We start from the raw sequence: 53,533 nt of genomic DNA on the forward strand, positions 1-53,533 counted from the left end.
GAAATCATTGATGGTGCAATTGAGAGCATGCATAATTTGCCTGTAAGTTTTGAAGGTGCAGGAGTCCCTGGTGGTAAAAATGGAGCAAAAGCAGAAATCCATGAAGTCCCAGAATTTACAGGTGCAGTCAATGGTGAAGGTACAGTTCATGAGGATCCAGCCTTTGAAGGTGGCGTCAACGGTGAGGAAGCAGACGTTCATGATGTACCAGCCTTTGAAGGTGGTGTGAACGGCGAAGAAGCCGCAGTTCATGAAGTTCCAGAAATAGAGGTTAAAGAAAATCCACCAGGAACTATTAACGAAGTTCCAGCCTTCGAAGGTGGGGTTAATGGTGCGGAAGCCGCCATTCATGAGATTTCGGAATTTGAAGGCGGTGTGAACGGCGAAGAAGCCGTGGTTCATGAAGTTCCAGAAGGTAGTCTAGTAGAAAGCTCAAAAGGGGAATCTGTCATTCATGACGTTCCAGCCTTCGAAGGTGGCGTCAATGGTGAGGAGGCAACTACATCAGAAATTCCAGAGTACACAGGTGGCGTGAATGGAGTAGAATCCGCTAAGTTAGAAACCCCAGAGTACACAGGTGGCGTGAATGGATTAGAGGCTGCTAAGTTAGAGGTTCCAGAATATACAGGTGGTGTTAATGGAGTGGAGGCCACTAAGTTAGAAGTTCCAGAGTACACAGGTGGTGTCAATGCAGTGGAATCCGCTAAGTTAGAAGCACCAGAGTATACAGGTGGTGTCAATGCGGTAGAATCTGCTAAGTTAGAAGTTCCAGAATACACAGGTGGCGTCAATGCAGTGGAATCCGCTAAGTTAGAGGTGCCAGAATACACAGGTGGCGTCAATGCAGTAGAATCTGCTAAGTTAGAAGTTCCAGAGTATACAGGTGGCGTGAATGGAGTAGAGGCAGCTAAGTTAGAAATTCCAGAGTATACAGGTGGCGTCAATGGAGTAGAGGCAGCTAAGTTAGAGGTGCCAGAATATACAGGCGGTGTCAATGGGCTAGAAGCTGCTATCCATGAGGTCTCAGAGTATAAGGGAGAACAGTCAATTGTGGTTCAAGCTATGGCACAAGATAAAACTTATCAAGCCCCTGCTGCTCATCAGCAACTTCTTCCTGAAACAGGAAGTGAAGATCTTGCTCCTCTTGCCTCTCTAGGATTTGTAGGCATGCTCCTAGGTATGTTTGCCATGGGCAAGAAAAAAGAAGATCAATGAAATAGTTAAAACCAACGAAATTCATAGAGAAATTTGATCTTATATTAGAAAGGGTCGTGACTAGAACCAGTTACGGCCTTTTTGATCTAGATAAATCAGGAGTCAAATAGTTAATACTCTTCGAAAATCAAATTCAAACCACGTCAGCTTCGCCTTACCGTATATGTGTTACTGACTTCGTCAGTTCTATCCACAACCTCAAAACGGTGTTTTGAGCAACCTGCGGCTAGCTTCCTAGTTTGCTCTTTGATTTTCATTGAGTATAAGTTTGAGATAAAGTTCATTAAAAAACGATTCAACTGCAATTTTATGTTAGAAAAATCCAAAGCATCCGAAAGTAGTTTTAAATGTCCAATTTTATATTTCTAAAACCGAAAGTAAAATCTGTTCTATATTCATCTATCTTAAAATAGAGAAATTTATTATATAATGAGAATAAGATAAAATTTGAAAGGAGTAGGAGACTCTAGTTAACGATGGGTCGTTAAGTGAGAGAAAATTTGAAAGAGCGAGTGTAACCATTCGTGAAAAAGTAATTTTTGTCATTTAGTCAGATGACTAAAAATTTTAATCAAAAAAGAAAGCGCTTTATTTTTAAAAATGAAAGGAAGAAAGATGAAGCATAATCAGTTGGATAGAAAACAACGATACGGAATTCGCAAATTTACAGTAGGAGCCGCTTCAGTAGTGATTGGAGCAGTTGTTTTTGGTGCATCGCCAGTATTGGCACAAGAAGCAACAGCTACCAATAAGGAAACGACAGAACTAGGAGTAGAGAAGGATCAGGCAGAAAAAGCAGTAGATACTGAAAAGAGTGCGACAGAGTCTAATGGGGTAGATACAGTCACACATACATCTACAGAAGCACATACTGGAACAGAGACAACTGCAACAGCAGAAACGGCAGAAGCAACTAGAGAAACCGAAAAAGATCCAGCTTCACTTCCACGTGATTACTATGCTAGAGAGTTGGAAAATGTCAATACTGTTCTTGAAAAGGAAGATGTAGAGACTAATGCTGCAAATAGCAATAGAATTGATCTGACAGAGCAATTGGACAAACTGAAACAGCTTCAAAATGCGACCATTCATATGGAGTTCAAACCAGATACTTCCGCACCAGCATTTTACAACCTTTTCTCAGTCTCAAGTGATACGGTTCGAAATGAATATTTCACCATGGCTGTTTATAACAACGTTGCCTTGACTGAGGGGCGCGATCAAAACGGCGACCAATTTTATGATAGATACACAGACGCACCATTAACAGTCAAACCAGGTCAGTGGAACTCAGTAACCTTTACAGTTGAAAGACCAAGTGCAGATTCTCCAGATGGACAAGTTCGTCTCTATGTAAATGGAGTCTTGTCACGAACAAGTAAGAAATCAGGACGCTTTATCAAAGATATGCCTGATGTAAATCATATGCAAATTGGTTCCACAAATCGTGCGGGAAGTATGGTTTGGGGGGCGGGCTTACAAGTTCGTAATCTAACTGTTTACGATCGTGCCTTGAGTCCAGAAGAAGTTCAAAATCGTAGCTACCTCTTTGAAAGATCCGAATTAGAGAAAAAGCTTCCAGAAGGAGCTGAGATAACAGATAAAAAGGATGTCTTTGAAGCTGGTAAAAATGGGCAGTCAAATCCAGATGGTATTAATAGCTATCGTATTCCAGCCCTCCTTAAGACTGACAAAGGAACTTTGATTGCTGGAGCTGACGAACGTCGTTTGCACCACTATGACTGGGGCGATATCGGTATGGTCGTCAAACGAAGTGAAGATCAGGGTCACACATGGGGCGATCGTATCACACTTACGAATCTACGCGACAATCCAAAAGCTACTGATCCATCTGTTGGTTCACCAGTAAATATCGATATGGTTTTAGCCCAAGATACTGAAACCAAACGCATTTTTTCAGTCTATGATATGTTCCCAGAAGGAAAAGGTATCTTTGGAATGTCAGCTGAAAAAGAGGAAGCTTATAAAGAAATTGATGGAAAAACCTACCAAATTCTCTACCGTAAAGGAGAAAATGGAGCCTATACCATTCGTGAAAATGGCCTTGTCTACACACCAGATGGTCAGGCAACGGATTACCGTGTTGTTGTAAATCCAGTCAAGCCGGCTTATAGCGATAAAGGCGACCTTTATCAGGGTGAGCAACTGCTAGGAAATATCTACTTTACAAGCAATAAAACCTCTCCATTTAGAATTGCTAAAGACAGCTATCTCTGGATGTCTTATAGTGATGATGACGGTAAGACTTGGTCTGCACCACAAGATATTACCCCAATGGTCAAAGCTGATTGGATGAAATTCTTAGGTGTGGGACCTGGAGTGGGCATTACCCTCCAGAATGGACCTCATAAAGGTCGAATCGTTGTTCCTGTTTATACGACAAACCGTACTAACCACCTCAATGGTTCTCAATCATCTCGTATTATCTACTCAGATGACCATGGTAAGACTTGGCATATGGGTGGCGGTGTCAATGATAACCGTACACTTTATGATGGTACAGTAGTTGATTCAAGCAACATGAACAATTACTATGCTCAAAATACAGAAGCTTCTGTTGTTCAGCTGAACAATGGTCAGTTGAAACTCTTTATGCGTGGTTTGACAGGTGATTTGCAGGTTGCGACAAGTAATGATGGTGGTATTACATGGGACAACTATGTAGCGCGCTATGATGTACCAGATGTCTATGTTCAAATGGCGGCAACTCATACGGTTCAAGATGGTAAAGAGTACATCCTTCTAGCAAATGCTAATGGCCCAGGTCGTAAGAATGGTTACATTCGAGTAGCTCGCGTAGAAGAAGATGGCGAGTTGACTTGGCTGCATCATCATTTGATTCAAGAAGGGGAGTATGCCTATAACTCACTTCAACAAATCGGACCAAAAGAATTTGGTCTCTTGTACGAACATCATGAAGCTGGAGGCAATCCTTATACTCTATCCTTCAAGAAATTCAACTGGGATTTCCTAACGAAGGAAAGAATTTCTCCTAAAGAAGCCAAAGTTAAAAATGTTATTGAAAAATGGCCAGGAATTCTTGCAGTAGAGTTTGATTCAGAAGTTTTGGTTAACAAAATCCCAACACTTCAGTTGGCAAATGGTAGAAAAGTAAACTTCATGACCCAGTACGATACTAAGACTCTTCTATTTACAATAGACAAGTCAGATCTTGGTCAGAAGATAACTGGACTTGCTTCTGGAGCTATCGAGAGTATGCACAACCTTCCAGTGAGTCTTGAAGGAGCAGGTATTCCTGGAGCTGCCAACGGTAGTGAAGCTGCTGTTAACGAAGTACCAGAATTCACAGGTGGTGTTAATGGTGTAGAAGCTGCGACTGCTGAACAACCAGAATTTACAGGTGGAGTCAATGGTGTAGAAGCTGCGACTGCTGAACTTCCAGAATTCACAGGTGGAGTCAATGGTGTAGAAGCAGCAGTTCATGAACAACCAGAATTTACAGGTAGTGTGAACGCAGTAGAAGCAGCAAAAGCAGAATCTCCAGAATTTACAGGGGGAGTCAATGGCAGTGAAGCAGCTGTACATGAAGTCCCAGCATTCACAGGCAGTGTGAAGAATGACGTCGCGTCAATAGAAAAACCAGGATTTGTAGGCGATGCCAAAGGTTCAGAAGTAGCGAGCCCTAAAAATCCAGATCACAAAGATCAGCAGTCTATTGTATCTCAGGCTATGGCACAAGATAAGACCTATCAAGCACCTGCAGTTGGTCAAGATGTTCTTCCTAAGACAGGAAGTAAAGATGCCACTGCCCTTGCATCAGTAGGGCTTGTGGGGATGCTCCTTGGTATGTTTGCTTTGGGGAAGAGAAAAGAAGATTAGTCAAATAGTTGAAAGTGAAGATTTCCTTAGTGAAACTAAATCTTAGTTAGAAAGGGTCGTAACGAAAATTTGTTACGGCCTTTTTCTTTCATGTTTGCGAGAAAAAAGGTCTGGTTTTAAGATTTAAGAGGTGTTGGGATAGATTTTATGTGCCTGAAACTACTTTCAGAAGAAACTGTCGCATAAAATTGTTTTGAAACTCCAATCTATTCTAGCACAAGTTATTGAAAGCGCTTTAATAATAAGCTATAATAGTCACATAAACACAAAGGAAAAGAAAAGGAGGAAAGTAGATGCCACAAATTAGTAAAGAAGCCTTGATTGAACAAATCAAAGATGGAATCATCGTTTCTTGTCAGGCACTTCCTCATGAACCGCTCTACACAGAAGCGGGAGGAGTTATCCCCTTGTTGGTGAAAGCAGCTGAACAAGGTGGCGCAGTCGGTATCCGAGCAAACAGTGTTCGAGATATTAAGGAGATTAAAGAGGTCACTAAACTTCCGATTATAGGAATTATTAAACGTGATTATCCACCACAGGAACCATTCATCACAGCGACTATGAGAGAGGTAGATGAACTAGCAGCTCTTGATATCGAAGTCATTGCTCTTGACTGTACCAAACGTGAACGTCATGATGGTTTAGAGATCCAAGAATTTATCCGCCAAATCAAAGAAAAATATCCAAATCAACTCTTGATGGCTGACACAAGTACCTTTGAGGAAGGTCTAACAGCAGTTGAAGCGGGAATTGACTTTGTCGGAACAACCTTGTCAGGTTACACATCTTACAGTCCAAAAGTGGACGGTCCAGACTTTGAACTCATCAAGAAACTCTGCGATGCAGGGGTGGACGTCATCGCTGAAGGAAAAATTCACACACCAGAACAAGCTAAGCAAATCCTAGGTTACGGGGTGCGAGGTATCGTAGTTGGTGGCGCTATTACTAGACCAAAAGAGATCACGGAACGATTTGTTGCGGGTCTTAAATAACACAATATAAAAAACGAGGAGAGTGGTTGATTAGTAGGAAAAAATGAAAACGTATACAAAGTCCACATTACTCATTATCCGATTCGGATACGCTTATCATCATTTAGGAGAATACAAATGAAATTTAAAAAACTAGCTTGTACAGTACTTGCGGGTGCTGCGGTTCTATCTCTTGCTGCTTGTGGCAAATCAGATGCAAACAAAGATGCGGCTAGCTCAGGTAGTGACAGTGGAAAAACTGAAATCACTTGGTGGGCATTCCCAGTCTTTACTCAAGAAAAAACTGGCGATGGTGTAGGAACTTATGAAAAATCTATCATCGAAGCTTTTGAAAAAGCAAATCCAGATGTTAAAGTTAAACTAGAAACAATCGACTTCAAATCTGGACCTGAAAAGATCACTACAGCAATCGAAGCTGGAACTGCGCCAGACGTACTCTTTGACGCACCAGGACGTATCATCCAATACGGTAAAAATGGTAAATTGGCTGACTTGAACGACCTCTTTACAGATGAATTTGTGAAAGATGTCAATAACGAAAACATCATCCAAGCAAGTAAAGCTGGTGATAAAGCTTACATGTATCCAATCAGTTCTGCACCATTCTACATGGCTATGAACAAGAAAATGTTGGAAGATGCAGGAGTTGCAAACCTTGTAAAAGAAGGTTGGACAACTGATGATTTTGAAAAAGTTTTGAAAGCGCTTAAAGATAAAGGGTATACACCAGGTTCATTGTTCAGTTCAGGTCAAGGGGGAGACCAAGGAACACGTGCCTTCATCGCTAACCTTTATGGCGGTTCTGTAACTGACAAAGATGTAACTAAATACACAACTGATGATCCTAAATTCGTTAAAGGTCTTGAAAAAGCATCAAGCTGGATCAAAGATGGTTTGTTGAACAACGGTTCACAATTTGACGGTGGAGCAGACATCCAAAACTTTGCAAATGGTCAAACTTCTTACACAATCCTTTGGGCGCCAGCTCAAAATGGCATCCAAGCTAAACTTTTGGAATCAAGTAAAGTTGAAGTGGTAGAAGTACCATTCCCATCTGATTCAGGTAAACCAGCTCTTGAATACCTTGTAAATGGATTTGCAGTATTTAACAACAAAGACGAAAAGAAAGTCGCAGCAGCTAAGAAATTCATCCAATTCATCGCAGATGACAAAGAATGGGGTCCTAAAGACGTAGTTCGTACAGGCGCATTCCCAGTTCGTACTTCATTTGGAAAACTTTATGATGACAAACGTATGGAAACAATCGGTAGCTGGACTCAATACTACTCACCATACTACAACACAATCGACGGTTTTGCTGAAATGAGAACACTTTGGTTCCCAATGTTGCAAGCTGTATCAAATGGTGACGAACAACCTGCTGCAGCATTGAAAGCATTCACTGAAAAAGCGAATGAAACAATCAAAAAAGCAGCTAAATAATAAGCCCTAAATAAAAACTGAGTTCCCCCCCTTTTCCCTGAGCATATCTGTGTATGAAAAGGGGGACTTTTGTTTGAAATAGAAGCAACTGACAGGTCAAAATTAAAATGAAGTTTTTACATTGACGAATCTTAGAAAAATTTCATTTTGATTTTAGATCAGGGTCAGATAACAGTCAAAAAAACAAAACTATGTGAAAGTGAGGTGCCGACTGTGAAAATCAATAAAATTCGCATGCGGGAAACTATTATTTCCTACGCATTCCTAGCACCAGTATTAATCTTCTTTACCGTCTTCGTTTTAGCTCCAATGATCATGGGCTTCATCACAAGTTTCTTTAACTACTCGATGACTAGCTTTGAGTTTGTTGGCTTGGACAACTACATTCGTATGTTTAAAGACCCTGTCTTTACAAAATCTTTGATTAATACCGTAATCTTGGTTATCGGGTCTGTACCAGTCGTTGTACTCTTCTCGCTCTTTGTAGCATCACAAACTTACCAACAAAATGCTATTGCTAGATCCTTCTACCGTTTCGTATTCTTCCTTCCTGTAGTAACAGGTAGTGTTGCCGTAACAGTAGTATGGAAATGGATCTACGATCCACTATCAGGTATTTTGAACTTCGTACTTAAGTCAAGCCATATCATCAGCCAAAACATTTCTTGGTTGGGAGATAAAAACTGGGCTTTGATGGCGATTATGATTATTCTCTTGACAACATCAGTTGGTCAACCAATCATTCTTTACATCGCTGCAATGGGTAATATTGATAATTCACTTGTAGAAGCAGCGCGTGTTGACGGTGCGACTGAATTTCAAGTATTCTGGAAGATTAAATGGCCAAGCCTCCTTCCAACAACACTTTATATCGCAATCATTACAACCATTAACTCATTCCAATGTTTCGCCTTGATTCAATTGTTGACATCTGGTGGTCCAAACTACTCAACAAGTACACTTATGTACTACCTCTACGAAAAAGCCTTCCAATTGACTGAATATGGCTATGCCAATACTATTGGTGTATTCTTGGCAGTTATGATTGCCCTTGTCAGCTTCGCTCAATTCAAGATCCTCGGAAATGATGTAGAATATTAAGGAAAGGAGACAGCTATGCAACCTACACAACAAAAGAAACCATTAACAGCCTTTACTGTTATTTCAACAATCATTTTGCTCTTGTTGACTGTACTGTTTATCTTCCCATTCTACTGGATCTTGACAGGTGCATTCAAATCACAACCAGATACCATTATGATTCCACCACAATGGTTCCCTAAAGCTCCAACTATGGAGAACTTCCAACAATTGATGGTGCAAAACCCAGCCTTGCAATGGATGTGGAACTCAGTGTTCATTTCTTTAGTAACGATGTTCTTGGTTTGTGCAACCTCTTCACTAGCAGGTTATGTATTGGCTAAGAAACGTTTCTATGGACAACGCATTCTCTTTGCAATCTTCATCGCTGCCATGGCCCTTCCAAAACAAGTTGTCCTTGTACCATTGGTACGTATCGTCAACTTCATGGGAATCCACGACACTCTTTGGGCAGTTATCTTACCTTTAATCGGATGGCCATTCGGGGTCTTCCTCATGAAACAGTTCAGTGAAAACATTCCTACAGAATTGCTTGAATCTGCTAAAATCGATGGATGTGGCGAGATTCGTACATTCTGGAGCGTAGCCTTCCCTATTGTGAAGCCAGGATTTGCAGCTCTTGCAATCTTTACTTTCATCAACACATGGAATGACTACTTTATGCAGTTGGTAATGTTGACATCTCGTAACAACTTGACCATCTCACTCGGGGTTGCGACTATGCAGGCTGAGATGGCAACCAACTATGGTTTAATTATGGCTGGTGCTGCCCTTGCAGCTGTGCCAATCGTAACAGTCTTCCTTGTCTTCCAAAAATCCTTCACTCAAGGGATTACTATGGGAGCTGTCAAAGGATAGTACTCTGCGAAAATTGAATATCGTACAATCTGTTTATCAGTATGCAGAAGTATAGTTGATAGACTAAGAGAATATAGGCTATATAAGTGTCTACAAAATGGAGAGTAGTTCCTTACTTCTTGAAGTTTTGTTAGACACTTATAAACTTAATTTTTGACTTTTTAGATACTATTTAGAATAGTTGTTTCCCATCTTAGTGGTATCCAAGATAAGTATGTTGTACTTATCTTGGACGGAATTTTTGAGAGTAAAATAGTTCGGGGAACTATTTTAGCCTGAGCCTAGAAATGAATGAGCGAGGAGCTCAAAAATTAGGTCTTTCATTTCATGGTTTTCTAAAATCATCCACTGGATAATTTTACCTTCCGTCCGCACTATTTAAGGGAAATTATAAAAAGATGAATCAAATTGAAAATAAGTATCAGAAGCGAAGGAAATTACTATGATTTTTGATGATTTAAAAAACATTAGTTTTTACAAGGGAATTCACCCAAATCTGGACAAGGCTATTGATTATCTCTATGAGCATCGTAAAGATACTTTTGAATTAGGTAAATACGATATTGATGGAGATAAGGTCTTCTTAGTTGTACAGGAAAATGTTCTCAACCAAGAAGAAAATGATCGTTTTGAGCATCATAAAAAATATGCAGATTTGCATTTGTTGGTTGAAGGACATGAGTACTCTAGCTATGGTTCTCGTGTCAAAGATGAGGCTGTAGCCTTTGATGAAGCTAGCGATATCGGCTTTGTCCATTGTCATGAACAATACCCACTCTTGTTGGGTTATCACAATTTTGCAGTCTTTTTCCCAGGTGAACCTCATCAACCTAATGGTTATGCAGGTATGGAAGATAAAGTTCGCAAATATTTATTTAAAATTTTAATCGATTAGTCAGTTAGGAGGAGCAAACAATGGCACATAAAGGATCTGGATTGATAAAAGCGGCATTTGATACGGATAACTTTCTGATGCGTTTTTGCGAGAAAGTTTTAGATATTGTGACGGTTAATCTACTCTTTGTTGTGTCTTGTTTGCCTATTGTGACGATCGGAGTAGCGAAAATCAGTCTCTATCAGACAATCTTCGAAGTTAAGAGTAGTCGACGTGTTCCTGTTTTTAAAACTTATATGAGAGCCTTTCAGCAAAATTTGAAATTAGGTCTCCAGTTAGGTTTGTTGGAACTAGGAATTTTTCTGATTAGCGTTGTTGACTTATCACTATTCTGGGGGCAAACCAGCCTAGGCTTCCAGCTCATTAAAGCCATTTGCTTGGGAATTCTGATATTTTTAACCTTAGTCATGTTGGCTAGCTATCCAATTGCAGCACGCTATGACTTGACTTGGAAAGAAGTTCTTCAAAAGGGCTTGCTTTTGGTCAGCTTTAACTTCGTGTGGTTCTTCTTGATGTTTGCAATTATTTTATTAATCATGATGCTTCTCTATCTATCAGGCTTCACTCTAGTGCTTGGTGGTTCAGCATTTCTACTTTTTGGCTTTGGTCTTCTTGCTTTTTGCCAAGCTGGATTAATGGAAAAATTGTTTGCTAAATATCAGGCAGATTGAAAACGTTATGAAACTACTTTCAAACAAGAAAAGCTATGGGAGATGAATAGAAATTAAAATCTAAGTGGCTAAGATGTATTGAAAGCGATTTTCACAAGGTGTATACTAAAATTGTAAAAAATCATCTGCTCAAAGCAGAAAAAAGAAATCTTAGGAGAAATCTATGTCAGATTTAAAAAAATATGAAGGTGTCATTCCTGCCTTCTACGCATGTTATGATGATGCGGGTGAAGTAAGCCCAGAACGTACTCGTGCCTTGGTGCAATACTTTATTGATAAAGGTGTTCAGGGGCTTTATGTCAATGGTTCTTCAGGTGAATGTATCTACCAAAGCGTAGAAGACCGCAAATTGATCTTGGAAGAAGTCATGGCAGTTGCTAAAGGTAAATTGACCATCATTGCTCATGTGGCTTGCAACAATACTAAAGACAGTATCGAACTTGCTCGCCATGCTGAAAGCTTGGGGGTAGATGCTATCGCAACAATCCCACCAATTTACTTCCGTTTGCCTGAATACTCAGTAGCAAAATACTGGAACGACATCAGTGCAGCAGCACCAAACACAGACTATGTTATCTATAACATTCCTCAATTGGCAGGTGTTGCTTTGACTCCAAGTCTTTACACAGAAATGTTGAAGAACCCACGTGTTATCGGTGTTAAAAATTCTTCAATGCCAGTTCAAGATATCCAAACTTTTGTTAGTCTTGGTGGTGATGATCATATCGTCTTTAACGGTCCAGATGAACAATTCCTTGGTGGCCGTCTCATGGGTGCTAAAGCTGGTATCGGTGGTACTTATGGTGCTATGCCAGAACTTTTCTTGAAACTCAACCAATTGATTGCAGATAAAGACCTAGAAACAGCGCGTGAATTGCAATACGCTATCAACGCTATCATCGGTAAATTAACTGCAGCTCATGGAAATATGTACGGCGTTATCAAAGAAGTCTTGAAAATCAATGAAGGACTTAATATCGGATCAGTTCGTTCTCCACTTACACCAGTGACCGAAGAAGATCGTCCAGTTGTAGAAGCAGCTGCGGCATTGATTCGTGAAACTAAGGAGCGTTTCCTCTAATCAACAGGAGGCTTTATGACTAATTACGTTGCAATTGATATTGGTGGAACTAATATCAAATATGGTTTGATTGACCAAGATGGACAACTTGTAGAGTCTCACGAAGTAGCAACTGAGGCTCATAAGGGTGGTCCACATATCTTACAGAAAACAAAAGATATAGTCGCTAGCTATCTAGAAAAAGGACCGGTGGCAGGTGTGGCTATTTCTTCAGCGGGAATGGTTGATCCTGATAAGGGTGAGATTTTCTATGCTGGTCCACAGATCCCGAACTATGCAGGGACTCAATTTAAAAAAGAAATTGAAGGAAGCTTTGGAATTCCTTGTGAAATTGAAAATGATGTCAACTGCGCAGGGCTAGCAGAAGCTGTTTCTGGATCTGGAAAAGGTGCAGGAATAACGCTTTGTTTGACCATCGGAACGGGCATCGGCGGTTGTTTAATCATTGATGGCCAGATTTTCCATGGATTTAGTAATTCTGCCTGTGAAGTTGGCTATATGCATATGCAGGATGGGGCTTTCCAAGATCTAGCTTCTACAACTGCCTTGGTTGAGTATGTAGCCAAGGCTCATGATGAGGAAGTGGCTCATTGGAATGGTCGTAGAATTTTCAAAGAAGCTACAGAAGGCAATAAACTCTGTATGGAGGGCATTGACCGTATGGTAGACTATCTTGGGAAAGGTCTTGCTAACATCTGTTATGTTGCCAATCCAGAGGTTGTTATACTAGGTGGTGGTATTATGGGGCAAGAAGCGATTTTGAAACCGAAAATTCGTACAGCTCTGAAAGATGCGCTTGTTCCGAGCTTAGCGGAAAAAACAAGATTAGAATTTGCGCGTCATCAAAATACTGCAGGTATGCTTGGAGCCTACTATCACTTCAAAACAAAACAATCCTAAGTTGGCCTTGCCAATTTAGGATTTTTTAGTCATAAATAGTAAAATAATCATTTAGTAAAAATCCAGTTAAAACTTTGAAAGCCCTTGCATTTTTTAATATAACATAGTATATTTATAATAATGCGAAAACTCTAGAAAAATTCTTGCTAATGGAAGATTATTTTATTTTTTAAAAATGTAAGCGATTTCTACAAAAGGGCTTACCAAAAAATAAATAGCTTAGGAGCAGAGTTTTAAGCTAGGGAATCAAACAAAAATTGTCGCCAGATAACACTGGGCTCGGGCAGTAGCTGACTGCTCTAGAAGATTAGGAGTATTTGATGAAACAATATTTTTTAGAAAAAGGTCGAATATTTAGTATTCGTAAACTGACTGTTGGTGTTGCTTCTGTAGCAGTCGGTCTTGCTTTTTTTGCATCTGGTAATGTTGCGGCTAGTGAACTTGTGACAGAACCAAAACTTGAAGTAGATAGTCAAGCAAAAGAAGTGGCAGATGTAGATCATGAAAAAGAAGAAGCAGTTAAAGAAGAAGTAACTGAAAAAACAGAACCTGCTGTCGAGAAAGTGGCAGAGGAAGGGAAAACTGCTGAAGTGGCTGGCGATTTACTCCCGGAAGAAATCCCTGACCGTGCCTATCCTGATACTCCAGTGAAAAAAGTGGATACTGCAGCTATTGTATCAGAAAAAGATAGTCCACAAGTAGAGACTGAAAGTATCTTAAAAGCGAAGGAAGAAACTCCATCTGAAGCTGGAAAAGAAAACAGAGCCATTATCAACGGTGGACAAGACCTTAAGCGCATCAATTATGAAGGTCAACCAGCAACATCTGCTACTATGGTTTATTCAATCTTTAGCTCACCTTTGGCCAATGGTGGTAGTCAGCGATACCTTAACTCAGGTTCAGGTATCTTTGTTGCTCCAAATGTCATCTTGACAGTGGCCCACAACTTCTTGGTCAAGGATGCGGATACTAATGCTGGTTCTATCCGTGGTGGTGATACGGCTAAGTTCTACTACAATGTAGGTTCAAATACTGCTAAGAATAATTCTTTACCAACTTCAGGGAACACTATTTTGTTCAAGGAAAAGGATATTCATTTCTGGAATAAAGAAAAATTCGGTGAAGGCTATAAGAATGACTTAGCCTTGGTTGTAGCTCCAGTTCCACTTTCAATTGCAAGTCCAAATAAGGCGGCTACCTTTACTCCTCTAGCAGAGCATCGGGAATACAAAGCTGGAGAACCGGTGAGCACAATTGGCTATCCTACAGATTCAACTTCTCCAGAATTGAAGGAACCAATTGTTCCTGGTCAATTGTATAAGGCAGACGGTGTCGTTAGAGATACTGAAAAGTACGATGAAAATGGAGCTGTAGGTGTTACCTATCGTTTGACTTCTGTTTCTGGTCTCTCTGGTGGTGGAATTATTAACGGTGATGGTAAGGTCATTGGGATCCACCAACGTGGTACTGTTGATAATGCGAACATTGCTGAAAAAGATCGCTTTGGAGGAGGGCTTGTCCTCTCACCAGAACAATTGGCATGGGTCAAAGAAATCATTGACAAGTACGGTGTTAAAGGCTGGTATCAAGGCGATAACGGCAATCGTTATTACTTTACTCCAGAGGGAGAAATGCTTCGAAATAAGACAGCTGTTATCGGTGAAAACAAATATTCTTTCGATGAAAGTGGTGTAGCGACTCTTCTTGAAGGTGTTGATTATGGACGAGTTGTTATCGAACACCTAGACCAAAATGATAATCCAGTCAAAGAAAACGATACTTTTGTTGAAAAGACAGAAGTTGGAACTCAGTTCGACTATAACTATAAAACAGAAATTGAAAAGACTGACTTCTTCAAGAAGAATAAAGAAAAATATGAGATTGTATCGATTGATGGCAAAGCTGTCAATAAACAGCTAAAAGATGCTTGGGAAGATGATTATAGCGTTGTGAGCAAGGCTCCTGCAGGAACTCGTGTTATCAAGGTGGTTTATAAGGTCAATAAAGGTTCCTTTGACATTCATTATCGTTTGAAAGGTACCGACCAAGAATTGGCAACTGCAACTGTGGATAATAACGATGGTAAAGAATACGATGTTTCCTTTGTTCATAGATTCCAAGCTAAAGAAATTACAGGCTACCGTGCAGTAAATGCAAGCCAAGAAGCAACAATCCAACATAAAGGAGTGAACCAAGTTATTTTTGAATACGAAAAAATTGAAGATCCAAAACCAGTAACTCCTGCAACTCCAGTAGTGGATCCAAAAGACGAAGAAACAGAAATTGGAAACTATGGACCACTACCAAGCAAGGCCCAATTGGACTACCACAAGGAAGAATTGGCTGCCTTCATCCACTATGGTATGAATACCTACACTAATTCTGAGTGGGGGAATGGTAGAGAAAATCCTCAAAACTTTAACCCAACTAACCTTGATACAGACCAGTGGATTAAGACCTTGAAAGATGCTGGGTTCAAACGAACAATCATGGTTGTCAAACACCACGACGGTTTTGTGATTTATCCATCTAAATACACAGACCACACGGTAGCTGCAAGTCCTTGGAAAGACGGTAAGGGAGACCTTCTCGAAGAAATCTCTAAATCAGCAACTAAGTATGACATGAATATGGGTGTTTACCTATCGCCATGGGACGCCAATAACCCTAAATATCATGTTTCAACTGAAAAAGAGTACAACGAATACTACCTCAACCAGCTCAAGGAAATCCTTGGCAATCCTAAATACGGAAATAAGGGTAAATTCATCGAAGTATGGATGGACGGTGCGCGTGGTAGTGGAGCTCAAAAAGTAACCTACACCTTTGACGAATGGTTCAAGTACATCAAGGAAGCTGAAGGAGATATCGCTATCTTCTCTGCACAACCGACAAGTGTCCGTTGGATCGGTAATGAACGTGGTATCGCTGGAGATCCAGTTTGGCATAAGGTTAAGAAAGCTAAAATCACTGACGATGTGAAGAATGAATATCTCAACCATGGAGACCCAGAAGGAGATATGTACTCTGTCGGTGAAGCAGACGTTTCTATCCGTTCAGGTTGGTTCTACCATGATAATCAACAACCAAAATCAATCAAAGATTTGATGGATATCTACTTCAAGTCTGTTGGTCGTGGAACGCCACTTCTCCTCAATATTCCACCAAATAAAGAAGGTAAATTCGCAGATGCAGATGTGGCTCGCTTGCAAGAATTCCGAGCAACCTTGGATCAAATGTATGCAACTGACTTCGCCAAGGGAGCAACTGTAACGGCAAGCTCTACCCGTAAGAATCACTTGTATCAAGCAAGCAACCTAACAGATGGTAAGGATGATACTAGTTGGGCATTGTCAAATGATGCCAAGACAGGTGAATTCACTGTGGATCTCGGTCAAAAGAGACGCTTTGACGTAGTTGAACTCAAAGAAGATATTGCTAAAGGTCAACGTATCTCTGGATTTAAGGTTGAAGTTGAGCTCAATGGTCGCTGGGTTCCATATGGAGAAGGTTCGACTGTTGGTTATCGTCGTCTCGTCCAAGGTCAACCTGTGGAAGCACAAAAGATTCGTGTGACTATCACGAATTCACAAGCAACTCCTATTTTGACAAACTTCTCTGTTTATAAGACACCAAGTAGTATCGAAAAAACAGATGGCTATCCTCTAGGCTTGGATTACCATTCAAATACAACAGCTGATAAAGCAAATACAACCTGGTATGACGAATCTGAAGGCGTTCGTGGAACATCCATGTGGACCAATCAAAAAGATGCTAGCGTAACCTACCGTTTTAATGGAACTAAGGCTTATGTCGTATCTACAGTGGATCCAAATCACGGTGAAATGTCAGTTTATGTGGATGGTCAAAAGGTTGCAGACGTACAAACGAATAATGCGGCTCGTAAACGTAGCCAGATGGTTTATGAAACAGATGACTTGGCTCCAGGTGAACACACCATCAAACTCGTCAACAAAACTGGCAAAGCTATTGCAACTGAAGGTATTTACACACTCAATAATGCTGGTAAAGGTATGTTTGAGTTGAAAGAAACTACCTATGAAGTTCAAAAAGGCCAACCAGTTACTGTAACCATTAAACGTGTTGGTGGTAGTAAAGGAGCTGCAACAGTCCATGTTGTAACAGAACCAGGAACAGGGGTTCACGGTAAGGTTTACAAGGATACAACAGCTGATTTGACCTTCCAAGAAGGTGAAACAGAAAAGACTTTGACAATTCCAACAATTGACTTTACGGAGCAAGCTGACTCTATCTTTGACTTCAAAGTGAAAATGACGAGTGCTTCAGATGAAGCTTTGCTTGGCTTTGCTTCAGAAGCAACGATTCGAGTGATGAAAGCTGAATTGCTTCAAAAAGATCAAGTCAGTCATGATGATCAGGCCAGTCAACTTGACTATAGCCCAGGTTGGCACCATGAAACCAATTCATCAGGTAAATACCAAAACACTGAGTCTTGGGCGTCATTTGGTCGTTTAACGGAAGAGCAAAAGAAAAATGCTAGTGTAACAGCCTACTTCTACGGTACAGGTTTAGAAATTAAAGGTTTTGTAGACCCAGGTCATGGTATCTACAAGGTGACGTTAGACGGTAGAAGAGTCGAGTATCAAGATGGTCTAGGTAATGCGTCTGAATACAACGGTAAGAAGTACTTCAGTGGTACAGCTGCCACACGTCAAGGTGATCAGACTCTCGTTCGTCTAACAGGACTTGAAGAGGGATGGCATGCTGTAACCTTGCAATTGGATCCAAAACGTAATGATACTACGAAAAATATTGGTATCCAAGTTGACCAGTTTATCACTCATGGAGAAGATAGTGCTCTTTATACCAAAGAAGAGTTGCTTCAAGCTATGAAGAACTGGAAGGATGAATTGGATAAATTTGACCAAACAAGCTTGAAGAACACTCCAGAGGCACGTCAAGCTTTCAAGTCAAACTTGGACAAATTATCAGAGCAACTTTCAGCAAGCGATGCTAAACCTCAAGAAGTTCTCAAAACAGCTACAGCCTTGCAAACGATCCTTGATAAGGAAGAAAACTACGGTGTCGAAGAAACACCAGCTCAACCAGAAGAGCCTAACTATGATAAGGCCATGGCAAGTCTGGCAGAGGCCATCCAAAACAAGACCAAGGAACTAGGTGATGATAAGGAAGCCAAGAAGAAACTAGTTGAGTTATCAGAGCAAGCTCTTACTGCTATTGAGGCAGCTAAGACTCAGGATGCGGTAGACAAAGCCTTGCAAGCGGCTCTAACTTCTATCAACCAACTTCAAGCGACTCCAAAAGAGGAACCAAAACCAGAGCAACCAGCCCAACCAGAAGAGCCTAAGATTGACTATGATAAGGCCATGGCAAGTTTGGCAGAGGCTATTCAAAACAAGAGCAAGGAACTAGGTAGCGATAAAGAAGCTAAGAAGAAACTAGTCGAGTTATCAGAGCAAGCCATTGCAGCGATCGAAGCAGCCAAGACTCAGGATGCGGTAGACAAAGCCTTGCAAGCAGCTCTAACTTCTATCAACCAACTTCAAGCGACTCCAAAAGAGGAACCAAAACCAGAGCAACCAGCACAGCCGGAAGAGCCTAAGATTGACTATGATAAGGCTATGGCAAGTTTGGCAGAAGCCATTCAAAACAAGAGCAAGGAACTAGGCAGCGATAAAGAAGCTAAGAAGAAACTAGTTGAGTTGTCAGAACAGGCTCTTACTGCTATCGAAGCAGCTAAAACTCAGGATGCAGTCGATAAGGCCTTACAAGCAGCTCTAACTTCTATCAATCAGCTTCAAGCAACTCCGAAAGAGGAAGTAAAACATTCAAATCTTCCGACTGAAGGTGTTAAAGAATTGAGCTTTACTCAACCAAGCCTTGAGGTAGTAGAAGAAGCTATCAGCTTCAAGACTGTTAAACGAGAAGATCCAACTCTTCCAGAAGGTGAAAGTCGCGTAACTCAGGTAGGTCGCGCAGGCAAGGAACGTATCTTAACGGAAGTAGCACCAGATGGAATCCGTACCGAAAAACTTCGTGAAGTTGTTGAAGTGGCGCAAGATGAGATTGTGCTAGTCGGAACTAAGAAAGAAGAATCAGGCAAAACTGAGGCAGCTATCCATGAAGTGCCAGAGTTTACTGGTGGTGTAAATGGTTCTGAGGCAGCTATCCATGAAGTACCAGAGCATACTGGTAGTGTGAATGGCTCTGAAGCAGCTGTCCACAGAGTTCCAAACTTTGAAGGAGGAGTTCCTGGTGGAGCAGCACCTATCCATCAAGTTCCAGGATTTGCTGGTGGTGTAAATGGTTCTGAAGCAGCTATTCATGAAGTTGCTACACACAAGGATGAACAGTCGCATGTAGCTCAAGCTATATCACCAGATAAGACTTATCAAGCACCTGCAAATCGTCAAAACATCCTCCCTGAAACCGGCGCTAAAGAAACTGCTACCCTTGCAAGCTTAGGAGCTGTAGGAGCACTTCTTGGTCTAGCTGCAATGGGAAGGAAAAAAGAAGACGAATAGAATCTGTCAAACTCAAGAAATACTGTTGAGGAAGTATAGATTTTGTGGAACTTATTGCAGAATATTAAAGAAACTGCTGTAATAACTGTCCAAACTTTAGAGATTGAAACCAATAACTAATCTCAATTATAAAAAGCGAGCAAAACGAGTTTTCTGAGAATCGGAATTACGTCTTGTTCGCTTTTTTATATCAAGAATCAGGTGTAGAGTTCTATGTGCACCAGTCATCGGTTATAGGACTTGAGCAAACTAAAAACCAGCGACTTTAATCACTGGTTGCTAATTTGATTGTTCACCTGAAAGGGATGAAGGCTTATCTAGACCTTCTATTTCTACGATAGCCGTTTAGTTTTTTATTTTCCCAATAACTGTTAAAGATTTTTTCTTTACTTTCACGATCAATTTCTAGGAAATAAGCATAGAGTAGATCGATTAAGATCAACATAGGAAGTTGGGCAGAAATGCGTTGGATATAGGAAGCCTGACTCTGGCTTGCTACTAATACAGTTTCTGTGAAGTCCTGAGTTTCCTTGCTAGGCGTACTAGTGAAAAGAATAGTTCTAGCCCCCATGTCTTGAGCGTCTAGTAGACTGTCAATGATGGATGGAGTTGTTCCTGAAAGGGAGAAACCAAAGACCAAACATTTTTCATCGATGATACTAGTTGTCCAGGCGAAACCATCTGGATCTGTTAAAGCTTCACAAACGACTCCAAGTCTCATGAAACGCAATTTCATCTCACGCGCGACTAGGCCAGAACTTCCAGTCCCAAAAAAATAGACGCGTTCTGATTGATCAATCATTTGAGCGATGCGCTCCAGTTGGTCATCATCAATCAATTCTTGTGTCATTTCTCGGATATTTGTATAGCTTCTCAAGACTCTTTGTGTCAAAGGATTCATATCTTGTTGAGGAACGGAAAGGGTATCCTTTTGTTGTTGGTATTTGAAAATAAATTCCCGATAGCCCGTAAAGCCACATTTTTTGGCAAAACGAGTGAGAGCTGCCTGAGAAATATGAAGTTTTTGAGTGACCTGTTGAGAAGACAAGTCATCATGAATGGTATCTGCCTGCAAAAAATAGCGGGCAATCTCTTGCTCTAAATCGGTCATTTCTTCAAAGTGAAGATCAATAATCGTAGAGATGTCTGGCTTGTTCATGGGACTCCTTTGTAGTTATTTGTTAAACATTATTTGTCAATAAAACCTAACAAATAAAATAGCGCTTACTTCTATTATACCACAGTTGCTTTGTTTTGGGATAAAAAGAAAAAGTCTTTTCTTTTTCCATAATTTTCTCTTCAAATTATGGTACAATGAAGATTGAGATTTTGATTAGAAATGAGATTGATTTGTATGAGAAAATTCAATAGCCATTCGATACCGATTCGGCTTAATTTATTGTTTGCAATCGTTATTTTGCTTTTCATGACCATCATTGGTCGCTTGCTCTATATGCAAGTTTTGAACAAGGATTTTTATGAAACTAAGCTAGCATCAGCTAGCCAGACTAGGGTAACAACGAGTTCTGCTCGTGGAGAAATCTATGACGCAGCTGGAAAACCCTTGGTAGAAAATACCGTTAAACAAGTAGTGGCTTTCACACGAAGCAATAAGATGACGGCTGCAGATTTAAAGGATATTTCCACTAAACTCTTAACGTATGTAACAGTTACCTCGCCAGATTTGACAGAACGTCAAATGGCTGATTATTATCTAGCAGATCCAGCTGTCTATAAAAAAACGGTAGAGGCTCTTCCTAAGGATAAGCGTTTTGATTCTGATGGTAATCAACTTTCGGAGTCTCAACTCTATAACAATGCTGCTGAGAGTATCACTTCTGATCAACTGAACTATTCAGAGGATGAAAAGAAGGTTATCTACCTCTTTAACCAGCTCAATGCAGTTGGTAATTTTGCGACAGGGAATATTCAAACCGATCCATTAAGTGACACACAGGTGGCCATCATTGCTTCAGCTTCCAAGGAATTACCTGGTATTAGCATTTCAACTTCGTGGGATCGCAAGGTCCTTGAAACCTCTCTTGCTTCTATAGTGGGAAGTGTTTCAAGTGAAAAGTCAGGTCTTCCAGCTGAGGAAGTAGATGCCTATCTAAAAAAAGGTTATTCTCTCAATGACCGTGTTGGAACCTCTTACCTTGAGAAACAATATGAGGAAGTCCTACAAGGGAAACGTACTGTTAAGGAAATTCATCTCGACAAACATGGAGATATGGAAAGTGTAGAAAATATTGAGGAAGGTAGCAAGGGTAAAAATATCAAACTGACCATTGATTTGGCCTTCCAAGATAGCGTAGACAGCCTCTTAAAGAGTTATTTTAATTCTGAACTTGCAAATGGTGGTGCTAAATACTCAGAAGGTGTTTATGCGGTAGCCCTTAATCCTAAGACAGGTGCTGTATTGGCAATGTCAGGAATTAAACACAATCTAGAAACAGGAGACTTGACACCAGACTCACTAGGAACAGTGACCAATGTTTTTGTACCAGGGTCTGTCGTTAAGGCGGCAACCATCAGTTCTGGTTGGGAAAATGGGGTCTTGTCAGGCAACCAAACCTTGACAGACCAACCAATCGTCTTCCAAGGTTCTGCTCCTATCAATTCGTGGTATACCCCTTATTACGGTTCCTTCCCGGTTACAGCCGTTGAGGCTCTAGAATATTCATCAAATGCCTACATGGTTCAAACTGCGCTAGGAATGATGGGTCAGACCTATCAACCAAATATGACAGTCAAAACCAACCAACTTGAGTCTGCTATGGGTAAACTTCGTGCTACCTTTGGAGAGTATGGACTAGGAGTTTCTACTGAGATTGACTTGCCAGATGAATCGACAGGATTTATCCCCCAAAAATTTGACTTGGCTAATTATTTAACTAATGCTTTTGGCCAGTTTGACAACTACACACCGATGCAATTAGCCCAGTACGTTGCAACGATTGCTAACAATGGCGTTCGTCTAGCTCCACATATTGTCGAGGGAATATACGACAACAATGATAAGGGTGGCCTTGGGGAATTAATCCAAGCAATAGATACCAAGGAAATCAACAAGGTCAATATTTCTGAATCAGATATGGCAATCTTGCACCAAGGATTTTACCAAGTATCGCATGGAACTAGTCCCCTTACGACAGGACGGGCGTTTTTAGATGGCGCCACTGTTTCTATCAGTGGTAAGACCGGTACAGCTGAAAGCTATGTAGCTGGTGGTCAAGAAGCTAATAATACCAATGCTGTGGCCTATGCTCCAACAGAAAATCCTCAAATTGCAGTTGCAGTAGTCTTTCCTCATAATACCAATTTAACCAAAAATGTTGGGCCAGCAATTGCTCGCGACATTATCAATCTATACAACCAACACCATCCAATGAATTAGAAAGGAAGCCATGCTTTATCCAACACCTATTGCTAAGTTGATTGACAGTTATTCCAAACTTCCTGGTATTGGGATTAAGACAGCAACCCGTCTAGCCTTTTATACTATTGGAATGCCGGATGATGACGTCAACGAATTTGCTAAAAATCTCCTTTCAGCTAAAAGAGAGTTGACTTATTGCTCTATTTGTGGACGTTTGACAGACGAGGATCCTTGCTCTATCTGTACTGATCCTAGCCGAGATCAGTCAACGATTCTGGTCCTTGAGGATAGTCGCGATGTCGCTGCCATGGAAAATATCCAAGAGTACCACGGACTTTACCATGTCTTACACGGCTTGATTTCCCCTATGAATGGGATTAGCCCAGATGACATCAATCTCAAGAGTCTCATGACGCGCCTCATGGATAGCGAGGTTTCAGAGGTCATCGTAGCCACCAATGCAACTGCTGATGGTGAGGCGACTTCCATGTATATCTCTCGACTTCTCAAACCCGCAGGGATCAAGGTTACTCGTCTAGCGCGAGGTCTAGCAGTCGGAGCTGATATCGAATATGCGGACGAAGTAACGCTCTTAAGAGCTATCGAAAATCGTACAGAACTCTAGTCTGTAAGGTTAAGGATAGATGCAATGAACTAGCAGATAATCATTTAAAAGTACAAAGAGCCTGAATCCCATTTTGATTCAGGCTCTTTTCTTGTTTTTTGCTGTACAAGTTTAAAAAAAATGACAAATATGATATACTAAAGACGAGTATTCTATTAGAATTGGAACAAATCATATGAAACAAACAATTATTCTATTATATGGTGGACGCAGTGCAGAGCGTGAAGTGTCTGTCTTGTCAGCTGAGAGTGTCATGCGTGCGGTTAACTATGATCGTTTCGCAGTCAAAACCTTCTTTATCAGCCAGTCCGGTGATTTCATCAAAACCCAAGAATTTACCCAAACTCCTGGACAAGATGAACGTCTCATGACCAATGAAACGATTGATTGGGACAAGAAAATTGCTCCAAGTGCTATCTACGAAGAAGGAGCTGTTGTCTTTCCAGTTCTTCATGGACCTATGGGAGAAGATGGTTCTGTTCAAGGTTTCTTAGAAGTCTTGAAAATACCTTATGTCGGTTGTAACATCCTATCTTCAAGTCTTGCCATGGATAAAATCACAACTAAGCGTGTATTGGAATCTGCTGGGATTGCCCAAGTTCCTTACGTAGCGATTGTTGAAGGGGATGACTTGGCTTCTAAGATTGCAGAAGTTGAAGACAAATTAAACTATCCAGTCTTTACCAAACCATCCAATATGGGTTCTAGTGTTGGTATTTCTAAGTCTGAAAATAAAGAGGAACTTCGCCAAGCTTTAGAGCTTGCCTTCAAGTACGATAGTCGTGTCTTGGTAGAACAAGGGGTAAATGCCCGTGAAATCGAGGTTGGACTTTTAGGAAACTATGATGTCAAGAGCACTCTTCCTGGTGAAGTTGTCAAAGACGTAGCCTTCTATGACTATGATGCCAAGTATATCGATAACAAGATTACTATGGATATTCCAGCTAAGATTAGTGACGATGTGGTAGCAGTCATGCGTAAAAATGCAGAAACTGCCTTCCGTGCTATCGGTGGACTTGGATTGTCGCGTTGCGACTTCTTCTATACAGATAAGGGGGAAGTTTTCCTAAATGAGTTAAATACCATGCCAGGCTTCACTCAATGGTCTATGTATCCCTTGCTTTGGGACAATATGGGAATTTCTTATCCAGAATTAATCGAACGTTTGGTTGACCTTGCTAAGGAAAGTTTTGACAAGCGTGAAGCGCACCTATTGTAAAGACAGACATAAGGGCGAGGAAGGACTCCTTGCCCCTTTTTAAAGGAGTAAACATGAAACTTACGATTCACGAAGTTGCACGTGCCGTCGGTGCAAAAAATGATGTGACAAGCTATGCGGATATCCCACTAGTCAAGGCAGAGTTTGATAGTCGTTTGATTGGAGCTGGGGATTTATTTGTGCCACTCAAGGGGGCGCGTGATGGACATGATTTTATCGAGACAGCCTTTGAAAATGGCGCTGCTGTAACCCTGTCAGAAAAGGAAGTGGCAGATCATCCATACATTTTAGTAGATGATGTATTGACAGCCTTTCAAGCTCTCGCAGCCTATTACCTTCAAAAGACAGGTGTCGATGTCTTTGCCGTTACAGGTTCGAACGGTAAGACTACTACCAAAGATATGTTGGCCCATTTGCTTTCTACAAGCTACAAAACTTACAAAACACAAGGAAATTACAATAACGAGATTGGACTGCCTTATACAGTTCTCCATATGCCAGATGCTACTGAAAAGTTGGTCTTGGAGATGGGTCAGGATCACTTGGGAGATATCCATCTTTTGTCTGAATTGGCTCATCCAAAGACAGCTATTGTGACTCTGGTCGGAGAGGCACATTTGGCCTTCTTCAAGGACCGTTCTGAGATTGCCAAAGGTAAATTACAGATTGCTGATGGTATGGAGAAAGGTAGCTTACTTTTGGCGCCATCTGATCCCATTGTAGAGGATTATCTACCTGCTGATAAAAAAGTAGTTCGTTTTGGTCCAGGTGCAGAACTAGAAATTACAGACTTAATAGAGCGTAAGGATAGCCTGACTTTCAAGGCTAATTTCTTGGAGCAAGCTATTGATTTGCCAGTAACTGGTAAGTACAATGCGACCAATGCTATGATAGCTTCTTACGTTGCCCTGCAAGAAGGAGTGACGGAGGAGCAGATTGGTCAAGCCTTCCAGGATCTAGAATTGACCCGCAATCGTACCGAGTGGAAAAAAGCTGCCAATGGAGCAGATATCCTATCAGATGTTTACAATGCCAATCCAACTGCTATGAAGTTGATTTTAGAGACTTTCTCTGCTATTCCAGCTAATGAAGGTGGTAAGAAAATCGCAGTTCTGGCGGACATGAAAGAACTTGGAGGCCAGTCTGTTCAACTTCATAATCAAATGATTTTGAGCATTACACCTGATGCCCTTGATACCGTAATTTTCTACGGTGAAGACATCGCTGACTTGGCTCAACTAGCCAGTCAAATGTTCCCAATCGGCCATGTGTACTACTTCAAGAAAACAGCCGATGAAGACCAGTTTGAAGCCATGGTCAAACAAGTCAAGGAAAGTCTTGGCGCACATGACCAGATTCTGCTTAAAGGTTCCAACTCTATGAATCTAGCCAAGCTAGTAGAAAGCCTAGAAAATGAGCACAACTGATTTCGCCAAAGCTATTCAGAGAATGTTAGCTATCACTGATACTGGGTTGACCTATTCCAAGGATCCTTATGACCGTGAACGTTATGAGGATTTACGTCAGATTTTATGGAGTGTCTTGCAGGATCAAACAGAGCTTGATCAAGAGGAATTGACTGCAATTTTAAAACCAACAGGTAGCTATGCAACTCCCTTGATGGATGTAAGGGCATGGATTGTTCAAAATCAGAAGATTTGCCTGGTTAGAGGGCAAGGAGAGGATACTTGGGCATTACCTGGTGGTTTTGGCGAGGTAGGATATTCTCCCAAGGAAAATATCCGAAAAGAAGTTCAGGAAGAAACAGGATTTACGGCAGAAGTAGGCTCTTTATTGGCAGTTTTTGATACCAACCGCTTTCAACTTCAGAACAAACAGTATGCCAAGTTCGTCTTTGACTGTCAGTTATTGGATGGTCAATTTCAAGAAAATCAAGAAATTGCAGAACTTGAATTTTTTGATATCAAGAATCTCCCACCCCTATCTGAAAAACGAATAACCAAAGAACAAATGGAAATTCTATGGCAGGTCTATCAGGGTGAGCGGAAACAATATGTTGATTAGAAGCTTTGTTTTATCTTAAGGCCACTAGCTTCTTTGGAACACAAAAATATTAGAAATAAATATAAGCTAGGCTCTATAAAAATCAGTAAGAGATTGGCTTATATGAAAATGAGGAAAGTTACATGAATTTTTGGGATGCTTTATTTAGCACGCAGCCGACGGAGCCACCCCAATTTGACCTTCTTTGGTATGGAAGTCTATTTACCTTATTAGCATTGACTGTATTTCTTGCCTACCGTTATGGTGAGAAAAAAGTCTGTCAGCGATTTTTCCAGATTTTACAGGCGGTACAGCTAATCCTGCTCTACGGTTGGTATTTGGTAAATCATATGCCTTTGACAGAAAGTCTACCCTTTTATCATTGCCGTCTGGCAATGTTTGTAGTGCTTTTGCTTCCTGGTGTTTCTAGAGTCAAACAGTATTTTGCTGTATTGGGAACCTTTGGACCTTTGGCAGCTTTTATTTATCCAGTGCCAGATCCCTATCCCTTCCCACACATCGCTATCCTGTCCTTTATTTTCGGACACTTAGCCCTTCTTGGAAATTCCTTGATTTATCTTTTGAAGGACTACGATGCTAGCTTATTGGACTTCAAACGAATCCTAATTATCACGTCTTCGCTCAATGCCTTGATTTTCGTGGTTAATTTAGTAACAGGTGGAGATTATGGATTTTTGACAAGACCACCATTGGTTGGAGACCACGGTCGTTTGATCAATTATCTAGTGGTAACGCTATTCTTGACTTGCGCTATTTACTTAGTCTCTAAAATTTTTCAGACAATCCTTCAGGAGCAGGCAGAAAAAAGGTTGAGAATCTGGCAGAAATAAAAAAATATTTTCCCAATCTCTTGACTTTTATCTGAGAATTTTGATACAATAGTAGACGGTATTGTTTACCCCATTTGTAAGGCCCCGGAACCTTTCAAATAACTTGCGGACCGGAACATCCGCCCTGTAAACAAAAACGATATTCATATAGGAGAAATCATGAACAAAACTACATTCATGGCTAAACCAGGCCAAGTAGAACGCAAATGGTACGTTGTTGACGCAACTGATGTACCTCTTGGACGCCTTTCAGCAGTTGTTGCTAGCGTACTTCGCGGAAAAAACAAACCAACATTCACACCACACACTGATACAGGTGACTTCGTAATCGTTATCAATGCTGAAAAAGTTAAATTGACTGGTAAAAAAGCATCTGATAAGATCTACTACACTCACTCAAACCACCCAGGTGGATTGAAATCAATCTCTGCTGGTGAACTTCGTTCTAAAAATGCAGTTCGTTTGATCGAGAAATCAGTTAAAGGTATGCTTCCACACAATACTCTTGGCCGCGCTCAAGGTATGAAATTGAAAGTATTCGTTGGAGCTGAGCACACTCACGCTGCACAACAACCAGAAGTTCTTGATATTTCAGGACTTATCTAAGGAAAGGAACAATAAAGTATGTCACAAGCACAATATGCAGGTACTGGACGTCGTAAAAACGCTGTTGCACGCGTTCGCCTTGTTCCAGGAACTGGTAAAATCACTGTTAACAAAAAAGATGTTGAAGAGTACATCCCACACGCTGACCTTCGTCTTGTCATCAACCAACCATTCGCAGTTACTTCAACTGCAGGTTCATACGACGTTTTCGTTAACGTTGTAGGTGGTGGATACGCTGGTCAAGCAGGAGCTATCCGTCACGGTATCGCTCGTGCCCTTCTTCAAGTAGACCCAGACTTCCGCGATTCATTGAAACGCGCAGGACTTCTTACACGTGACTCACGTAAAGTTGAACGTAAGAAACCAGGTCTTAAGAAAGCTCGTAAAGCTAGCCAGTTCTCTAAACGTTAAGAACCAGCTACAATACAGCATTTACAACACTTCATGGTTCACACCATGGGGTGTTTTTTTGATGATTTTTAGCAAAATTCACACCATTTTTCACACCAAATTCACACCATTACTTTTTAAGATTGCGATAAGCAATCTCTCCAACAGCCATTGGAATGACATTTGAAGTATTTACATAAGTCTTAGTTGTAAGGGTATCGCTATGAGTAAGAGCCTCTGAAATAGCTTCAAGTGAAGTTCCTGCTTGTTTAGCTAGAGTTGCGCCTGTATGGCGTAATTTGTGAGGTGTAGCGTGTGTCAGCTCCTTATGACGGTGTTTGACAGATTTCATCTTGTTGTTAAGGTAATCAGCATGGAGACAACTGTTTACATTCCCCTTTGTATCAATATACGTAAATACATACTGATCAGGAGTTTGGATAATATTGAATTTAGCTAGTTCAATTTTTTGTTGTTTTTTCCATTCCTGAAGCAAGTCAGTTAACTCGTTAGGAATTCGAAAAGTTGTCTTCTTGTTTCCTTTGGTAGACTTTGGATTCTTGTATCTATCTAAAGCTTGTACTAACTGAATTTCCTGTTCTCTTGTATTGATATGCTTCCATTGCAAAGCGTAGCTTTCTGATTTTCTATCTCCTAAGAAGAAGGTAGTATAGAACAAAACATAGTCTTTGAATAGAATTTTTTCAGCCTCCAGATCTTTTTCAAAAGCTGTAAACCATGCTTGAAGTTCTTCTTGAGATAGATATAAATCTTCATCTTTTTTAGATTCCTGTAGCTCGATTTTCTTAGTGGCTTTGATACGGCTTATAGTTTTTGATAGGCGATTAGTTTCGATGTACTCTAATTCTTCAGCCCAGTCAAAGATAGAGTTAACGTAGCTCCTGATAACTTTAAAATTTGCATATTCTTCAGCCTTTTGAGTTAATAGGTTTAGCACAACTTGCTTATTTTGATTAAGAAAGTCTATTGAATAATTACCAAGTAACGGTAGGATGTGTTTTCTAAAAGCAATTTCTGTTCCAACTATAGTTGCTTGAGATGGTGGTTTAGCAGCAGAAGTAGTCTGACCTGCTTTGTAGGATTCCCACCAAACGTTTTGATAGAAATCTGAAAAGAGAATAGAACCGCTATTCTCTAATAAAGCAGATCCTCCACTATGAATTTTATCAATCTTGTTTTGAAGCTCTAGTTCGTATTTTTTTGCTTCACTCCTTGTCTTGAACCGTTTTTCAATCACTTTCTTATCAACACCTAGTGAAGACTTGACTTCCTCAGGAATGTAGATACGTAAGCGATAAGTTCCATTTTTAGTTTTTGAAATTGACATAGTATTCTCCTTTGTAATTGAGCTAGAAAAATACCGTGATTTCATTATAACAAACCACGGTAGAAATACTACTGATTTTGTAACCAGAGATTGATTTCAGATTTGCTAAAGCGAATAGTTTTACCAACCTTAATGCCAGGCAATCCTTGCTTAATCCACTTGTCTAAAGTATTGTTTGTTATATTCAAGTACTCACAAGTCTGCTTTTTATTTAAAAGTTGATTGGTATTTTCATTAATATCTAAAAAATTATCTAGTTCTTTCTTAACAGTATCTGATATTAGTAATTGAAATTGCCTAATCATTTCGTCTGGAATAAATAAATTCATAAATAGTTCCGTTTATTTCTTTCTATTAATATTTTTATAGGAGCATTAGTAAGTAACTATTATCAAGTACATTCTCTGTTTACTGTTTATAGAATGTATAGATTGCTTCCCTACTATCAAAACTGGCATATAATCCTCTTGAAATTTCTATATTTTATTGCGATAATAGAAGAAGGTAATAGTTTTTATTACTGGTATATTTTGAGTTTGTTTCTGAGACCGACCAAAGTTTAGAAACAAGCTCTTTTTTATTTTTACTTAAAGTAACTTTCATATCCTTATCCTTTTTGAAAATATTCGAATAGTAGTCGCGGTACATATTTATATATGCCCATTGATATATCAACGTTTTTTGACATTGAAGAATATATTTGCTATTAAAATAGCTGCTAAATTTTTATTCCATCTCTTAATCTTTTTAAGATCAGTTTTAACATTTTATCTTCAAGTTTTTCTTTTGTATTTTTTTTAATTGTGTTATTGAAGATCTTATTTCGTTCTTCTAAAGAGTATGTTTTTAGTGGAAAAGTTTTATAAGAAGTTGTGGAAGGGTTTATACGAGTACCTAAACCATATTTTTTGGCTTCTTCTAGTGAATTGAACATTACTCTTATTATTTCTAAAACATGCCAACTAGTCATTTTTCCTAATGCATGTTTTGTTTCCGTATTTACTTCGTGGGATTGGAGCCTTTCTAGGATTCTTCTTTTAGTTGTACCCCTATTTGTTTTTAAAAATTCTAATGGAAGAAATGTAATGATTTCTTCATCAATTAAATCAGATACTGTAGTATTTGATAACTGATCAATAACAAAGAGTAAAAATACCGTCATATAATCTTGAGGCTTACATTCCCTATAAATCCTCTTTAACTTCCTATTGCACGAACTAATTGATTTCTCGAGGATTTCTACATATTCAAAGATAGCTAAAGACAAGATAGATTCCAAATATTGAATAATCTTTTCATCAGTTAATTCTGTTAAGAAATGGGAATCTAATTTATTAGCTATATTATTATCCGTTAATTCGATTTCATATCTGAAGATTTCTAGATTATTTAATGATGAATTTATTTTACGGATTTGTTTGTTCTTTTTTGCTTTCTCAATTTTATTATAAAAAGTGTGTATTTCTTTTTGATTAATTTTACTCGTTATCATTGAAAAACCGTCTGCATTTTTACTTGTTCTATGGTTTTTTAAATCTGCTTTCTTTTCTTTTGCAAGTGACCTTATTAATAATTGACGAGTTTGTAAAGATGGCAATTTATCAAAAGAAATTGTGAATGCTAATTCAATCTTCTTAAACCTAACATAATCCGGATTATATTTGATTTTAATCTTATAATCTCTTTCTAACTTATGTAATACCTCTAGTAATCTTAATTTAATCCCATTAATGCCTGTAGTTTGAAAATTGGGAGAAGGACCGTTAAGTTGGATTGCAGTAAATTTCTTTTTGTAATCTTCTTCTTTAAGACTAATTGTTACTTTTCCTAAATCTTCTGATTGAATAGTGATCTTATCTAATTCTCCTTCTGAATTATAATTTAGAGAAACTGTTTCTTTAAAGATTTGTTCATCAAAAACGTTAGGATCATAAGTTACTTCTGGGCTAAGAATTGAGACTGTACAGTTATCAATACCCCAATATGCTGGGGTAACTGAGAAACAAGATTTTATATTATTTTCATTTTTTTGCTGTAGTTCTAGTAATTTTCTCTGTCTGAGTTCTCTATTTTTCTTATGCTTTTCCTTTTTTCTTCTTTCTGCAGGGGTTAAATGACGTTTCTTAGCCGCTTCTCTTTCTCGTTTACTTTTTTTATATCTTCTTACCATGTATATTCCTCCTTGTTGTTAAATATGTAATGAAGATGTACTTCTAAAATGTAATTGTCTTTAAAATTAAACCTCCTTTTTTTATTTCATTAATTAGTATGCCATTAATTTCACTAAAAAATGTGTTTTTTAATTTTTTTGTGAAAAAAATTTTTTAAAATAAAAAAACACTCAATTAAGAGTGCTTCAAAAACGCGTCGTAACAAGGTTTTGAAGAAAAAAAGTAGGTTCTTACCTACTTTAATTTTTTTAGTTTAGAACAAGAATGTTAAGAAAGAAATCAATACTTTCAGTACGATATTTTATTGATGTGACAAGGTTTTGAAGGAAAAAGTAAGTTTTTATCTACTTTATCTATTTTAAAAAAATTTTTTTATTCTTCATTTAATTTTAGAATGTTGAGAAAAAGATCAATAATTTCAGTACGATTTTTATTTAGTTGAATTTTTTCGATTAAAAGTTGAAGATTATCATCTGAAGTTTCAGAAAGTGGTCTAAAAAAATCAGAAGGATTTATATCCATGGCAGATAAAATTTTTAGTAGAGTATCGACAGACAAGTTTCTTCTATTATTTTCAATTAGATTAATAAAAGGTAAGCTAAGATCACTTTTTTCAGCAAGCTCTTGTTGTGTTAACTTTTTACTTAGTCGATATTCCCTGACTAATTCTCCAATCTTCATTTACAAATTCTCCTTTTAATTATTGTATATATTTTTTGTTGATATTTATATAAACAATAGTGTTTAAAATATACGTTTTTATTTACAATAGTAAATAAAAATGATATAATGAGAGCGTTTGTAATATTATAAGAAGGGCTTGGATTTGGGGCAGATGCGCTTCAAATTTTGTGTGGGTAAAAATGAAATCAAGAAAAAGCAAAAAGAATAAAAAAATAACTCTTGCTTTAGCGGCAGGAGTTGCATTAACAAGTTTCTCAACGTTATCTGTAAAAGCAGATGAACAAGTTGATGTGAAATCGACAGACAATACAGTAGCTGAAGAAAAACACGTACAAACTTCTCCTACAACAGCCATCACTCAAGTTGAGGGTGTTGAGGTTTCAAATGGAACTGCTCTTGTGACCAAAACACCAACTGAAGAAGTTGTTGGACAAGCAAAAGGAATTAAAGACCAAACCGACCAAGCTGTTGAAGCTCAAACGCCTGTTGTTGAAGATGCTAAGAAGCATGAAACTACAACTGGTGAGACAGAGGCTATTGCTAAACAAGCGCTTGAACAAGCTGAACAAAAGAAAGCTTCCGCAACTCCTGAATCAATCGAAGAAACAAAAAAAGCGATTGATGCTTCTAAGAAAGAAGTGACTACGCAAACAGAAAAGATTGATTCTTTGAAAGAACAACAAAAACAAGTGCAAGAGAAAAAAGAAGCACAAGAAACTGTTGTTAAAGATGCTACGGATGCGACAAACAAGCAAGCTGAGAAAGTTGCTGGGGCTAAGAAGAAAGTTCAGAACGCTCAAGATGTTCTAAATGGAACTGGGGCTGAACAAGTTATCAAAGAAGAAAAAGATGCGAAGAAAGACCTAGAAGCTAAAAAAGTTATTGTAAAAGATGCCAAACAAGCTCTTGAAAAAGCACAAGCTACGGATGCAACAAAAACTCGTAAATTAAACGATGCAAAAGAGCTTGAAGTAGGGCAAAAAAATACTTTTGACCAAGCGACTGATGCTCTTTCAAAAGCAACACAAGCGCACAAGGAAGCTAGATCTCAACGTGATGTTGCGAAACAAAACAAAGACAATGCCCAAGCTGTTTTGGATGGAACTGGAACAACAGCTATCCTAGATGAGCGTAAACATGCACAAAACAACTTAACTACTAAAAAATCAGAATTTGAAGATGCTTCTAAAAAGCTGGATGATGCCAAAGGTACAGATGCTAAAAAAGCAGGGGATATTGCTGAGTTGGAAGGCGAAAAAGCAGATGCTGAAAAGCAAAGTGCTTCTACTGCAAAAACACTTCAAGATGCAACTGAAAAAGCAAATGAAACTTCTTCAGCCCTAGCTGTTGCTAAACAAAACAAGGATAACGCTCAAGCCGTTCTTAATGGAACTAGCACAACAGCTATCTTTAATGAACGTGACAGTGCGAAAACTGATTTAGCTACGAAAGAAGCAACTCTTAAAAATGCGACTGAAGCATTGAAAAATGCCAAAGGTGCAGATGCTAAAAAAGCAGAAAAAGTTTCTCAAGCCACAACTAGTCTGAAAGAAGCAACTGCAACACTGAAACAAGCAGAAGGTGAATTGCTTGATGCTCAAAATGCTGCAAATCAAGCTTCTGACGAGTTGAAGAATAAGAAAAAAGCTGAAAAGAAAGCTCAAGAAACTTTGGATGCTTCTAAAGGGAAAGTAGCTGGTGTTACAAATGAACGTAACGATGCCAAGTCTGATTTAAAAACTAAAGAAGTAACTCTTGAAGATGCGACGACAGAGTTGGATGACGCTAAAAAAGCTGATGCTAAAAAAGCAGAACAACTTGATTTGTTGGATGAAGCAAAAACCCAAGCTGAAGATGAAGAGTCTAAGACTGCAACTGCTTTGACCAAAGCCCAAGGTGGTGCAGACCTTGCTTCAACCAAACTTCAAAAAGCTACTCAAGAAGAAAAAGATGCAAAAGACAGTCTTGATTTATCTGAAAACCGTTTGCAAGGAGTTACAGAAGAACGTGACAATGCCAAAGCTGACTTGGCTACTAAGCAATCTGAAAAAGATGATGCCGAACGTAAACTGGATGAAGCTAAAAATACAGATGCTCAAAAACGCTCTGACATCCAGGAGCTACGAACTCTAAAAGGTCAACAAGAAGATACTAAGCGTGCAACTGCTCAAGAGTTGCTTGACGCAACAACTGCCGCTGAAAACGCTGAAAATGCGAAGAATGAAGCAGATAAAGCTGTTGATACTCTTGAAAAACAAATCGCTGCCATTAAGAACCTGACTATTCCTCAATTGCCACAAAATGTCATTGCAGCTTACAAGACTTACTTGAATGATGCTAGTGAAGCAAATAAACACGCTTTGAACAATGCTATTCAGGCTTGGTATAAAGGTGGTAAATATGATTTTGGAAAACCGCAATTTATTTGGAATCCAAAAACTAAGAAAAATGTCTTTACTGGTTGGGACAACAAAAACATTGTTCTTCCAATTGATGACACTCTAGTTGATTTGGATAACATCACTGATGAACAAATCAAAGCTTTGAGTCACTACTATGTACTTATGGCAAACAACCTCCAAGACCAAATCTGGGGAACACATAACTTTATCGTTACCAAAGAGTCTGTTCAAGGAATTAAAAACATTGCCAAGAATTACGCTAATGAAAATAAGCCTTACAATAGTGGGCACAGCCACACCGCTTTAAATAACCACGGAGTAGAAGCTGTTAAGTATAATGGCGAAGTATTGAATACTACCGCACTTCTTAGCCTTTCGGATACACTTGGAGGGAGAGATGTTAAAGGTACACGAAAGGCTACCATGTCTCAACTTTATCGTGAAGTTTATGATGCTGTTATTGCCTTTATGACCAATGACATCCATGCTAATTTTGGACACATGAAGGGAATGGTAGGGCGTGTTAAACCAACTTATCCAAGTGCAGTTGGTGGGAATGTTAGTTATACAAAAAATAGTGTTGGACGAATTCATTTTGTTCAATTCGCAGGCAAAAATGCTCATACAGAAACAACCCTTAATCCTGCAACTGGGGATCGTACTTCTGTTTACATTGACGATTACTACGATAAAGGTATCGCAAAACCACTCCCAACTCCATTTGATACTAGCAAGATGGAAAAAGACTTGGCACAAGCTAAGGAAACGCAGGTTTCTGCCCTTGCCACTCACAACAACGCTCAACGTCGTTTAAGTGCTGCTAAACGTGCAGATGACACTGCAAAATCAAATCTTGCAACGACAACTAAAAGCTTAAACGATTTGCTTAACACGCAAGACTTGACACCTGATGCAGAACGTGTTCTTAATGCTGCTAAGTCAGAATTAAGTAAAACACAATTGCGCAATACAAACGCAAGCACTGCTTATGCAGATCTTATTCAAGAGATTAAGGATAAGCGTGCTACTCACCAAGAAACAGAAAAAGCCTTGTCTAAAGCAACTGTCGCAAATAAAGTTGCACAAGAAACTCTTGAAAAAGCAACTACCGAACACGATAATGCTCTTGATAAACTAAACAGTATTAAAGATGCTATCAAACGTACAACAGCGATTAAGGATTTAACTCCTGATGCTCAAGCTAAGTTCGATACTGCACAAGCAGAACATCAAACCGCTAAAACACGACTTGAAAATGCTGAGAAAGCTTTGTCTGACCTTAATAACGAGATCGCTACAAACACTGACAATCTCAACACAGCTAAGTCAGAATTGCGCCAAGCGGAACAAACTGACAAGGATGCACAAGCTACTCTCAAAGAAGCAACTTCTGTTAAGAACACTGCTTCTGAAGCACTTGATGCCGCAAAAGATGCTCTTTATAAAGCAAATGCTATTAAAGAGTTGACTCCTGAAGCTCAAGCTACATTTGACCAAGCAGAACTAGCTTACAATACAGCTAAAACTCGTTTGGAAAATGCAGAAACAGCCGTTACTAACCTAAACGCTGACCTTGCAGTGAAACGTCAAGCCTTGGCAAATGCCATTCAAGCACTTAGAGATGCTGAAAAAGCTAACACGACTGCTCAAGCTAAAAAAGCTGATGCAGAAACAGCACATACTGAAGCAACAAGTACGCTTTCAAACATCCAAAATACTCTTGCTTCACTCCTTGCCATTAAGGACTTGACTCCTGATGCAGAAGCTAAATTTGACCATGCAACAGTAGAATACAAGGCTGCTCAAACGCGTTTTGAAAATGCGGAAACAGCCGTCAACAACTTAAATGCAAGCCTGCAAGAAAAACGCCAAGCCTTGGCAGATGCCGTTCAAGCACTTAAAGATGCTGAAGGTCTTGTTAAAACAACACAAGCTGAACTGGAAGTGACACAAGCTACTTATCAAAAAGCTGATGATGAGCTTACAGCTACTCGCAAAGTGATTGCAGAATTGGAATCAACCAAGGACTTAACTCCTGATGCCCAAGATGCTTATGACCAAGCTCTTAAAGTTGAAGCTCTTGCAGAAAAACGCTTGTCAGATGCTAAATTGGCAGTTGAAAATCTAACTGCTGATGTCAAGACTAAACAAGAAGTTTTGGACAATGCACAAGCTGAACTTGCGCAAGAAGAAAAAGCTCTTGAAACACTCAAAGCAAAACAAGCCCAAGAGGAAGAAGTTCTAGCAACTATCCAAGCTCAATTAGACGACTTGAAAGCTCAAGAAAAAGCTGTTCGTGCAGAAATTGCTAAAATCGAAGACAGCATCAAAGAGATGGAGGGTCTTCTTGATAGCCTCATCCACGCTTCTGAAAACTACGAAGTCGCAAAAGAAGAGTACGAAAAAACTCTTGAGGCTCACCGCCTAGCTCTTCAAACTCTTGAAGCAGAACAAGCGAAACTAAATGCTCTTCTCCAAAACCAATTGGATGCCAAAGCGCAGTATGAGGCTGTTCTACTTGCTTATCAGAGGGCATATAATAAACCTCAAGAATCATTGAACCATAGACATGATTCTAAGGTAGAGAAACTAGAGCATAAAGTAGAAAATATAGAGTATAAACTGGTAACAGATAAATTTAGAACTGCTTTAAGTAATCCAGCTTATATCTATGTTGGAAACAAACCTAAATATGGTGTCAATACGACTTTACCAAATACAGGTTCAAGTGAAAATATGTTGATGGTAGTTCTAGGAACTATACTTAGTGGAATTGGTCTAGCATTACCACTTAGAAGACGTGATTAACTAGAATCTACGAAGTTAGAGTTTTGTTAACATAATTTGTTATTTATAAGGGCATAACGAATACAACATGAAATTTTTAGTATTTTAATTTCTATAAAAAAGATTTTAAATTTTTATTCAATACATTTTAGTATTTTAGGAGGAAAAATAATGAAAAAAATTATTGCGATAGTAGCTTCTGTACTTGTAGCACTTTTAGTGGCGGGTGGAGCGTTCTTTTACCTAAATCAAAAATCTGATCCAGCAAGACAGTTCGTTGGCTCATGGTATGATAAAGAGCATGATGTTATGATAGTATTTAAAAAAGATAAAAGCCTTGAAGTGACTAATGATAAAGATGAAACTAAAGAAGGAACATGGAAAGTAGCTGGTAAATATATCAAACTGACTATCGATGGTGCATCTAGTGCAAAAGCAGAACTGCCTGAAGAAGATGCTAAAGAAGTGAAAAAACTTGATTTTAAGTTTGATACACTTAAAACATTACAAAGTAAGTTTCGTATAATTGATGGAACATTTGAAAAGCAAAAATAACTAAATAGTCTTAAAAAAAGGTAGCTCAATCATTTGAACTACCTTTTTTATTTTAAGGAGAGATATATCATTATTTTTTAGAAGTGCTGATTAGTTTGCTTGTGCGATTAACTTATATGCATAGGACTTTTGAAACTCTTCTGGTCGATTGTGTCCGAGAGCACGCGATACAATTGAACAAGCCTTTCGATCAAGGACAACACCTTTTAATTCGCCTCGTAGATAAATTTTTTCTTTTTTATCTTTGATATGTTTGGGATCCCGTGCGACAAGAAGATAAAGACGTTTTGCGTATTCTGCACGATATTTATGAGGTTTTAAAGCAGTTGGAACTTGAAATACACGCTTTTTACCAGCTAGTTTAAATTCTTCAACAAACCTTTCTAATTCCTCTTTGTCTCGCGTAATAATCGGAACCCATCGGTCTCGTGCTCCTTTTGATTTATGTTTTTTACCAATAATTTTAAGATAATATTGACCATCCTCACGTTGGTAGAGGGAGTCTCCAGTAATAGCTTTTAATTCATTTTTTCGTAGTCCAGTGGCAGATACGATTGAGAACCAGCGATTATTTGTTTCTTCAGACATCCTGTCGTCATTAGACTTCAAACGATTATTCTTTTTGTCGGCTCGATATCGAATATCCGTTGCAATAAAAGCGGTAGAAGGTACTCCTAAAACTTTGGCTAATGCTGCTTTATAGGTTGACTGGGTTGGAGCAGAAAGCCCTAATTTCTTACAATGTTCTAAGTATTGATTTACTAAGTCAATCCATCCTTCTATATCGTTAGATTTACCAAGAGCTTCTAACTCTTCGGCAGTAGTTATTGAGGCAACAAAGGAAGCGAATCTGCTCCAGGAACCAGCGTAGTTATGAAGAGTTCGGTCTGTATGGATTAAATGAATGTCTTCTCCCGTTTTTTTGGATTCATTTCGCTTGATACCCTTTCCTTTTTTAAAGCGCGTGACTAGATTAGTCAATCCTTTTGATTGGACGAATTGTTTACGGCCTTCGAAAGTAGTTAGAGAATCCATCTGTTGTTTCTTAGCTTTCTCTTTAGCTTTTCGTCGATCAGCACGACTACGTCTCTTCTTTGCCATAGTTCTTTCCTTTCTATAGTAGATAATGTGCTTTTAAAGAAGATCTTAAGAAAAATCTTAAGGTCTCTTTTATTCAAGTTGAAGTAGTGCAGTGACTTAAGCTTATATTCACTGATGTAGTATCTTCCCTTTGCTTAGGGCGCTTCTTAATTGATGGCTAAGAAGATAACCAAGTCATTTTACAACATGACAAGTTGACTCAATTCAAATAAGATGTAGAGTTCCATCTTGCAGATAAAGATCTGTTGTTTTTTCTTGTTAGTCTTTTTCAGGTTTAAATGCTCTGAATTTAGCGACTGAGCTAAGCTAGTTTTTGTATTTGATTTTTAGACTTTTGTTATTTACTTTAGTTTTTATACTTTGATTTTTTACTTTGATATGATCAAAAAATTTTTTTAAACTGCTGTTGACATTACTTTTATTATCTATACATTTATTTTTTATTGGTAAATGAAATACAAAAATTGGTTCCTGTTATTTACTTTCGTTTTTTACTTTTATTCTTTACTTTGTTACGATCAAAAAATTTTTTTTAAACTGCTATTGACATCTTTTTTATTATTTATACATTTATTTTTTTTAGTTAATGAAATACAAAACTGGTTCTTTCCTAACCCAGCTTAAACCTACTGTTTCCACGATAGCTACCTCCTTTCAAACATAAAAAACGTAGCTATATTAGTTACGTCTCTACTCAATCAATTATCTTGATATTATTAGTATGCCATAAATTTTAAAATAAAAAAATTAGGATAAGATTTTTTTACGTTATTCACTTTTACCTAGTACTGTGTGTTTAGCGTGACTTACACATACGTTTCTGTCAACGCTAAACACACAGAAAAATTAGAATTGCAAAATATATGAGGGATGAGAGAAAGAGGAAAAACTACAAAAAATTCAATAAGTGAAACAATATCTTTATCGTTTTTTCTTAATTATTTTTTTTATAAATTGGGATTTGTGGCATACTATAACTGTAAAAACATTTTAGGAGGAAACAACTATGTTTCTAAAATATTATTCACTCATTAACTATATTCTCTATAAAAATCGCAGAGAATTCGAAAACTCATTTGATTGCTACCCCAAAAAGACAGTGTATGAGTTCTATATTAGGGAGTCTACAGGAGGAATGAAAATTAGACAAAAAGAACATAATGCAATTCATGTTAGCCTATTTTCTAATAGTGGAAGTTATATTACACTTTACTTAAGGAATTTTACGCCAGATGATTTGGTGGCTGTGATGAACTCATTAATCAAGCAGAAGAAAGAACTTGGATATGAGCGGTTGATTTGCATGTTATCAGAGCTCAAAAATGATGAACGCTTAAGTTTATTGATGAAGTTATCCAAAATGAAATAAATATACTGGGACCAAGCAAACTGCACCCCAAAAGTTAGACAGAAAAAAACTAACTTTTGGGGTGTAGTTCAGTCCCTCTTCCTTTAAAAATCCGAATCATCATTTTTATTTCAAATAAGGTAGTGATTCGGTTGATTTATATTGCAATGTAGTGAAATTTAGAATTTCAAAAATCGCTTTGAATCAAGGTCTATACCGTCTAGTGACGTGTAGTGAATCCCTATTTTACTTCTATAAATAACAAACAGGGCAGAGCATTGTATCATATAGAAATTTCAATGTTCTTAAGAGGTGGAACTAGTCAGTCCGCTAAGTATAATAAGAAAAGTAGAAAATCCTATAAGGATATTGACGATCTAGTCGATTTTGATAGACCTGTTCACATAGTTCCCCATATGTTCCGACATAGTTTTGTTTCAGTCATGGCTGATAAGATTGTAAGCCTAAACGTTATTCGAGAGTTTGTAGGACATTCAGAAGATAGTAGAGATATAGAAAAAATCTATCTTCATGTCATGCAAAAAGGAAAACATAAAATTGAACAAGCCATGATAGATTTAGCTAAAATATAAAATGAGTAATAGTTGTGGTTATTGATTCAGTTTCATTAAAAAAATGATATGATAGTGATATAAAGTATCAATTAGGTGTAGGTATGATAAATAGACAAGCTAAGAAGTTTTTTGATTATTATTTAAAAATAGTTGCAACAGAAGAATATCAATCTTATTATCAAAGACATGAGCAGGAAGGATTAGAATTTCATAAAAAGTTCATTGAAGAAAAACATCCCGAATGGAGGACACGGACAGACTATTTTGATGAATTCTCAATTGGCGAGTTTATTATTTTAGATACACTTTCAAATGAGGGTGTTAATAAATTAACGAAGCGTTTATATTCGTTGCCAAAGTCGAAATTTAAAGTGAAAAATTATTATAAAAAACCTACTATATTTAAAAAATACGACTATGTCCATTTAGAATATTTAAGGCATGGAGTCGGAATTTTTGCTGAAATTGAGATAATTGGAGATAATTTTTTCAGCAGTATTGAAATAAGTTGGGCGACGGTAAATAATTATTATGCTATTTTTCAATATAGATTTCATTTAAAACAAGTATTGACAGAGTCTAATCTTCAATTATTTATTTCTGATAATATCAAAAACTTGAGTAAAAAAGATTACATTAATTGGTATATTCTGGATGATGAGGACGATAAGCTTAATTATCTATCTATTGATCAGATGACAAATGAACTTCCTTCTTTGATATGTCAACATTACATAACTACGTTTTTATATAGCGAAAATGGGAAAATGAACAAATTAATTAATCTAACAGTTGCTTTTCGAAAAGACAAAGTTGATATAGATAAAATATACTTCGGGGATATTAGTTATAGTCTATATAATAAAAAAGGCAATTACTATATTTCAAATAGTTTTAATGATAGTGATTATGTTCTATACTCAGGAAATAATTTCATTCCTAGATTTAGTATTTTAGGGTCTATATCACAATATGGGAACGAGCTCTATTACTTATTATTTGGAGAGCGAGAGCTTCACATTTTTGAAAGAGATTTTTCGAAATATGTATCAGGAAGAAAGAACATAATGTTTAATAAGAATTTTTTAAACCTTTTGAAAAAGATACAAAGCCTATCGGAGTCAGAAAACAGAATAGATATTTCTAATTTTAAAAAAGACTTTGAAGATTCTTGGACTATATTTGTATCAAATGACGAAGTTCAGCTAGAAAATTTATTTCATAAAAATTTGTCATATTATCGAAATGTAATTAAAGAAAATTATTCCTATTTGAATATGCTTACTGAGATAAATTATACAAAGACAAATACCATAAGTTCTATCGTTGCTACGATAGTCTCCATCATTGCTACCATTATATCTGTTATTGCTCTCCTAAAGTGATATAATCAGTTAAAATTCAGTTGTTTTGCTAAAATTAAAAGAAAAAAGCCTTTGAAATGCTGATTTCATAGGCTTTTAATATATCTAATCACTTCACTTCTGTAAAAAGATTAAATAATTTCTATTTTAGCTGTTAGAAACGTTGGTACATCAATGTTTTTAGAATGCTACAAAATAAAAGGTAGAGTGAATGGTAGAGTAGTAAAAATAGTTGTTATACTAGTTGATTAAAAAAATCTCTGATTTCCTCATCTTTTATAAAATAATATATAATTTTCCCCTCTCTTCTAGTATCCAAGATGTTTTGATTGACTAGTTTACGAAGATGGTGGGAGGCAGATGCCATACTGAGATTTAGTAAACAGGCTATATCGCAGACACAGAGTTCTTCAACAGCAAGGAGATAAAAGATGATATTTATCTGTTTATTATCGGTAAACTTTGATAAAATACGAAGTGATTTTTGGACTTTTTCCTTTTCAAGGTAGTTCGTTGCGGTTGTAACATTTTGTTGATTTATAATATTCACTTGGCATATACTATCTTTTTTCATAATTTTTTCTCCTAGCCGAACACAGTCCTTAGCATGTCAAAGCTGTTGTTTTCAATCAGGATATACATCCCCAACCCTAAATAAACAACGGCAATAAACCATCTGCTATATTTTTCCAAAGTTTCTCCAACAGAAGGGACTTGTGCCAATTTTTGGGCAGAAAAAACCAAGAGATAAATCATGACTAGAAAAGTAAGTAAAGCCACTATCAAATTCGTTAAATTTAAGGTAATAAAATATGGGACAAAAACACCAATATTGTCAGCACCACAACTTGCAAAAGTAATCATAGCGACTAGAAAAATCAGGTTTTTATCATCTTTGCGCAAACCATCTTTTGCAATAGCTTCCCCATCAGAATCTCCTAAAAGCAAAACTTTGAGTCCTAGGAAAATTGGAATCAAACCGAGCAAACCTAAAATCTCTTTACTAGGAATATAATTTAAGACAAATGCAAAAAGTAAACTTAGCAATATTAGACTAACAGAGCCTAGAAATTGTCCTAAATAGATGTTAATGATGTCTTTTCTGCTTTTTCTTTTGGCAAAAAATAACATTAGGATAATAAGTAAGTCTACGGCTGTCCCAGAATACAGGATTATTGAAGTAACAACATTTTGAACCATAAAACACCTCATTCAAATATATTTTTGAATGTATTTTAACATTAAACTTTGTAGATGTCAACTTCAGCTCCATCAAAATATAGATAAGAAGGTAGTGTACCAAACATTAAAAAGCCCTGCCATCGAAATGATAGCAGGGCTTAACTTCAATATCCAGATGATATATTTATCTAAAAAAGGTAGAGAAAAAGGTAGAGTTTGGACTGAAATATAGTGAAATGTATTGAAATTGAAAAAAGAAAAAACGCTTGAAATCAGCGTTTTTCTTATGTATTGATTCGTATTGAATGCTTACTTCACTTCTGTAATTATCAAGTATTACAATCTATATTTCTTTTAATATTTTAGCAAATAATTCTTCTAACTTCCCTAAGTCTCCATAGACAGTTCCGTCCATATAAAGGTTGTAAACTTCATCATCTTGTTCTACTCGTATTTGTGCAGAATACCCTTTTAATAGTGCTAAGGAACGAATAACTTCTCGTTGAGTTCGTCCATTTCCTTCTCGAAAGGGATGGAAATAATTAAGATTATCAAGAATTTTTGCTAAATGTTTAATGATTTCATCTTTTGAGTTGGCAGTTTGATGATAGGAATGAATGAGATGATTTATATAAGTTTCTGCAGCATTAAACGACTGTATCGACATAAAAGGATTACCACTTTTAGAGATATTCACCTTGCGATATTGTCCTGACCAGGCATAAACGTCTTGAAACAAATAGTTATGAATGGCTAAAATATTACTCATGGAATAGACTTCAATGGCTTTCAAGCGCAAGTCTGCAAGTCTTTTAGTAACGAATAAGTGTTCATTTCGGTAGGCTTCTTCAATATTTGTAACATTTTGTTTGTTGATTAAGACTGTGGAATTTGGATAGGTATATTGGTGATTAGGGTCAATATACTTATAGCCTTCGTATTGATTTTTAACCAATATTCAATTCCTTTCGTCTATTGACAACATAAGTTTTTAAATCAATCACATCTTGAACAGTAGGTTCATAATTTTCAATCATTGATGATCCAATAGCATACCAGACGGTATCGAAATCTGAAAAATTATCAAAGGGAATCCCTAAAATTGTTAATTCTTCTTTATTTACATCAAGAGTCATGGCACACCTCCTTATATAACGTTACCTTTATTATACCATAAAATCGGTATTTTTACCTAAAGGGATAGAGACTAAAAAACATATTATGTTTAATGTAGATTTATGATAAAATAGTTTTATTATAAAAAGAAATAACAGAGGTATAGCATGGAGCCATATATTACAGAAGCTTTAGTAAAAGCAGGGATTGAATTGGGAACTCTAACATTTAAGGGAACAACAACACTAGTGAATAGTAAAATTCAATCATTAAAGGAAGAACGTAACGCCGATAAATTACGAAATACTTATGATGAAATTGTAAATGAGTTACTTTCGGAACGAGAACAGGCAATTAGAATTGCTCAGGCATATAAAGAAGAATATGAAAAAGTACATATTGATGATAAAGATATTGAGTATTTGCACAACACTTTAGAACGGGTTATTTCTCTTCTATCTTCATTTACTAATGTTGAAGATGGGAAAGAAGATTCAATGAAACAATTGGTTGCTCTACTTAATAAGGATACTTTAAAGACTATGCAACTATTAGGATTTAATTACAAGGAGGCAATAGGAGAACCTTTGACGGAGGTTTGCTCAAATGCTATAAGAAATACATTAGGAGGTCTATCATCTAAGAAAAACGTACGTAACAAAAAATAATTGAATCAATGGTGTGAACTTTTTGGTAAAATCTAGCTCAATTTGTGTATTTTTAGGGTAAAATTCACACCATTCAAATGAAATTTATTCAAATTAGATGAAATTCTGTTTTCTGTAAATGTGGGAAAACATTGATTTTAAGCGGATGTTGACACTTATTCAAATAAAAGTGTTTCCAACCAGGTCTTAAGAAAGCTCGTAAAGCATCACAATTTAGTAAACGTTAATTCGAAAGAATTACTATACTTACAAAGAGCACCTTTCGGGGTGTTCTTTTTTTGACTTTATACGTTTTCCTAAAATACAGAACATGTTATTTCTTATTTATTATGATTGTACAATGCAAAGAGAAATCATAGTTGTTATAATCAAAAGTGTGATAGTATTAGCAAACCTATTTGGTAGCAATAGGAAGTTATTTTTTTATATTCTGTGTTATGTTTGTAGCTTGTTCACTCAATTTGGAGTTAAAGTCAGATGGTGAAGATTTTGATAGGTTAATGATCCGCATTCTCTAAATCGTATGTAAAAATAAAAGGTAGAACAAAAGTAGAAAATTCTTAATGATTTTTTGAAGAAATTTTTTAAAATAAGCAAGACTGTAAAATAAAACCCAACCAAAATTTATTTTGACTGGGTTTATTTGATATTCTTTACAATTTCATTAAATGAAGATATAATTTTTCCTTGCTTATCTTTGGGTAACTTTGTTAAGTTTTCAAAAAGTACTTCTGGAGAATCTTCTCGATCTGATTCAAATGATTGTAGATTGAAGAACTCCTCGACCGTTAGATTTAGGGCTTTGATTACGGATTCAAGAGTTTTTATCTTAAAATCATACTTCATGTTTTCTATATTTTGAATCGCTTTAACACCTAGCCCAGCAATTTCAGATAATTTTTCTTGACTTAATCCCTGTGCTTTTCTACACTCACGTATGCGAAATGCGATATGCTTTTGTAATTTATTATATTCCATACTATATACCATTTTACTATCTGTTTTCTCTAAAAATAAGTATAATAAACTATCCAAAAACAAGAAAAGTATGGTAAAATAGTACTATAGTCTAATAAAATGCATAGGGCATTGTACAAAAGGAGTTTATAAATGTCAAAAACTACGGAAAATAGGCATAGTGCTGCTAAAAAATTGTATACGGGTGCGGTTATTTCTGCCATTGCAGCAACTGGTTTTGTCGGAACAATCGGAACTACTCACGCAGATACAGTAGAGCTTCCATTACCTACAACTGCTAAAAACGAACCAGCTTTGGTAGAGAAAGGAGCACCAAAAAACGAAGAGAAAGTTCCTACTAAGGAAGTCACAAAAGGTCAAGTTGACGAAGCCAAGGACAAACTTGACAAATCTACCCAAGCAGCAGCAGACGCACAAGCCAAAAAAGACCAAGCGCAGACTGAAAAAGACAAGGCACAAACCGAAAAGGATAATGCTCAGTCTGAAGTAGATAAGGCGCAAGCAGTTAAGGATAAAGCAACACCAGAAAACATTGAAAAGCAAAAGCAAGAAGTTGCCAATGCTGAAACTGGTAAGACTAATGCTGAAAAGCAAGAAGAAAATGCTAAAAATGACCTTGAAAAAGCTAATCAAGTAGCTAAAGACCAAGAAAAAGTGGTTAAGAAGTCTGAGGATAAGGTAGCAAGTGCTGAAAAAGAAGTCAAAGACGCACAGACTAATGTAGATAGCGCACAAGCTATCCTTGACGGTACAGGCCAAGCGAAAGTTGTCGAAGAAAAGGAAAACGCTGAGACTTTCCAAAAGCAAGCACAGGAACAGTTGACGAGTGCAGAGAAGGCCTTGGAACTAGCTAAGTCAGACGACAAGAATCTTGCAGATGCAATTTCAAGCGTCCAAAACGAGTTGACAGAAGCTAGTAAGGTAGTAGCAAGCACAGAGTCTACATTGACTGATGCTACTAGCAAAGCTGACCAGACACAAACTGCTCTTGACCAAGCACAGGACACATTTACTAGGGCTGAAAGTAGTTATAAATCAATTAACACTTTCCAAGTTACTGATGAATATGTTAACGCTTTGAAATCCTATGTAAATAATCCTTATAACATTTTGGATGACCGTGCTAAGTGGAGAGAACATAGAGAAAAAGTAGAGTCTATCTTAAAGTCGGTTAACCAAGAAAATTTGAATTTGAATAAATTCAAAGGAAATGCAAATGATAAAGCTATCAGTGTTGATGCTAATAACTTGACAACCGAACAAATGACAGAACTTTCTCTATTTGCAAGTGATCTACTTAACCAAATCCGTGAGCGTTTTGGAACACCTAAAACTGTTGTAACAAAAGGCATGGTTCAAGTTGCTGACGAAGTGACTGACGGTTACGTAGCTGATGATTGGGAATTCGGAAAAGGTCACGATAACAAAGCAATAAATAACGTAGCTCGTAAGTATGGATTGCCTACTTATGAGGATGATACTCAAAATTACCTTGAAAATCTCAACAGTGTCAATAGTGGTGATGAAATTCATACCATGTATGATGCTAAAAAATGGGTTTATGAAAGTATTTCTGACTTGCTATTTAATGGTTGGGAGTGGATGCACGCTCAAAACATAACAGGTGTATCTTCTGTTCGAGGTGCTACTAAAGAATATTTTGCTTTAGATATTTCTAAGCGTCTAGGACGTACAAGCGCACACTTCATATCAGTTTTTGATAATCAAGTTACTGGAAACAAGTTGGATAAGACTGAAGTACCTAACAATAATACAGCAGAAAGCATTGTAAAAGCCTATAACAATGCAAAAGCTACCCTATTAAATGCTCAGACTGTAAACTATCAGGCACAACGTGAAAAAACAAGTGCTTCGCTTGCGAATATCAAGGCTAAAGGGGAGCAGGAAACAATTCAAAAACGATTGGATGCTCTTAAAGCTACACCACTTAAAACACCGACTGCTGAACGTAATCTTGTAAATGCAAAAGACACGCTCGCTAGTGCGAATGAGCGCTTGAAAAATGCTAAAAAAGCACTAGAAGCCTTGACTGCTGACGTTAAAATCAAGCAACAAAACCTTGACAAAGCGAAACAAGAACTTGCCAATAAAGAGGCTACCCTTACTAACGCTAAAAACAACCTAGCAAATGAAAAAGCTAAGTTGGAAGAGTTGAAATCTCTAATCAAGATCGCTGAAAAAAATCTCGCGCTATCTAAAGAGAAAGTAGCACAAGCAACTAAAACTCTTGAACAAGCCAAGGCTGACCTTGAAAACTTGCTCAATGCAGAGCCTAACTTAGTTAAAGCTAAGAAAGTTCTTGCTCAAAAAGAAGCTACTCTTAAAGAGAAAGCGATTGCTTTGAAAGAAGCACAAGCTGTCCTTGATAAGTTGTTGCAAGAGCAAAAAATCGACCAAGAAGCCTATGACAAACTCTTTGCGTTATATAGTGAACAAGTAGAAGCTAAACGTTTAGCTGACCTTACCGAAGCAAAACGTAAAGAGCTTGAAAAAGCAGGTTACAAACCAGTACTAGTTGTAGATGGTAAAGGGAATGTGGTTGATTACAAAGCAGAGAAAGTAACGGTAGGAACTAAAGACGACAAAACTTATCAAGCGCCTGCACAAGCTACCAATGCTAAGAAACAACTTCCAAATACTGGAACGAAAGAATCAAGTCTCCTAGCGGTGATTGGGGCAAGTCTTGGACTACTCGCTTTAGTAGGAAAACGAAAATATAATAGATAAAAAGAAAGAGAGCGTTGGCTCTCTTTTCTAGTAAAATAAAACAAGTTAACATATCTGTAAAAATTTTATATAAGGGAAACTTTTAATATTCTGGTTCGATTTTTGCTTATTTTTTATGAAAGTTTCCCTTATTTCAATGAAACTGATTGAAATTAGTTGAAATTTCATTTTTTGAAAACTTATGAAAATGTTGATTTTAAAGCACTTTGAAATAAGTGATGCCCCAACCAAATCTTAAGAAAGCTCGTAAAGCTAGCCAGTTCTCTAAACGTTAAGAACCAGCTACAATACAGCATTTACAACACTTCATGGTTCACACCATGGGGTGTTTTTTTGATGAATTTTAGCAAACCATACAACTTTACTCGAAAGAATGCTATAATAGCTTAGAATAACTGATTTTCTGTTGAAATATATTTATGGGGGATTACGATGCTACTTGTCTTAAAGGTTGGTTTGTTCTATTAGACAATTGGATTTTGAATTCCTTTTTTCAACTGTCTTTATACACCTTGAAAATTCAAATTGGGGTAGTTGTTATCCAATCCTTATGAACGAGTTGTATCAGGGGAGAGTTTCAGTATATTATTTAAAGAATTGTCTACTCTAACTACAGAGTATTAGCATAGAGTTTAGCACATTATCGTCTTATAATAATATTTTGGGCTTTGAACATGCAAGTTCTATGGAAAAAGTGTTGAGATCTCTACTTGGTAGGTTTCCTTGATTGCTTCATCATGCGAGGAAGATTTATTTAAAATGACTATTGAAGTTTGAGAATTTGGATGTTTATATCTATGGTGCTTTTAAAGTGACAAAAATTTTAAGACTTATAAGTATTTTTGAAGATAGGATTCAGATCAAACTGAAATCAATCAGAATGCAAACGGTCAAAGACTAGAGTACGACTTTGATAGGGCAAAAAACTGCTGCAGTATAATCGGCATGATAGTTGTTACTGTAATAAGCGAAGGAAATAGACATGAGAGAATTTGAAATAAGGGAGAAGCAGGATAAGATAAATCAGACTGACTATTGGGATTGTCGGATTCTAGATTTACAAATATTATATTTTGGCGATGAAGTCCATATATACATAGAAAGTTATAACGAGAATAAAGTAGATTTAGAGGAATGTTGGAAAGTCAGTTTCCTTGCTTGTGCATCACTGAATTATGAGACAGATGCACAAAATCGCAAAAAATTTAAAGTAAAAGATTTTACACAAAATCACTTGTATACCTGTCAAGAGATATCTCTTGAATATTACGATGGCAGTTTTTTTCAAACCAGGATAGTTTTAGAAGGATTAGTCAAGTTCAATATCATTTCTAGGGATGTTACTGTGGAAAGAATCAAACTATCAGAACATGATTTTTTCTGGAAGAGCACTTTTTAAATTTTTAATATAGGAAACATTAAGTACGTGTGTAAACATACTAAAAATAAGGCATAAGAAGGCTCCTAAGGATGATGTGGTGACGACGAAGCTTACGGGTGGACGTATACCAATGACAGTAGAGAATCTCCAAATGTTTGCGGAGAAGCCTAAGGCTTATTCTAATAGTCGTCCAAATTATGCAAAAAGACAGATAGAGGAAGTGTTTGAGAATGCCAAGAAAAAAATGGAAGTAAAGTGATTGATCCAACAGGTAAAGAAATTACTTGGGATAAAACAAGAAAAAGAGCTGGCCAATGGGATATGGGACATATTCCAGGTGAAAAATATTCTGAGAAACATCGACAATATATGAGTGGAGAAATTAGTAAATCTGAGTTTTTAGAATGGTATAGATTTCCATTTAATTATAGGCCAGAATTACCTAGTACAAATATAGGTCATAAATATGAGTAAAATAGGAATGGGATTAGGTGCTTCAATAGTGTCTAATAATATTTTAAAAAATAAGGCGAATATAAAATGGATATTCCGAGAGGATTCCGTTGATGAACTAGATAATGGATGGCGTTTTTTTCCAAAATAGATACTGAAAAGTATCTATCACATTCAGAAAATATGTCAGTATGTGACTGGAGTACAATTGTTGAAATAGAACCTGCAGTATTACCAATTTTTAACATGCCTATTGGAACAGAACTCATACTTATTTACGAAGGTGAGAAGAAGTATTTCTTAGATTCAAATACTGGCGAAAAAATTTTTTAATATAATTGGTATAGATTTAAGGATATTGAAAAATTAATATAAATTTCTTATTGAAAATCTAGTTTATTAAAACACTTTCTAATAATTAAAATCTTACTTAAGAATGTGATAAATTTTAAATAACCTATCCAGCTGTAATAGAACCATAGATAAAACTCTCGAGGATGGATTTCTTCGAGAGTTTTATGTTCACACTCTGAAAAGCAAGATGGGCAAGTGCTCTATACCTATGATGCGGACGGCCGTCGGGTGTCTATGAGTGATCTGACAGGAACTAGTCAGTACGCGACCAACGAAGAAGGCGAGATCACGGGCGTTCGTCAGGGAGATGGTAGCCTGATCCAGTACGAGTATGATGCTTATGGCAATATCTCGAAGATGATTTACCCAGATGGTAGCACAGTTTCTTATACTTACGATGAACTGGATCGTCTCACTTCCGTGACAGATGTCAAAGGACAAAAGACCAGCTATAGCTACAACACCGCAGGGGATCTGACGGAAGTTAATCGAGGAGATGGGACCAAGAGCTTCTTGACCTATGACAAGGCTCACCGTCTCACCGAACTCCGTCACATGGACAAGCAAGACAAGCTCATCTCCAGCTACGGCTATGAGTATGATGATGGTGGCTATATCGCTAAGGAAACCATCAAGCAAGATGGTGAAACCCTAGTCCATACCTACACCTACGATACTTTGGGTCAAGTGGAAAACATGATCGTATCGGATGCATCTGGTAAGGAACTTTCCAAGCTCTCCTACACCTATGACCTAGCCGGCAATAAGCTGACTAGCACCGAGACAGTTGATGGTAAGGAGAGCCAGACACGCTTTACCTATGATGACCATAACCACTTGACCAAACTAGAAGGTCCAGATGGCACCATCACCTATACCTACGACAAGAATGGCAATCGCATCGCTTCTGAGAAGAATTCAGAGAAGCTAGACTACATCTACGACACAGAGAACCGCCTGCTTGCGATCAAGGACAAGAAGGGCCTTCTCATGGCTGCGCTTTACGATGGGGATGATAACCGTGTCTTCACTGCTAGTCGCAAGGAAGGCAAGAACACTTATCAACTCTTCCAACGCAAACCTAAGGAAGATCAATCTGGTGATCAGGTATCGCATGCAGGTAGAGGCAAGTCAGGTCGTAAGTCACCATATACAGCCCCAAGTGGGGAAGAAAACTCTCTCTTCTGGTATGGCTTTAGTCAGAATGTCCTCCAAGCCCTATCCACGCTACCGCAAACGATAGGAAGCATCTGGCATAGCATCTTTGACGATGTGTCGAGAGCCTATCACCAGAAAGTGGCTAAGGATCGAGCGACCAAGGAAGGAATCGTGGTCAACCCACCAGAACTCGGTAACTTACCGGGACAGGGAGAAGTAACCTATGCCAGTCAGGTCCAGGATGTTCTGATCCCTTATACCACACGAGAGGATACCTACAACTACTACGAGGAACGCAACTATGTCAACGATATCAATCGTGAACATACAGAAGTCCTTGAAACCTATGATCATGATGGCAAGGCTCGTGAGACCTATGGCTATGGTCAGGGTCGAGCTAGCTACCTCAACAACCAAACAGGTGACAGCTACAACTACTTGACTAACCAGTCAGGCTCTGTGACAGGCTTGACCAAGGATGGACAAGCCGTCGCATCAAGCAGCTATAACCTCTATGGCGCAAGAAAGACAAGCACCGACAC

The 53,533-nt window shown here is 37.8% G+C and carries 42 protein-coding genes and 2 pseudogenes (1 of these 44 running past the window's edge); 33 read left to right on the top strand and 11 right to left on the bottom strand.

Going from position 1 to position 53,533, the window contains the following annotated elements:
• From ADH90_RS02115 to ADH90_RS02170, 11 genes are all read left to right on the top strand, one after another.
• Window positions 1-1,215, top strand: partial view of an SIALI-17 repeat-containing surface protein gene (locus tag ADH90_RS02115; protein WP_049529753.1) — the 3' portion only. 2,631 nt of this gene lie to the left of the window's left edge; only the last 1,215 of its 3,846 coding nucleotides appear in the window; its start codon lies beyond the left edge, outside the window; it ends in the stop codon at window positions 1,213-1,215.
• Window positions 1,216-1,830: 615 nt separating this feature from the next.
• Entirely contained in the window at window positions 1,831-5,076 is a 3,246-nt protein-coding gene (locus ADH90_RS02125; RefSeq protein ID WP_049529754.1) for an SIALI-17 repeat-containing surface protein, read from the top strand.
• Window positions 5,077-5,369: 293 nt separating this feature from the next.
• A complete protein-coding gene (locus ADH90_RS02130) occupies window positions 5,370-6,068 on the top strand; it encodes an N-acetylmannosamine-6-phosphate 2-epimerase (protein ID WP_001135656.1) in 699 nt (232 codons plus the stop codon).
• A gap of 117 nt (window positions 6,069-6,185) precedes the next feature.
• Complete coding sequence (locus ADH90_RS02135) at window positions 6,186-7,511, top strand: ABC transporter substrate-binding protein (RefSeq protein ID WP_049529755.1); 1,326 nt, start codon at window positions 6,186-6,188, stop codon at window positions 7,509-7,511.
• 234 nt (window positions 7,512-7,745) lie between these two features.
• Window positions 7,746-8,612, top strand: coding sequence for a carbohydrate ABC transporter permease (locus ADH90_RS02140; protein WP_075227343.1), 867 nt, complete (start codon window positions 7,746-7,748; stop codon window positions 8,610-8,612).
• A gap of 15 nt (window positions 8,613-8,627) precedes the next feature.
• Window positions 8,628-9,470 (top strand): carbohydrate ABC transporter permease, encoded by an 843-nt coding sequence (locus ADH90_RS02145; protein ID WP_049502842.1) that lies wholly within the window; start codon window positions 8,628-8,630, stop codon window positions 9,468-9,470.
• 442 nt (window positions 9,471-9,912) lie between these two features.
• A complete protein-coding gene (locus ADH90_RS02150) occupies window positions 9,913-10,365 on the top strand; it encodes a YhcH/YjgK/YiaL family protein (protein ID WP_049529756.1) in 453 nt (150 codons plus the stop codon).
• A 20-nt stretch (window positions 10,366-10,385) separates the two neighbouring features.
• The gene (locus ADH90_RS02155; RefSeq protein ID WP_049529757.1) at window positions 10,386-11,036 is read left to right on the top strand and encodes a YesL family protein; all 651 of its coding nucleotides are present in this window, start codon (window positions 10,386-10,388) and stop codon (window positions 11,034-11,036) included.
• Window positions 11,037-11,199: 163 nt separating this feature from the next.
• A complete protein-coding gene (locus tag ADH90_RS02160) occupies window positions 11,200-12,117 on the top strand; it encodes a dihydrodipicolinate synthase family protein (RefSeq protein ID WP_049529758.1) in 918 nt (305 codons plus the stop codon).
• A 15-nt stretch (window positions 12,118-12,132) separates the two neighbouring features.
• Entirely contained in the window at window positions 12,133-13,017 is an 885-nt protein-coding gene (locus tag ADH90_RS02165; protein WP_049529759.1) for an ROK family protein, read from the top strand.
• Between the two features lie 320 nt (window positions 13,018-13,337).
• The gene (locus tag ADH90_RS02170) at window positions 13,338-19,544 is read left to right on the top strand and encodes an SIALI-17 repeat-containing surface protein (RefSeq protein ID WP_049529760.1); all 6,207 of its coding nucleotides are present in this window, start codon (window positions 13,338-13,340) and stop codon (window positions 19,542-19,544) included.
• A 313-nt stretch (window positions 19,545-19,857) separates the two neighbouring features.
• On the opposite strand, the gene ADH90_RS02175 is transcribed toward ADH90_RS02170, so the two are convergent.
• A complete protein-coding gene (locus ADH90_RS02175; protein WP_049529761.1) occupies window positions 19,858-20,703 on the bottom strand; it encodes a MurR/RpiR family transcriptional regulator in 846 nt (281 codons plus the stop codon).
• Between the two features lie 195 nt (window positions 20,704-20,898).
• Between ADH90_RS02175 and pbp2b the strand changes: the two genes are divergently transcribed.
• From pbp2b to rpsI, 8 genes are all read left to right on the top strand, one after another.
• Window positions 20,899-22,941, top strand: a complete 2,043-nt coding sequence (gene pbp2b, locus ADH90_RS02180; RefSeq protein ID WP_049529762.1) for a penicillin-binding protein PBP2B — start codon at window positions 20,899-20,901, stop codon at window positions 22,939-22,941.
• A 10-nt stretch (window positions 22,942-22,951) separates the two neighbouring features.
• On the top strand, window positions 22,952-23,548 hold the full coding sequence (recR, locus tag ADH90_RS02185) for a recombination mediator RecR (RefSeq protein WP_049529763.1): 597 nt from the start codon (window positions 22,952-22,954) through the stop codon (window positions 23,546-23,548).
• Window positions 23,549-23,723: 175 nt separating this feature from the next.
• The gene (locus ADH90_RS02190; RefSeq protein ID WP_049529764.1) at window positions 23,724-24,767 is read left to right on the top strand and encodes a D-alanine--D-alanine ligase; all 1,044 of its coding nucleotides are present in this window, start codon (window positions 23,724-23,726) and stop codon (window positions 24,765-24,767) included.
• A gap of 53 nt (window positions 24,768-24,820) precedes the next feature.
• Complete coding sequence (locus ADH90_RS02195; protein ID WP_049529765.1) at window positions 24,821-26,194, top strand: UDP-N-acetylmuramoyl-tripeptide--D-alanyl-D-alanine ligase; 1,374 nt, start codon at window positions 24,821-24,823, stop codon at window positions 26,192-26,194.
• Window positions 26,181-26,792, top strand: coding sequence for an NUDIX hydrolase (locus tag ADH90_RS02200; RefSeq protein ID WP_049529766.1), 612 nt, complete (start codon window positions 26,181-26,183; stop codon window positions 26,790-26,792). Before ADH90_RS02195 ends, ADH90_RS02200 begins: the two co-directional genes overlap by 14 nt.
• Before the next feature lie 122 nt (window positions 26,793-26,914).
• A complete protein-coding gene (locus ADH90_RS02205) occupies window positions 26,915-27,622 on the top strand; it encodes a TIGR02206 family membrane protein (RefSeq protein ID WP_049529767.1) in 708 nt (235 codons plus the stop codon).
• A 159-nt stretch (window positions 27,623-27,781) separates the two neighbouring features.
• A complete protein-coding gene (gene rplM, locus ADH90_RS02210; protein ID WP_001044622.1) occupies window positions 27,782-28,228 on the top strand; it encodes a 50S ribosomal protein L13 in 447 nt (148 codons plus the stop codon).
• Between the two features lie 18 nt (window positions 28,229-28,246).
• On the top strand, window positions 28,247-28,639 hold the full coding sequence (gene rpsI / locus ADH90_RS02215; protein ID WP_002893764.1) for a 30S ribosomal protein S9: 393 nt from the start codon (window positions 28,247-28,249) through the stop codon (window positions 28,637-28,639).
• A 109-nt stretch (window positions 28,640-28,748) separates the two neighbouring features.
• On the opposite strand, the gene ADH90_RS11315 is transcribed toward rpsI, so the two are convergent.
• The 4 genes from ADH90_RS11315 to ADH90_RS02235 all read right to left on the bottom strand — a co-directional run bounded on the left by ADH90_RS11315 (window position 28,749) and on the right by ADH90_RS02235 (window position 32,818).
• The gene (locus ADH90_RS11315) at window positions 28,749-29,966 is read right to left on the bottom strand and encodes a tyrosine-type recombinase/integrase (RefSeq protein ID WP_049529768.1); all 1,218 of its coding nucleotides are present in this window, start codon (window positions 29,964-29,966) and stop codon (window positions 28,749-28,751) included.
• A gap of 68 nt (window positions 29,967-30,034) precedes the next feature.
• Window positions 30,035-30,295: a helix-turn-helix domain-containing protein gene (locus ADH90_RS02225; protein WP_049529769.1), complete on the bottom strand. Its 261-nt coding sequence runs from the start codon at window positions 30,293-30,295 to the stop codon at window positions 30,035-30,037.
• A 389-nt stretch (window positions 30,296-30,684) separates the two neighbouring features.
• The gene (locus ADH90_RS02230) at window positions 30,685-32,136 is read right to left on the bottom strand and encodes a hypothetical protein (protein ID WP_049529770.1); all 1,452 of its coding nucleotides are present in this window, start codon (window positions 32,134-32,136) and stop codon (window positions 30,685-30,687) included.
• A gap of 373 nt (window positions 32,137-32,509) precedes the next feature.
• Window positions 32,510-32,818 carry a helix-turn-helix domain-containing protein gene (locus tag ADH90_RS02235; RefSeq protein ID WP_000689631.1) on the bottom strand — a complete coding sequence of 103 codons (309 nt, stop codon included), beginning with the start codon at window positions 32,816-32,818 and terminating at the stop codon, window positions 32,510-32,512.
• 182 nt (window positions 32,819-33,000) lie between these two features.
• Here ADH90_RS02235 and ADH90_RS02240 point away from each other — a divergent pair, with 182 nt between their 5' ends.
• Together ADH90_RS02240 and ADH90_RS02245 are read left to right on the top strand one after the other, a co-directional pair.
• Window positions 33,001-38,031, top strand: a complete 5,031-nt coding sequence (locus ADH90_RS02240; RefSeq protein ID WP_049529771.1) for an SEC10/PgrA surface exclusion domain-containing protein — start codon at window positions 33,001-33,003, stop codon at window positions 38,029-38,031.
• 150 nt (window positions 38,032-38,181) lie between these two features.
• On the top strand, window positions 38,182-38,565 hold the full coding sequence (locus ADH90_RS02245) for a hypothetical protein (RefSeq protein WP_049529772.1): 384 nt from the start codon (window positions 38,182-38,184) through the stop codon (window positions 38,563-38,565).
• Between the two features lie 90 nt (window positions 38,566-38,655).
• Here the strand turns inward: ADH90_RS02245 and ADH90_RS02250 are convergent, their stop codons facing one another.
• Window positions 38,656-39,666 (bottom strand): site-specific integrase, encoded by a 1,011-nt coding sequence (locus tag ADH90_RS02250; protein WP_080982606.1) that lies wholly within the window; start codon window positions 39,664-39,666, stop codon window positions 38,656-38,658.
• 1,135 nt (window positions 39,667-40,801) lie between these two features.
• On the opposite strand from ADH90_RS02250, the gene ADH90_RS11525 reads away from it, so the two are divergent.
• The 3 genes from ADH90_RS11525 (at window position 40,802) to ADH90_RS02265 (ending at window position 42,974) form a co-directional block, all read left to right on the top strand.
• Complete coding sequence (locus ADH90_RS11525) at window positions 40,802-41,035, top strand: hypothetical protein (protein WP_231069238.1); 234 nt, start codon at window positions 40,802-40,804, stop codon at window positions 41,033-41,035.
• A 278-nt stretch (window positions 41,036-41,313) separates the two neighbouring features.
• Window positions 41,314-41,607 (top strand): tyrosine-type recombinase/integrase, encoded by a 294-nt coding sequence (locus ADH90_RS02260; protein ID WP_000479747.1) that lies wholly within the window; start codon window positions 41,314-41,316, stop codon window positions 41,605-41,607.
• Window positions 41,608-41,690: 83 nt separating this feature from the next.
• On the top strand, window positions 41,691-42,974 hold the full coding sequence (locus ADH90_RS02265) for a hypothetical protein (protein ID WP_049529773.1): 1,284 nt from the start codon (window positions 41,691-41,693) through the stop codon (window positions 42,972-42,974).
• Window positions 42,975-43,188: 214 nt separating this feature from the next.
• On the opposite strand, the gene cadX is transcribed toward ADH90_RS02265, so the two are convergent.
• A complete protein-coding gene (gene cadX / locus ADH90_RS02270) occupies window positions 43,189-43,527 on the bottom strand; it encodes a Cd(II)/Zn(II)-sensing metalloregulatory transcriptional regulator CadX (protein WP_049529774.1) in 339 nt (112 codons plus the stop codon).
• Between the two features lie 11 nt (window positions 43,528-43,538).
• Complete coding sequence (locus ADH90_RS02275; RefSeq protein ID WP_049529775.1) at window positions 43,539-44,153, bottom strand: CadD family cadmium resistance transporter; 615 nt, start codon at window positions 44,151-44,153, stop codon at window positions 43,539-43,541.
• 28 nt (window positions 44,154-44,181) lie between these two features.
• On the opposite strand from ADH90_RS02275, the gene ADH90_RS11530 reads away from it, so the two are divergent.
• A complete protein-coding gene (locus ADH90_RS11530) occupies window positions 44,182-44,367 on the top strand; it encodes a FanG protein (protein WP_080566886.1) in 186 nt (61 codons plus the stop codon).
• A 111-nt stretch (window positions 44,368-44,478) separates the two neighbouring features.
• On the opposite strand, the gene ADH90_RS02280 is transcribed toward ADH90_RS11530, so the two are convergent.
• Window positions 44,479-45,090 (bottom strand): Fic/DOC family protein, encoded by a 612-nt coding sequence (locus tag ADH90_RS02280; protein WP_049529776.1) that lies wholly within the window; start codon window positions 45,088-45,090, stop codon window positions 44,479-44,481.
• Window positions 45,083-45,271, bottom strand: a complete 189-nt coding sequence (locus ADH90_RS02285) for a hypothetical protein (RefSeq protein WP_000171300.1) — start codon at window positions 45,269-45,271, stop codon at window positions 45,083-45,085. The genes ADH90_RS02280 and ADH90_RS02285 overlap by 8 nt, the downstream gene beginning before the upstream one ends.
• A 147-nt stretch (window positions 45,272-45,418) precedes the next feature.
• Here ADH90_RS02285 and ADH90_RS02290 point away from each other — a divergent pair, with 147 nt between their 5' ends.
• The gene (locus ADH90_RS02290) at window positions 45,419-45,919 is read left to right on the top strand and encodes a hypothetical protein (protein ID WP_049529777.1); all 501 of its coding nucleotides are present in this window, start codon (window positions 45,419-45,421) and stop codon (window positions 45,917-45,919) included.
• A 639-nt stretch (window positions 45,920-46,558) separates the two neighbouring features.
• Here ADH90_RS02290 and ADH90_RS02295 read toward each other — a convergent pair.
• Window positions 46,559-46,897, bottom strand: a complete 339-nt coding sequence (locus ADH90_RS02295; RefSeq protein ID WP_049529783.1) for a helix-turn-helix domain-containing protein — start codon at window positions 46,895-46,897, stop codon at window positions 46,559-46,561.
• 132 nt (window positions 46,898-47,029) lie between these two features.
• Here ADH90_RS02295 and ADH90_RS02300 point away from each other — a divergent pair, with 132 nt between their 5' ends.
• The 7 genes and pseudogenes from ADH90_RS02300 to ADH90_RS02320 form a co-directional block, all read left to right on the top strand.
• Window positions 47,030-49,645, top strand: coding sequence for an SEC10/PgrA surface exclusion domain-containing protein (locus ADH90_RS02300; protein ID WP_049529778.1), 2,616 nt, complete (start codon window positions 47,030-47,032; stop codon window positions 49,643-49,645).
• A gap of 472 nt (window positions 49,646-50,117) precedes the next feature.
• The gene (locus ADH90_RS11780; RefSeq protein WP_204373578.1) at window positions 50,118-50,255 is read left to right on the top strand and encodes an Imm70 family immunity protein; all 138 of its coding nucleotides are present in this window, start codon (window positions 50,118-50,120) and stop codon (window positions 50,253-50,255) included.
• 372 nt (window positions 50,256-50,627) lie between these two features.
• A complete protein-coding gene (locus ADH90_RS02305; RefSeq protein ID WP_049529779.1) occupies window positions 50,628-51,044 on the top strand; it encodes a hypothetical protein in 417 nt (138 codons plus the stop codon).
• A gap of 79 nt (window positions 51,045-51,123) precedes the next feature.
• Complete coding sequence (locus ADH90_RS11465) at window positions 51,124-51,285, top strand: hypothetical protein (RefSeq protein ID WP_204373579.1); 162 nt, start codon at window positions 51,124-51,126, stop codon at window positions 51,283-51,285.
• Complete coding sequence (locus ADH90_RS11470) at window positions 51,282-51,500, top strand: HNH/ENDO VII family nuclease (protein WP_049529780.1); 219 nt, start codon at window positions 51,282-51,284, stop codon at window positions 51,498-51,500. The genes ADH90_RS11465 and ADH90_RS11470 overlap by 4 nt, the downstream gene beginning before the upstream one ends.
• A 7-nt stretch (window positions 51,501-51,507) precedes the next feature.
• Window positions 51,508-51,812 (top strand): annotated as a pseudogene (locus tag ADH90_RS02315) (immunity protein Imm33 domain-containing protein).
• Between the two features lie 216 nt (window positions 51,813-52,028).
• Window positions 52,029-53,533: pseudogene (locus ADH90_RS02320) on the top strand (hypothetical protein); the annotation flags it as partial.

Source organism: Streptococcus pseudopneumoniae, assembly GCF_001073085.1.
In the GTDB taxonomy this organism is placed as follows: Bacteria; Bacillota; Bacilli; order Lactobacillales; family Streptococcaceae; genus Streptococcus; species Streptococcus pseudopneumoniae_M.

What these genes read in the sequence shown, in the direction of transcription:
- ADH90_RS02295 (WP_049529783.1), bottom strand. Translation starts at nt 46,897, where the DNA reads ATGGAATATAATAAATTACAAAAGCATATCGCATTTCGCATACGTGAG.
- cadX (WP_049529774.1), bottom strand. Translation starts at nt 43,527, where the DNA reads ATGAAAAAAGATAGTATATGCCAAGTGAATATTATAAATCAACAAAAT.
- ADH90_RS02165 (WP_049529759.1), top strand. Translation starts at nt 12,133, where the DNA reads ATGACTAATTACGTTGCAATTGATATTGGTGGAACTAATATCAAATAT.
- ADH90_RS02235 (WP_000689631.1), bottom strand. Translation starts at nt 32,818, where the DNA reads ATGAAGATTGGAGAATTAGTCAGGGAATATCGACTAAGTAAAAAGTTA.
- pbp2b (WP_049529762.1), top strand. Translation starts at nt 20,899, where the DNA reads ATGAGAAAATTCAATAGCCATTCGATACCGATTCGGCTTAATTTATTG.
- ADH90_RS02140 (WP_075227343.1), top strand. Translation starts at nt 7,746, where the DNA reads ATGCGGGAAACTATTATTTCCTACGCATTCCTAGCACCAGTATTAATC.
- ADH90_RS11530 (WP_080566886.1), top strand. Translation starts at nt 44,182, where the DNA reads ATGTATTTTAACATTAAACTTTGTAGATGTCAACTTCAGCTCCATCAA.
- rplM (WP_001044622.1), top strand. Translation starts at nt 27,782, where the DNA reads ATGAACAAAACTACATTCATGGCTAAACCAGGCCAAGTAGAACGCAAA.
- ADH90_RS02190 (WP_049529764.1), top strand. Translation starts at nt 23,724, where the DNA reads ATGAAACAAACAATTATTCTATTATATGGTGGACGCAGTGCAGAGCGT.
- ADH90_RS02300 (WP_049529778.1), top strand. Translation starts at nt 47,030, where the DNA reads ATGTCAAAAACTACGGAAAATAGGCATAGTGCTGCTAAAAAATTGTAT.
- ADH90_RS02125 (WP_049529754.1), top strand. Translation starts at nt 1,831, where the DNA reads ATGAAGCATAATCAGTTGGATAGAAAACAACGATACGGAATTCGCAAA.
- ADH90_RS02225 (WP_049529769.1), bottom strand. Translation starts at nt 30,295, where the DNA reads ATGAATTTATTTATTCCAGACGAAATGATTAGGCAATTTCAATTACTA.
- ADH90_RS02145 (WP_049502842.1), top strand. Translation starts at nt 8,628, where the DNA reads ATGCAACCTACACAACAAAAGAAACCATTAACAGCCTTTACTGTTATT.
- ADH90_RS02275 (WP_049529775.1), bottom strand. Translation starts at nt 44,153, where the DNA reads ATGGTTCAAAATGTTGTTACTTCAATAATCCTGTATTCTGGGACAGCC.
- ADH90_RS02200 (WP_049529766.1), top strand. Translation starts at nt 26,181, where the DNA reads ATGAGCACAACTGATTTCGCCAAAGCTATTCAGAGAATGTTAGCTATC.
- ADH90_RS11315 (WP_049529768.1), bottom strand. Translation starts at nt 29,966, where the DNA reads ATGTCAATTTCAAAAACTAAAAATGGAACTTATCGCTTACGTATCTAC.
- ADH90_RS02175 (WP_049529761.1), bottom strand. Translation starts at nt 20,703, where the DNA reads ATGAACAAGCCAGACATCTCTACGATTATTGATCTTCACTTTGAAGAA.
- ADH90_RS02130 (WP_001135656.1), top strand. Translation starts at nt 5,370, where the DNA reads ATGCCACAAATTAGTAAAGAAGCCTTGATTGAACAAATCAAAGATGGA.
- ADH90_RS02305 (WP_049529779.1), top strand. Translation starts at nt 50,628, where the DNA reads ATGAGAGAATTTGAAATAAGGGAGAAGCAGGATAAGATAAATCAGACT.
- ADH90_RS02290 (WP_049529777.1), top strand. Translation starts at nt 45,419, where the DNA reads ATGGAGCCATATATTACAGAAGCTTTAGTAAAAGCAGGGATTGAATTG.
- ADH90_RS02250 (WP_080982606.1), bottom strand. Translation starts at nt 39,666, where the DNA reads ATGGCAAAGAAGAGACGTAGTCGTGCTGATCGACGAAAAGCTAAAGAG.
- ADH90_RS02285 (WP_000171300.1), bottom strand. Translation starts at nt 45,271, where the DNA reads ATGACTCTTGATGTAAATAAAGAAGAATTAACAATTTTAGGGATTCCC.
- ADH90_RS02135 (WP_049529755.1), top strand. Translation starts at nt 6,186, where the DNA reads ATGAAATTTAAAAAACTAGCTTGTACAGTACTTGCGGGTGCTGCGGTT.
- ADH90_RS02230 (WP_049529770.1), bottom strand. Translation starts at nt 32,136, where the DNA reads ATGGTAAGAAGATATAAAAAAAGTAAACGAGAAAGAGAAGCGGCTAAG.
- ADH90_RS02240 (WP_049529771.1), top strand. Translation starts at nt 33,001, where the DNA reads ATGAAATCAAGAAAAAGCAAAAAGAATAAAAAAATAACTCTTGCTTTA.
- ADH90_RS02150 (WP_049529756.1), top strand. Translation starts at nt 9,913, where the DNA reads ATGATTTTTGATGATTTAAAAAACATTAGTTTTTACAAGGGAATTCAC.
- ADH90_RS11525 (WP_231069238.1), top strand. Translation starts at nt 40,802, where the DNA reads ATGAAAATTAGACAAAAAGAACATAATGCAATTCATGTTAGCCTATTT.
- ADH90_RS02155 (WP_049529757.1), top strand. Translation starts at nt 10,386, where the DNA reads ATGGCACATAAAGGATCTGGATTGATAAAAGCGGCATTTGATACGGAT.
- ADH90_RS02160 (WP_049529758.1), top strand. Translation starts at nt 11,200, where the DNA reads ATGTCAGATTTAAAAAAATATGAAGGTGTCATTCCTGCCTTCTACGCA.
- ADH90_RS02195 (WP_049529765.1), top strand. Translation starts at nt 24,821, where the DNA reads ATGAAACTTACGATTCACGAAGTTGCACGTGCCGTCGGTGCAAAAAAT.
- ADH90_RS02245 (WP_049529772.1), top strand. Translation starts at nt 38,182, where the DNA reads ATGAAAAAAATTATTGCGATAGTAGCTTCTGTACTTGTAGCACTTTTA.
- ADH90_RS02170 (WP_049529760.1), top strand. Translation starts at nt 13,338, where the DNA reads ATGAAACAATATTTTTTAGAAAAAGGTCGAATATTTAGTATTCGTAAA.
- rpsI (WP_002893764.1), top strand. Translation starts at nt 28,247, where the DNA reads ATGTCACAAGCACAATATGCAGGTACTGGACGTCGTAAAAACGCTGTT.
- recR (WP_049529763.1), top strand. Translation starts at nt 22,952, where the DNA reads ATGCTTTATCCAACACCTATTGCTAAGTTGATTGACAGTTATTCCAAA.
- ADH90_RS02260 (WP_000479747.1), top strand. Translation starts at nt 41,314, where the DNA reads ATGTTCTTAAGAGGTGGAACTAGTCAGTCCGCTAAGTATAATAAGAAA.
- ADH90_RS02205 (WP_049529767.1), top strand. Translation starts at nt 26,915, where the DNA reads ATGAATTTTTGGGATGCTTTATTTAGCACGCAGCCGACGGAGCCACCC.
- ADH90_RS02265 (WP_049529773.1), top strand. Translation starts at nt 41,691, where the DNA reads ATGATAAATAGACAAGCTAAGAAGTTTTTTGATTATTATTTAAAAATA.